Origin of the sequence: Sphingomonas sp. GC_Shp_5 (assembly GCF_026540855.1) — a bacterium.
Taxonomy (GTDB): Bacteria; Pseudomonadota; Alphaproteobacteria; order Sphingomonadales; family Sphingomonadaceae; genus Sphingomonas.
The window spans coordinates 114364-169905 of the sequence record NZ_JALNUP010000004.1; the positions used below are offsets into that span (position 1 = coordinate 114364).

Here is a 55542-nt window from a genome sequence, read left to right on the forward strand (position 1 = left end):
CGTGTTCCTCGCCGCGCGGCGCTTCATCCGCCAGCTCGACGGGCAGGATACACCCGCGGCGATCATCAACATCAGCTCGATCCATGAATCGGTGATGCGCGCCGGGGGCGCCGATTATGCCGCGGCCAAGGGCGGCGTGCGCAACCTCACCCAGACGCTCGCGCTCGAGGTCGCGGCGCGGCGGATCACCGTCAACAGCATCGCGCCGGGCATGATCCTGACGCCGATGAACCAGGAGGCGATGGACGACGAGGGCAAGCGCCAGGAGGCGGAAAGCCACATCCCCGCGAGGCGCGCCGGGCAGCCGGAGGAGATCGGGCGGATTGCGGTGTTCCTCGCCGCGGCGGAATCGGGGTATATTACGGGCACGACGGTGACGGCGGATGGCGCGCTGTCGTTGCAGCTCGGGCAGGGGGCGTAAGGGGCTGAGGGGCGCTGCCGATGTCGTCATATCCCGGGACGCCGGGATCTTTCGCGGCTCCCCTCCCGCCCTGCGGCTGGAGATCCCAGCTTTCGCTGGGATGACGGAGTTGGTGGCGGGATCGGGGTATATCACGGGCACGACGGATTAGGCGGATGGTGCGCTGTCTTTGCAGTTGGGGCAGGGGGCTTGAAGGCTGGGGGCCGCTGCCAAAATCGTCATCCCAGCGGAAGCTGGGATCTTGCGCGGCTCCTGTCCCGCGCCTGCGGCTTGAGATCCCAGCTTTCGCTGGGATGACGAAGGCCGCGGGTGATGAGGGTGGCTTGGCGCTTTCGCGCCGCGGCCCGGAAACGCTACCGCGCCCGCCGCTGCGCGCCCAGGCGGGTCATCAGGATCGCGGCGCGCTTGGCCTGGCGGCGGATGCTCTGCAGGTCGACCATTTCGGCGGGAGTGTGATCGCCGCGGCTGGCGGTGCCGAGCCCGACCAGCCCGTCGACTTCGGCGGCGACGAACGAGATGTCGCCGGCGCCGCGCTTGAGCGGGTCGAGCGGCAGCATCGCGGGCAGGCCGAGGTCCTGGTTCACCCCGTTGAGCGCCGCGAGCAGCGCCTGGTTGCCCGCGGTCGGCGCCATCGCCGGATAGCCGCCCTTGAAGCTGATCGTCGCCGTGGTGCCGGGCGCATGGCGGGCGACGATCGCGATCATCCTCGCGCGGACCCGCTCGGTCTGCGCGTCGCTGAGGGTTCGGAAGTCGCCGCTGGCGACCGCGGCGGCGGGGATGATGTTGCTCTTGCCGGTCGCGTGCGCGCCGGCGGTGTTCAGTGTCGCGGTGGCGCCGGCGGCGAGCACGCCGGTGTTGAAGGTGAGATTGGGCTCGGGCAGCTCGGTGCGGAAGGCGGCGAGGATCCGTGCCAGCTCGTTGGCGGCGCCGTCGCCGAACTCGTCGCTGAAGATCCGCGACGAATGGCCGGTCTTGCCGGTGACCGCGAGCGACCAGTCGTTGACCGAGCGGCGCGCGATCGAGCCCATGTCGTGGCCGTCCTCGACCGCGAGCCCCTCGAAATCGAGCGCGGCGTCGGCGCGCTTGCCCGCGGCGACCAGATCGGCGCGCGCCAGCGACTGCGGGTCGCCGGCATCCTCCTCGTCGCCGGAGAGCACGATCTCGATGTTGGTGCGCGCGAGCGTGCCCGCGGCCTTCATCGCACGGAGCGCGGCGAGCATCACGACCATGCCGCCCTTGTCGTCGCCGACGCCGGGGCCCGCCGCCTCGTCGCCGTGCCGCTCGAAGCGCTGGAACGGCGAATCCTGTTCGAACACGGTATCGAGATGGCCGATCAGCAGCAGGCGCTTGGTGCCCGCCGCGCCCTTGTGGACGGCGATGATGTGGCCGGCGCGGCCCGCGGCTGTCATCGGCTTCCAGGTGACCGCGAAGCCGAGCGGCTCGAGCTCGCGGCGCATCATGGTGCCGACCGCGGTGACCCCGGCGATGTTCATCGTGCCGCTGTTCTGGTTGACCAGCGCCTCCAGCGTCGCGACCGACCGGTCGAACTCGGCATCGACGGTGGCGGCCATCCGGGTTTCGGCGGGCGACAGCTGCGGCGCAGCGGCGAGGAGGAGCAGGGCGGTGAGCATCGCGGGCATCGTCGCCTGCCAGCACGGCGCTGGCAAGCCGGCGGTTGGCCATTTCACCCCCGGGCGATCCGCTCTAAGGGGCGCTCCATGAACGAGGCGATCAACCGGCCCGCGACACCCGACGGCGAGGATGTCATCTGCGCGACGGAGGGGCCGATCGGCCGCCTCCGGCTGCATCGACCCAAGGCGCTCAACGCGCTCAACATGGGCATGTGCGAAAGCATGCTCGGCGCGCTGGAGGGCTGGGCGGCCGATGGCGCGGTGGCGGCGGTGATGATCGACCATGCCGAGGGCCGCGGCTTTTGCGCGGGCGGCGACATCCGCCTGCTCGCCGACAGCGGCGCGGGCGACGGCGCCGCGGCGCGCGCCTTCTTCTTTGCCGAATATCGCCTCAACCACCGCCTGTTTACCTTCGCCAAGCCGACGGTGGCGGTGATGGACGGCATTACCATGGGCGGCGGCGTCGGTCTGGCGCTGCCCTGCCGCTATCGCATCGCCACCGAGAACACCCGGCTGGCGATGCCCGAGACCGGGATCGGCCTGTTCCCCGATGTCGGCGGCGGCTGGTATCTGTCGCGGCTGCCCGGGCGGATGGGGCAGTATATCGCGCTCACCGGTACGCGGCTTAACGGCGCCGACTGCCTGGCGCTCGGCCTTGCCACCCATCATGTCGCCGCGGCGACGCTCCCGGCGCTCAAACGGGCGCTGATCGAGCGGCCGGTCGCGGAGATGGCCTCAATTCTCGACGGGATGGCTGAAGTGCCCGGCGAGGGCACGCTCGCCGCGCATCGCGACGCGATCGACCAGCTGTTCGCCGCCGACGCGCTGGAGGACATCCTCGCCGCGCTCGAGGCGGCGGACAGCGCCTTCGCCGCCGAGACGCTGGCGACGCTGCGCAGCAAATCGCCGCAGGCGATGAAGGTGTCGCTGCGGCTGCTCCATGACGGCGCGCAGATGGCGAGCTTCGCCGACGAGATGGCGCAGGAATATGCCGTCGCCACCCGCGTGGTGCAGCGCCACGACTTCGTCGAGGGCGTGCGCGCGGTGATCGTCGACAAGGATCATGCGCCGCGCTGGCAGCCGGCGACCGCCGCCGACGTCACCGATCATGTCATCGACCAGATCTTCGCGCCCTTGTCGGCCGACGCCGCCTGGTCGCCTGCCTGAAGGAGCCTATCGCCGATGACTTACGAGACCATCCTCGTCGACCAGCGGGGCGCGGTGACGCTGATCACGCTCAATCGTCCGGCCGCGCTCAACGCGCTCAACGGCCAGCTGCTCGCCGACCTGCTCGCCGCGCTGGCCGCGTTCGACGCTGATCCGGCGCAGGGCTGCGCGGTGCTGACCGGGAGCGACAAGGCGTTCGCCGCGGGCGCGGACATCAAGGAAATGGCCGACATGTCGTTCGCCGACATGTACGCGACCAACCATTTCGCCGGTTATGAGCGGCTGACCCGGACCCGCAAGCCGATCATCGCCGCGGTGGCGGGCTATGCGCTGGGCGGCGGCTGCGAGCTGGCGATGATGTGCGACTTCATCCTCGCCGGCGACAATGCGCGCTTCGGCCAGCCCGAGATCAAGCTCGGGGTGACGCCGGGGATGGGCGGTTCACAGCGGCTGACCCGCGCGGTCGGCAAGGCCAAGGCGATGGAGATGTGCCTCACCGGCCGGCTGATGGACGCCGCCGAGGCCGAGCGCGCCGGGCTGGTGAGCCGGATCGTGCCGGTCGCCGAGCTGGTCGAGGAAGCGGTGAAGACCGCGGCGGCGATCGCGGCGATGGCGCCGCTCGCGGTGCTCGCCAACAAGGAACTGGTCGACGCCGCGTTCGAGACCCATCTCGCGCAAGGGGTGCAGGTGGAGCGGCGATTGTTCAACGGCCTGTTCGCCACCGCCGACCAGAAGGAAGGCATGGCCGCATTCGTCGAGAAGCGCCCCGGCAACTGGCAGGGGCGCTGAGCAGGTCACCGCGCGAGCCGGATCACTGGCTGATCGCGTGGCCGATCGCCTGGGCGAGCTTGCGCATCGACACCGGCTTTTCGCAGCGCGGGATGCCGGCATAGCGGGTGAGGATCGCCGAGGCATCGTAGCCGGTCGCGAACACCAGCCGCACGCCGCGCTCGATCAACAGGTCGGCGACGGGATAGACCACTTCGCCGGCGAGGTTGATGTCGAGCACCGCGCCGTCGAGCGGCGGCTCGGTGGCGATCAGCCGCAGCGCCGCGGCGAGGCTGGGCGCGGGGCCGACCACCACCGCGCCGACCTCGGCAAGCGCGCTGGTGAGATCGTCGGCAAGCAGATATTCGTCCTCGGCGACGAGAATGCGGCAACCGCGCAGGCTATAGTCGTTCATCTGTCGATCCCCCCGGAACCGCCAGCCTCTCAGAGCGCTCGCGCGAAGGCAAGCCCGGGTGCCGATCCCTACCGTGCAGGCGGCGGGGGCGTATCCGCGGTCACCGGCACAGGGCCGGTGGACTTGGCCTCGAGCAGCGAATCGCCGCCGAGCACGCGGTAGAGCTCGACGCGGTTGGTGGCGCCGACCAGCTGGGTCGCGACCAGCGTGCGCTGCGCGGTATAGAAGGACCGCTGGGCATCGAGGCTGGTGAGGAAGGTATCGATGCCGCCGCGATAGCGCGCGTTGGTGAGGCGCAGCGTATCGGCCGCGGCGACCTGGAAGTTGGTGTTGGCGCGCAGCTGCGCCGCGAGCGTACCTTGGCGGGCGAGCGCATCGGCGGTTTCGCGGAACGCGGTCTGGATCGATCGCTCATAGGTCGCGAGGGCAACGTCGCGCTCGGCCTGGGTGTAGCGGACATTGGCCTTGGCGGCGCCGGCCTGGAAGATCGGATAGCTGATCGACGGCGCGACCGAATAGTTGAACGCGCCGCCGGTGAACAGCGACGACAGGCCGGTGCTGGCGAAACCGAGCAGGCCGGTGAGCGAGATGCGCGGGAACAGCGTCGCGCGCGCGGCGCCGATCTCGGCATTGGTGGCGCGCAGCTCATATTCCGCCTCGACCACGTCGGGGCGGCGCAATAGGATGCCGCTGTCGAGCCCGGCTGAAAGGGTGGCGATGGTGGTCATCGCCTGTTCGATGCTCGCGGGCAGCAGCGCGGCATCGACCGGCGCGCCGACCAGCAGCTGGAGCGCGTTGACGTCCTGCGCGACCAAGGTGGTCTGCTCGGCGAGATCGGCGTTGGCGGTCTCGAGCACCTGCTGCGCCTGGGTGAGATCGGTGCGCGGGCTGACGCCGCCGCTGAGCCGCGCCTGGGTGAGGCGGACGCTCTGCTCGGCGCTGGCGGCGGTGTTGCGCGCGATCGTCAGCAGGCTCTGGTCGGCGGCATAGTTGAGCCACGCCTCGGCGACATCGCCCACCAGCGTGAGGCGGGTGGCGCGCGCGGCGGCCTCCGTCTCGAAATAGCGGTTGAGCGCCGCGCCGGTCAGCGAGCGGACGCGGCCGAACAGATCGAGCTCGAACGCGGTGGCGCCGAGATCGACCGACCAGGCGCTGCTCGAGCTCGACGAGGTGACGACGCTGGAGCCGGTGCCGCCGGTGCTCGTGCCCGTGTCGGTCCCCGTGCCAGTGCCAGTGCCAGTGCCCGTGCCTGTCCCCGTGCCGCCGGAGCCGGTGCTGCTGCTCGCGGTGCTGCGGGTGCCGTTGCCGCCGCCCGAACGCGTGTAGCGGCCGGTGGCATCGATCTCGGGCAGCAGGTCGGCGCGCTGGATGCGATATTGCGCACGCGCCGCGGTAATGTTGGCGGCGGCGATGCGCAGGTCGCGGTTGTTGGCGAGCGCCTGATCGATGATCTGCTGGAGCCGCGCGTCCTTGAAGATGTCGCGATAGGTGACCGCCGGCAGTGTCGCCTCCGACTGGCGCAGATAGGCGTCGCCGACCGGCCACGACGTCGGCACCGGCGCGACCGGGCGGATGTACTTGGGCGCCATCGAGCAGGCCGACAACGTGGTGCCGGCGAGCACCAGCGAAAGGATCAGGCGGCGCATCAGGCGGGCTCCGGCTCGGTCGAGGGCGGCATCGGCGGCGCGGGCGGATCCTTGGGCTTGCCGTCCTGCTGCTTGACCGGCCGGCCGCGCAGCTTGGCGATGCCCTCGCCGACGCCGCTGCGGACGAGCACGAAGAACAACGGGATGTAGAAGATCGCCAGCACCGTCGCGCTGAGCATGCCGCCGACCACCGCGGTGCCGATCGCGATCCGGCTGTTGGCACCGGCGCCGGTGGAGATCGCCAGCGGCATCACGCCGAAGATGAAGGCGAGGCTGGTCATCAGGATCGGGCGGAGACGGATCTTCGCCGCCTCCAGCGCCGCGTCCATCACGCTCGCCCCGCCGCGTTCGGCCTGTTCGGCGAACTCGATCATCAGGATCGCGTTCTTCGCCGCCAGCCCCATCGTCGTCAGCAGCCCGATCTGCAGATAGACGTCGTTGATCAGCCCGCGCAGCGTCACGAACAGAATCGCACCAACGAGGCCGAGCGGAATGATCAACAGCACGGCGATCGGGATCGACCAGCTCTCGTACAGCGCCGCGAGGCACAGGAAGACGACGAGCAGCGACAGGCCATAAAGCAGGGGCGCCTGGCCGCCGGCGAGCCGCTCCTGATAGGAGAGGCCGGACCAGGCGATGCTGGTGCCCTTTACCTGGCCGGCGAGCTCGGCGATCCGCGTCATCGCATCGCCCGAGCTCTTGCCCGCCGCCGCCGATCCCTGGAATTCATAGGACTGAATGCCGTTGAAGCGCGACAGCGTCGTCGGGGCCTGGCCCCATCCGGTCTTGGCGAAGGAGGAGAAAGGCGTCATCGCGCCGGTGGTGCCGCGTACGAACCACTGGCTGAGATCGGACGGCTCGGCGCGGAACTGCGCATCGCCCTGCACATAGACGCGCTTGACGCGGCCGCGGTCGACGAAATCGTTGACATAGGATCCGCCCCAGGCGGTCGACAGCGTCGAATTGACGTTGGCCTGGGTAAGCCCGAGTGCCGACAGCCTTTGCGGATCGGCCTGGACCTGCAGCGTCGCGACATCGGGCAATTCGGTGATGCGCACCGAGGCGAGCGCCGGATCGTTCTTGGCCGCCGCCAGCAGCTTGTCGCGTGCCGCCTCGAAGTCGGCGAGCGGCATGCCGCTGGTGTTCTGCAACTCCACCGTGAAGCCGTTGGACGAGCCAAGGCCGCGGATCGCCGGCGGTACCAGCGCATAGACCTGACCGTCGCGGAAGCCCTTGAACGCGGACGAGGCGCGCGCGACGATCGCGTCGGCGGTATTGTCCTTGCCCTTGCGATCGGCCCAGTCGCGGAAGGCGATAAACCCCTGGCCGGTGTTCTGACCGCTTGCGCCGCCGCCGCCACCGCCGCTGACGGTGAACATGGTGACGGTGTTGTTTCCCTCGTTGCGGCGGAAATAATCCTCCACCTGCTTCTGGAGCGCGAAGGTGCGGCCCTGGGTGGCGCCAGCGGGGAGCTGGAACTGGACGCTGGCGCCGCCCTGATCCTCGGTGGGCAGGAAACCGGTCGGCAGGCGCAGGAACAGCACCGCCAATAGCGCAACGATGGCGGCATAGATCAGCAGGAACAGCCATTTGCGCGCGACCACGGCCTTCACCGCGCCGATGTATTTCTCGATGCCCTTGTCGAACGTCTCGTTGAACTTCTCGCCGCTGCGGGTGAAGAAGTGGGTGACCCCGGGGAAGCGCTGGCCGAACCAGCTTTTCTCGACATTGCCGTCGGCATCGCGCTTCTTCTGCTTGAGCAGCGTCGCGGTCAGCGCCGGCGACAGCACCAGCGCGACGATGACCGACAGCACCATCGCCGAGACCATGGTCAGCGAGAACTGGCGGTAGATCACGCCGGTCGAGCCGCCGAAGAACGCCATCGGCAGGAACACCGCGGACAGCACCAGCGCGATCGCGACCAGCGCGACGGTGATCTCGTCCATCGACTTCACCGTCGCGTCGCGCGGGGAGAGATCGGGATCCTCCTCCATCAGCCGCTCGACGTTCTCGACGACCACGATCGCGTCGTCGACGAGGAGGCCGATCGCGAGCACCAGCCCGAACAGGGTGAGAGTGTTGATCGAGAAGCCGGCGATGTAGAAGATGCCTACCGTGCCGAGCAGCACCACCGGCACCGCGATTGCCGGGATCAGCGTCGCGCGCCAGCTCTGCAGGAACACGAACATGACGATGACGACGAGGATGATCGCCTCGATCAGCGTCTTGACCACTTCCTCGATCGACAGCTTGATGAAATCGGTGGTGTCGTTGGCATAGGCGTATTTCAGCCCCGGCGGGAACGCCTTGCCTGCGGTCGCGATCTCGGCCTTGACCAGCTCGGCGGTGGCGAGCGCGTCGGCGCCCGGCGCGAGCAGGATGGCGATGCCGGCACCCGGATGCTGGTTGACGCGGCTGCGCGCGTTATAGTTCTCGGCGCCGAGCTCGATGCGGGCGACGTCCTTGAGCCGCACGGTGGCGCCGTCGGTCTGCGTCTTGACGATGATGTTGGCGAACTGCTCGGGCGTCTGCAGCCGCGATTGCGCGGTCACGGTGGCGTTGAGCATCTGCGTATCGGGCTGCGGCTGGCCGCCGATCTCACCCGCCGCCACTTCGGTATTCTGGTTGGTGATCGCAGTGGTGATGTCGCTCGGCATCAGCTGGTAACTGGCGAGCTCATTCGGGTTGAGCCAGATCCGCATCGCATATTGCGCGCCGAACACGTTGGTGTCGCCGACGCCCTTGATGCGGCCGAGCGGATCCTGGAGGTTCGAGACCAGATAGTCCGAGACGTCCTGGTTGGTCATCTTGTCGGTGGCGTCATAGACGCCGACGATCAGCAGATTGTCCGGGTTGGACTTGCGGACGATCAGGCCTTGCTGCTGGACCTGCTGGGGTAGGCGCGACAGCGTCTGCTGCACCTGATTCTGCACCTGGACCTGGGCGATGTCCGGATCGGTGCCCTTGGAGAAGGTGACGGTGATCGTCACCGACCCGCGCGACGAGGAGGAGGAGCTGAAATAGAGCAGCCCGTCGATCCCGGTCAGCGATTGCTCGACGACCTGGGTGACGCTGTTCTGGATGGTCTGGGCGGACGCGCCGGGGAAGGTCGCGCGCACCGTTACCTGCGGCGGGGCGACATCGGGATATTGGGCGATCGGCAGCGCGAACATCGCGCCGATCCCGCCCAGCATGATGATGATCGCGATCACCCAGGCGAAGATCGGCCGGTCGATGAAAATGCGGGAGATCATGAGCGGGTCAGCCGGCCTTGCTTTGTGCGGCCGCCTGCTTGGCGTCCTTCGATCCCTTTTTCGGGGGGGCGATATTCTGTGGCGAGCTCGCGGGCACCGCCTTCACCGCCTGGTTAGGCGCGATCTTAGCCAGGCCTTCGGTGATGATCTTGTCGCCGACGTTGATGCCCTTGGTCACCACCCAGAAGGCGCCCTGCGCACGGTCCGCCTGGACGGTGCGCTGGATCGCCTTGTTGCCCGGGCCGACGATATAGACCGTCGCATTGCCCTTGGGATCGCGCGCCACCGCGGCCTGCGGCACCAGGAAGGCGCGGGTGTTAGTCGCCTGCGCGAAGCTCGCGTTGACGAACATGCCCGGGAGCAGCACCCCTTGCGAATTGGGGAAGCGGGCGCGCAGCGTCACCGTGCCGGTGCTGGTGTCGACCAGCGCCTCGGAGAATTCGACGCTGCCGGTGGCGCCATAGTCGCTGCCGTCCTCGAGCATCAGCCGCACCTGGGCACGGGTGGCGACGATGCCGTCCTGGCCGAGCGAGCGGCGCAGCGCGAGCATGTCGCCGCTCGACTGCTGGATGTCGACAAACATCGGATCGAGCCGCTGAATCTGCGCGAGCGGGTCAGTCTGGCTTGCCGAGACGAGCGCGCCGACGGTGAACAGCGAGCGCCCGATCCGGCCGGAGATCGGCGCGGGGACGGTGGTGAACTTGAGGTTGATCTGCGCGGTCTGCAGCGCCGCCTGGGTCTGGCCGACCGCGGCGGTGGCCTGGCGGGCGGTGGCGACCGCGTTGGTGTAATCCTGCTTGCTGACCGCCTCGATCGCAGCGAGCGGCTTGTAGCGCTCCGCCTGGATCCGGGTCGCCTCGGCATTGGCCCGCGCACTCGCCAGATTGGCCTGCGCCTCGTTGGTCGCGGCGCGATAGAGGCGGGGATCGATCTCGTAGAGCGGCTGGCCCTTGGTGACGAGCGAGCCCTCGGTGAAGAACCGCCGGCGGATGATGCCGTTGACCTGCGGACGGACGTCGGAGCTTTCGAAGGCGGTGGTGCGACCGCTGAGCGTCGTCGTCATCGCCACGCTGGTCGGCTGGACGGTGACGTAGCCGACCGTGATCGGGCCTTGGCCGCCGCCCTTGCCGTCACCGCCCTTGCCCGCGCCCTTGTCCTGCGACTGGCCGCCGCCACAAGCTGCGAGCGCCAACATACTCGCGGCCGCTACCGATGCGAAAAGCGCCCGGTTCATTCGTGTGGCTGTCAACTGGCTGGATCCGCTCTCTTTATCCTGGCGGGCGGCTGGCACCCGACGGAATGCACGACTCGCCGATTTCGGCCGGAGGACCAAAATCGGCAATGTCGCGTTCCTGTGCATCAGGTGGCGCGGCCCGTCCATCCTTGTGGTAGAAATTAGGTCATGATCGATGACGAAAAAAGCGCGGCGGCTGCAGCGGCCGTCGCGGAAGTGGCCGACGGCATGCTCGTCGGCTTGGGCACCGGCTCCACCGCCGCCTGGGCCATCCGGCATCTGGCCGCGCGAGTCGCGGCAGGGCTGTCGATCCGCGCGGTCGCGACCTCGGAGGCGAGCGCCTCGCTCGCACGATCGCTCGGGATCGAGGTGCTCGACTTCGCCGCGGTGGACAGCCTCGACCTGACGATCGACGGCACCGACGAGATCGACCCGCGCTTCTTCGCCATTAAAGGTGCCGGCGGCGCGATGTTGCGCGAAAAGGTGGTGGCGGCGGCATCGCGGCGGATGGTGGTGATCGCCGATGCCTCCAAGCGGGTGGAGGCGATCGGCCACGCCAAGCTGCCGGTAGAGATTCTCGCCTTCGCCCGCGCCTCGATCATGGCCACGCTCGGCCCGATCGCGACGACCCGCATGATCGATGGCGTGCCGTTCGTCACCGATAGCGGCAATCTGATCGCCGATTGCGTGTTCGACGGCGGCTTCGCCGACCCGCGCGCCACCGCGCGCTGGCTGGAGGGCATCCCCGGCGTGCTCGGCCATGGCCTGTTCCTCGACGAGGTGGATGCCGCCTATATCGCGACGGGCGATATCGTTACGCGCTTGGAACGGCAGGGTGCATCGGGCTAAAGGCGTACCTATCTTGGCAACCGGATCGAACGTGCTGCGTTCGACACACCGATAGAACGAGGCCCCACTGCATGTCCGACACACAGACCGCCGCCCCCGCCACGGCGGATCCGAAGCTGCATGAAGACGGCAGCCTCGAACGACTGACGATCGACACCATCCGCACCCTGTCGATGGATGCCGTGCAAAAGGCCAACTCCGGCCACCCCGGCACGCCGATGGCGCTCGCCCCGGTCGGCTATGAGCTGTGGGCCAAGTTCCTGCGCTACGATCCGTCGCGCCCCGACTGGCCGAACCGCGACCGCTTCGTGCTGTCGGTCGGCCATGCCTCGATGCTGCTCTATTCGCTGATCCATCTCGCGGGAATCGAGGAGATCGGCTCGGACGGCAACAAGACCGGCAACGAGGCGGTCAGCCTCGAGGATATCAAGGGCTTCCGCCAGCTGTCGTCGAAGACCCCGGGCCATCCCGAGTATCGCCACACCACCGGCGTCGAGACCACCACCGGGCCGCTCGGCGCGGGCTGCTCCAATTCGGTCGGCATGGCGATCGCCGAGCGCTGGCTGGCGGCGCGCTACAACAAGCAGGGCTTCACCCTGTTCGACCATGACGTCTACACGCTGTGCGGCGACGGCGACATGATGGAGGGCGTCGCCTCCGAGGCCGCGAGCCTCGCCGGCCATCTCAAGCTGTCGAACCTCTGCTGGATCTACGATTCCAACCACATCTCGATCGAAGGCAGCACCTCGATCGCATTCGACGAGGATGTCGGCCAGCGCTTCCAGGCTTATGGCTGGAACGTCATCCACATCAACGACGCCAACGACACCAAGGCGCTCGACGACGCGATCGCCACCTTCAAGGCGACCAACGACAAGCCGACCTTTATCGTCGTCCACTCGATCATCGGCTATGGCAGCCCCAAGGCGGGCAGCGAAAAGGCCCATGGCGAGCCGCTCGGCGAGGAGAATGTGCGCCTCACCAAGCAGGCCTATGGCTGGCCCGAGGACAAGAGCTTCTACGTGCCCGAGGGCGTCGCCGAGCATTTCCACGGCGCGATCGCCGGCCGCGGCCAGCCGCTGCGCGAGGAATGGGAGCAGACGTTCGCGCGCTATCGCACCGAACATGCCGATCTCGCCGCCGAGCTCGACCTCATGCTCAAGGACAAGCTTCCTGAGGGCTGGGACGCGGACGTGCCGGTGTTCCCGGCCGATCCCAAGGGCCTCGCCAGCCGCGATTCGGGCGGCAAGGTGCTCAACGCGCTGGTCGGCAAGGTGCCGTGGCTGATTGGTGGCTCGGCGGATCTGTCGCCCTCCACCAAGACTGACATCAAGGGTGCGGACTCATTCGAGCCCAATAACTACGGCGGCCGCAACTTCCATTTCGGCGTGCGCGAACATGGCATGGGCGGCGTGGTCAACGGCATGTCGCTCTCGCACCTGCGCAGCTACGGCTCCACCTTCCTGGTGTTCGTCGATTACATGCGCGCGCCGGTCCGCTTGTCGGCGATCATGGAACTCGCCTCGATCTGGGTGTTCACCCATGATTCGATCGGCGTCGGCGAGGATGGCCCCACCCACCAGCCGATCGAACATCTCGCAACGCTGCGCGCGATCCCCGGGCTGGACACGATCCGCCCGGGCGATGCCAATGAGGTCGCCTATGCCTGGCGTGCCGCGCTCGAGGACGCCAGCCGCCCGACCGCGCTGATCTTCTCGCGGCAGGCGCTGCCGACGCTCGACCGAGACAAATACGCGCCGGCCGAGGGCGTGCTCAAGGGCGGCTATGTGCTCGCCGACTGCGAGGGCACGCCGGACGTGATCCTGATCGCGACCGGCTCGGAACTGTCGCTGGTGGTCGATGCGCATGAGAAGCTGATCGCCGACGGGGTCAAGAGCCGGGTGGTCTCGCTGCCGAGCTGGTATCGCTACGAGCTGCAGGACGAGGCGTACAAGGAGAGCGTGCTGCCGTCGGCGGTGCCGCTGCGCCTCGCGGTGGAGCAGGCCGGCGAGATGGGCTGGCACCGCTACGTCGGGCTCAAGGGCAAGACGATCACCATGTCGACCTTCGGTGCCTCGGCACCGCTCGCCAAGTTGCAGGACAAATACGGCTTCACGCTCGACAATGTCGTCAAGGTGGCCAAGCAGATGCTGGAGACCAAGTGATGGGCACGCTCAACGATCTGAGTGCCAAGGGCACCGCGGTATGGCTCGATTTCGTCGATCGCAAGTTCCTGGAGGCCGGTGGCTTACAGAAGCTGGTCGACGAGGACAGCCTGTCGGGCGTCACCTCCAACCCGTCGATCTTCGAAAAAGCGATGGGCCATGGCACCGCCTATGACGAGACGTTGGCGGCCTATGACAAGGACCATGGCGGCGCCGCGACGATCGACCGCTACGAGCACCTCGCGATCCAGGACATCAAGGCCGCGGCCGAGACGCTGCGCCCAGTCTACGATCGGCTCGACAGCAAGGACGGCTATGTCAGCCTCGAAGTGTCGCCGTACATCGCCGACGATACCGATGCGACCATCACCGAGGCGCAGAAGCTGTGGAAGGCGGTCGACCGCCCGAACCTGATGATCAAGATCCCGGGCACGCTCGCGGGCGGCCCGGCGATTTCGGCGACGATCGCGGCCGGGATCAACGTCAACGTCACGCTGCTGTTCGCGGTGGACGCCTATATCCGCGTCGCCGAGGCCTATGCCGCCGGCCTCGAGGAGCGCGTTCGCCAAGGCCAGCCGATCGACCGGATCGCCAGCGTCGCCAGCTTCTTCGTCAGCCGCATCGATGCGGTGATCGATAAGAAGATCGATGCACTCGGCACCGACGAGGCCAAGGCGCTGCGCGGCAAGGTTGCGATCGCCAACGCCAAGATGGCGTATCAATGGTATCTCGACTTCCTCAAGTCGGACCGCTGGCAGGCGCTCGCCGCCAAGGGCGCGCAGCCGCAGCGGCTGCTGTGGGCGTCGACCGGCGTCAAGGACAAGGCGTATAAGGACACGCTCTACGTCGACCAGCTGATCGGTGCCGACACGGTCAACACCATGCCGCCGGCGACGATGGACGCGTTCCGCGAGCGCGGCACCGTCGGCGACACGCTGACCCAGAATGTCGACGAGGCCCGTCACGTCATGGCCGAGGCCGAGCGCCTCGGGCTCGATCTCACCGGGGTCACCGACACGCTGGTCGAGGAAGGCGTCGCCTCCTTCGCCAAGGCGTTCGACGATCTCCTGGGCTCGATCGCCAAGAAGCAGCCGGCCACCGCCGCCTGAGCCGCGACCTCCCGAATTTACCGAAGGACTTACCATGAAGATCGGACTGATCGGCCTCGGCCGGATGGGTGGCAATATCGCACGCCGCCTGATGAAGGACGGGCATGAGGTGGTCGCGTTCGATCGCAACGCCGATGCCGTCGCCGCGCTCGCGGCCGACGGCGCCGAGGGTGCGAGCTCGCTGCAGGAGGCGCGCGCCAAGCTCGACACGCCGGCGATCTGGTGGGTGATGCTGCCGGCCGGCGACCCGACCGAGCAGACCATCGATGCGATCGCGACCGACGCGCGCGACGGCGACATCATCATCGATGGCGGCAACACCTTCTACAAGGACGACATCCGCCGCGCCAAGAAGCTGGCGGAAAAGGGCATCCATTACGTCGACGTCGGCACCTCGGGCGGCGTCTGGGGCCTCGAGCGCGGCTATTGCATGATGATCGGCGGCGACAAGGCGACCGTCGACCTGCTCGATCCGATCTTCGACACGCTGGCGCCGGGCCTTGGCACCATCGTCCGCACCCCCGGACGCGACGCCGCCAACGAGGACCCGCGCGCCGAGAAGGGCTATATCCATGCCGGCCCGGCGGGCGCGGGCCATTTCGTCAAGATGGTCCACAACGGCATCGAATACGGCCTGATGCAGGCCTATGCCGAGGGCTTCGACATCCTCAAGGGCAAGTCGACCGACAAGCTGCCCGAGGACGAGCGCTTCGACCTCAACCTCACCGACATCGCCGAGGTGTGGCGCCGCGGCAGCGTGATCTCGTCGTGGCTGCTCGATCTCACCGCGATCGGCCTCGCCAAGGACCAGATGCTCGAGCATTTCACCGGCAGCGTCGCCGATTCAGGCGAGGGCCAGTGGACGATCGACGCGGCGATGGAAGAGAAGGTCCCCGCCAACGTCCTCACCGCGGCGCTGTTCGCGCGCTACCGCAGCCGCGTCGACCATACCTTCGGTGACAAGCTGCTGTCGGCGATGCGCTTCGGCTTCGGCGGCCATGTCGAGATGCCGCAGTGAGCGCCATCAAGTTGGTCGTGTCCGATGTCGATGGTACCCTGGTAGACAAGCAGAAGCAGCTCACCCCCGCTACCATTGAGGCCGTCAAGCGGCTCGAGGCGGCGGGGATCGGCTTCACGGTGATCAGCGCCCGCCCGCGATCGGGCGTGCAGCCGATCGCCGATGCGCTGGAAATCGACGGCGTGATCGCCGCGTTCAACGGCGGCATTATCTTCAAGCGCGATGGCACCGTTACCGAGCATCACACCATCGACGAGGCCGCGGTGCGCGGCATCCTTGCGCTGGCTGAGGGCGCGGCTGTCGACACCTGGCTGTTCGCCGACGACCAGTGGTTTGCCTCGACCGACCAAGGCGCGCATGTCGGCAGCGAGCGCAAGGCGGCGAACCAGGAGCCGGTGGTCGACATTGCCGCTGCCAACCTGGCGCAGATCGACAAGATCACCTTCGTCAGCGACGAGCCCCAGGTGCTGATCGACCTCAAGGCGAAGATCGCCGGCTTCAACGATCAAGCCACCATCGCCCAGTCGCAGACCTATTATCTCGACGTGACCGCGCCGCTCGCCAACAAGGGCGACGGCATCGTTTCGCTGGCGAAGACGCTCGGCCAGCCGATGGAGGCGATCGCGGCGATCGGCGACCAGTTCAACGATGTCCCGATGCTGGAAAAGGCCGGTTTCGCGGTCGTGATGGGCAATGCGCCGGACGGGGTGAAGGCCTATGCGGATGAAGTGACCACCGCTAACGATGCCGATGGCGTCGCCCACGCGATCCACACCTTCATCTTTCCCCGCCTTGGAGTGCCCGCATGAAACAACTGGTTGCCTTCGACCTCGACGGAACGCTGGCCGAGAGCAAGCAGCCCCTGCAGGCGCCGATGGGCGAGGCGCTCGCCGATCTGCTCGGCGTCGCCCATGTCGCGGTGATCTCGGGTGGCGACTGGCCGCAGTTCGAAAAGCAGGTGGCGAGCCGGTTGCCCGAGCGCGCCGATCGCACCAAGCTGTGGCTGATGCCGACCACCGGCACCAAGCTCTACACCTATCGCGACGGCGCCTGGAGCTCGGTCTATGCCGAATTGTTCGACGACGAGCTGAAGAAGAAAATCCTCACTGCGTTCGATGCCTCGCTGGAGGCCACCGGCTTCGTCCCCGAGCAGACCTGGGGCGAGCGGATCGAGGATCGTGGCAGCCAGATCACCTTCTCCGCGCTCGGCCAGCAGGCGCCGATCGACGCCAAGGAACATTGGGATCCCAAGTTCGAGAAGCGCAAGATCATCCAGGCCGATCTCAAGCAGCGGCTGCCGGGCCTGTCGATCAACATGGGCGGCGCGACCTCGATCGACATCACGCGCGAGGGTGTCGACAAGGCCTATGGCCTCAAGAAGCTGCGCGACGAGAGCGGCATCGCGCTGGATGTGATGATGTTCATCGGTGACGCGATCTTCCCGGGCGGCAACGACTATCCGGCGAAGGAACTGGGGCTCGACACGGTGCGCGTCCGCGATCCCGAGGAGACCATCTCGGTGATCACCGCGATCGTCGCCTGCCAGAAGTAAGCGCGGCGGGCGGGGCTGGGGACATGTGACCCAGCCCGTCGGTGTTGCCACCAACCTGCGCTTTGTACACCGTCATCCCCGCGAAAGCCGGGATCTCCTCAAGGAGAGGACATCGCGCCACCGCGCGAGACCCCAGCTTCCGCTGGGAGGACGGATCTGGGCGAGGTAACCTCCTCCACCGACGCAAAACGCACCCATTCTGGTTCTCTTACGTCTCGTTAAGCGCCTCACCGCCACACCCGCCAGATAACGACGGAGGGCAGGGGCCCGGTGAACGACCAACACGAAACGATCGGCGGGCAGCGTCGGCTCTGGCGCATGCTTGCCTGGCTGCTCGCGCTGTTCGGCGCAACGATCGCCGCCCCGGCGATGGCGGCCTGCTCGGCACCGACAACGCTTACCGATCCGCTCGGCACCTATTCGGCACCGACCATCAAGGCCGGGGCGACCGGCTATCTGTCGGTGCCCGGCGGCTTCACCTGCACCAGCGCCAGCGTGCTGACGCTGCTCGGCGCCAATTACCTGCGGGTGACGGTGGACAGCGCGGCGGTGCTGGAAATCCCATCGCTGACGCTGGCGGGGACGCCGGCCAAGCCGATCGCGACGGTGCCCTACAGCCTGGCGGTCGCCGCCTCCGGCACGCCCGCGCTGACCCCGGGCAATACCGTCTATCTGATCAACGGCACCGCGCTCAACCTGCTCGGGCTGCTCGGCGACAATGCGATGAATGTGCCGCTGTTCATCAAGCCGCAGAGCACCGTCCAGGTGCCCCCGGGCAATTACCAGGGCACCGTCAAGGTGAAGTGGGAATGGCGGTTCTGCTCGGTGATTGAGGCCGCGGGCATCTGCGTCGGCACGCTGGAGAGCGGCACCGCGACGACCACGATCACCTTCACGCTCACCGTGGTGGCGAGCAAACCCGCCACCGTCACCATCGCCTCGGTCATCACCTGGGATCCGGTGTCGGGCACCAACAGCCCCAAGATGATCCCCGGCGCCAAGCGCCGCGTGACGATGACGGTCGCCAACCCCGATCTGGTGCCGCTCGATCTCAACAAGCTCAACGTCACGCTGCCGACGCCGGCGGGCACGGTGATCGCGCTCGATGGCGACGGCACTGGCCAGGGCCAGGTGATCCAGTTCACGCCGAACGCATCGACGCTGCTGTTCAATTACACGAGCCCGAGCGACCTCGGCGACGACGTGGATTTCTCCACCAACGGCGGCGCCAGCTACATCGCGGTGCCCACCCCGGGCGACGCGGCCAGCCAGGCCTCGGTCAACAGCGTGCTGTTCCACCCGCGCGGGGCGATGGCTGCGGGATCCTCGTTCAGCGTGTCGCTGCCGTATTCGGTGCGGTGAGGGACGGGGCTTCACGCACGACCCGCACGCTTCGGGTTGGATCAGGCGATGGATCCTGAAACGAGTTCAGGATGATGGTTGGTTAGCGGCTGCTCCGCGCATCTAAGAAAAAGGGGCGCCCGGCTTGTGCCGGACGCCCCCTTTGACGGCTGAGCCGATGGCTCAGGCCGAATAGTACATGTCGTATTCGACCGGCGACGGGGTCATTTCCCAGCGCGCGACTTCCTGGAACTTCAGCTCGATGTAGGATTCGATCTGGTCCTTGGAGAAGACGTCGCCCTTGAGCAGGAAGTCATGGTCGGCCGTCAGGCTGTCGAGCGCTTCGCGGAGCGAGGCGCAGACGGTCGGGACTTCGGCGAGCTCTGCCGGGGGCAGGTCGTACAGGTTCTTGTCCATCGCCTCGCCGGGATGGATCTTGTTCTGGATGCCGTCCATGCCGGCCATCATCAGCGCCGCATAAGCGAGATACGGATTGGCCATCGCGTCGGGGAAGCGGACCTCGACGCGCTTCGCCTTGGCACCGGTGCCATAGGGGATGCGGCACGAGGCCGAGCGGTTGCGCGCCGAATAGGCGAGCAGCACCGGTGCCTCATAACCCGGCACCAGCCGCTTGTAGCTGTTGGTGGTCGGGTTGGTGAAGGCGTTCACCGCCTTGGCGTGCTTGATGATGCCGCCGATGAAATAGAGGCACATGTCGCTAAGACCAGCATAGCCGTTGCCGGCGAACAGCGGCTCCTTGCCGTTCCAGATCGAGAAGTGGGTGTGCATTCCCGAGCCATTATCTTCCTTGATCGGCTTGGGCATGAAGGTCGCCGACTTGCCATAGGCATGCGCCACCTGGTGGACGACGTACTTGTAGATCTGCATGCGATCGGCAGTGGTGGTCAGCGTGCCGAAGGTCAGGCCGAGCTCGTGCTGCGCGGCGGCGACCTCATGGTGATGCTTGTCGCAGGGCAGGCCCATCTCGAGCATGGTCGAGACCATCTCGCCGCGGATGTCGACGGCGCTGTCGACCGGCGCGACCGGGAAATAGCCGCCCTTGGCGCGCGGCCGGTGGCCGAGGTTGCCGCCCTCATAGTCGCGGCCGGTGTTGGTCGGCAGCTCGATGTCGTCGATCTTAAAGTAGGATTCGGCATAGTTGGTGTCGAACTGCACGTTGTCGAACATGAAGAACTCGGCCTCGGGGCCGACATAGACGGTGTCGCCGATCCCGGTGGTCTTGAGATAGGCTTCGGCGCGCTTGGCGGTCGAGCGCGGGTCACGCGCGTAGAGCTCGCCGGTCGAGGGCTCGACGATGTCGCAGAACACGATCAGCATCGGCGTCGCCGAGAATGGATCGGTGTAGACCGCGTCGAGATCGGGCTTGAGCACCATGTCGGACTCGTTGATGACCTTCCAGCCCTCGATCGAGGAGCCGTCGAACATCAGGCCGTCGGTGAACTCGTCCTCGCCCATGATGCTCGCGACCATGGTGAGGTGCTGCCACTTGCCCTTGGGGTCGGTGAAGCGCAGATCGACCCACTCGATCTCCTCTTCCTTGATCTTCTTCAGGATATCGCCGGCCGAATTCGCCATGTGCTTGGTCTTCCCTATCGACACCCCGGCGGACACCGGGGTCGTTACGTTGCAAGAGGTGCCGGCGTGCGCCGGACAATGGAAACGCCTGCTAGATCGCCGCTTCGTCGCGCTCGCCGGTGCGGATGCGCAGCACGGTCTCGACCGGGATCACGAAGATCTTGCCGTCGCCGATCCGCCCGGTCTGCGCCGCGGCGGCGATCGCCTCGACGACACGCTCGGCAAGGCCGTCTTCGACGACCACCTCGAGCTTCACCTTGGGCAGGAAATCGACGACATATTCGGCGCCGCGATACAGTTCGGTATGGCCCTTCTGGCGACCGAAGCCCTTGGCCTCGGTGACGGTGATGCCGCTGACGCCGATCTCGTGGAGCGCTTCCTTTACCTCATCCAGCTTGAACGGCTTGATGATGGCCTCGACCTTCTTCACCTCGAAATTGCCCCTTCGTGGATGCCGCGCCCGAGCCGGCGCCTTGCATCAAGGGTGCCACTCCAGGGCGCTGCGGGCAACCGGATTCAGGGGTGATTCGCTGCCGTAAAAACGGGCAGAAAGTGGCGTCGTGCCTGCGTGTTGGGCAGACTGGAGGATCTGGTGCGTGGCCGCCGAACGCGCCGAAAGTCCGTCATGCTGAACCCGTTTCAGCATCCACCACTCGACGCGACCAGCGAGCGCGCGGACAGTGTCGGCCATGGATGCTGAAACGAGTTCAGCATGACGGAACAAGGGTGAGGCTCAGCCGTCCTGCTTGGCGAGCCATTCCTCCAGCCACTTGATCGTATAGGCGCCTTCCTGGAACTCGGGGTCGTCGAGCAGCGCCTGATGGAGCGGGATGGTGGTGGTCGGCCCCTCGATCACGAACTCCTCCAGCGCCCGCCGCAGCCGGCGCAGCGCGCCCTGGCGGGTGGTACCGTAGACGATCAGCTTGGCGATCATCGAGTCGTAATAAGGCGGCACGCGGTAACCGGCGTAGAGCCCACTATCGACGCGGACGTGCATGCCGCCGGGCGCGTGGAACTGCTTCACCAGACCGGGCGAGGGCGCGAAGGTGCGCGGATCCTCGGCGTTGATCCGGCATTCGATGGCGTGGCCGCGGAACTGGACGTCCTCCTGGCGCAGCGTCAGGCCATGGCCCTCGGCGACGCGGATCTGCTCGCGGACGAGATCGAGCCCGGTGATCATCTCCGTCACCGGATGCTCCACCTGCAGACGGGTGTTCATCTCGATGAAGTAGAACTCGCCGTCTTCCCACAGGAATTCGATGGTGCCGGCGCCGCGATAGCCCATGTCGGCCATCGCCTTGGCGACGATGCCGCCCATCCGGTCGCGCTCCTCGGCCGAGATGATCGGCGAGGGGGCTTCCTCGAGCACCTTCTGGTGGCGGCGCTGCAGCGAGCAGTCGCGCTCGCCGAGGTGAATGGCATTGCCCTCGCCATCGCCGAAGATCTGGAATTCGATGTGCCGCGGGTTGCCGAGGTACTTTTCCATGTACACCGTGGCGTCGCCGAACGCGGCCTTCGCCTCGGTGCCGGCCTGCTGCATCAGCGTCTCGAGGCTGTCGGGGCCGGTGCATACCTTCATGCCGCGGCCGCCGCCGCCCGAGGCGGCCTTGATGATCACCGGATAGCCGATCTGATCCGCGAGCGCCTTGGCTTCGGCAAGATCGCTGATCGCGCCGTCGGAGCCCGGCACCAGCGGCAGCCCCAGCGCGCCCGCGGTGCGCTTGGCCTCCACCTTGTCGCCCATGGTGCGGATATGCTCGGGCTTGGGGCCGACGAAGAGCAACCCGTGCAGCTCGACGATCTCGGCGAAGCGGGCGTTCTCGCTGAGAAAGCCATAGCCCGGGTGGATCGCGTCGGCGCCGCTGATCTCGGCGGCCGAGATGATGTTGGGGATGTTGAGATAGCTGTCGGTCGCCGCCGGCGGCCCGATGCAGATTGCCTCGTCGGCGAGGCGGACGTGCATGGCGTCGCTGTCGGCGGTGGAATGCACCGCGACCGTCTTGATCCCCATCTCGTGGCAGGCGCGATGGATGCGCAGCGCGATCTCGCCGCGGTTCGCGATCAGGAGCTTCTTGATCTGACGCATGATTACTCGACGACGATCAGGGGCTGGTCGAACTCGACCGGCTGGCCGTTCTCGATCAGCACCGCGGTAACGGTGCCGCCCGACGGCGCGGTGATCGGGTTCATCACCTTCATCGCCTCGACGATCAGCAGCGTGTCACCCGCCGATACTTTCTGGCCGATCGCCGCAAACGGCTTGGCGCCGGGCTCGGCCGAGAGATAGGCGGTGCCGACCATCGGTGACTTGACCGCGCTGGCGGTGCTCGCCGGCGCCGAGGCGCCGACTTCGGCGGCGACCGGGGTGGGCAGCGACAGCGGCGCGGTGGTCATCGGCGCAGGGGCGTTGCCGTAGTGCACCGGGGCTGCCGCGGCGGCCTTGCGCGCGACGCGGATCTTGCGCTCGCCATGCTCGACCTCGATCTCGGTCAGCTGGGTGGCGTCGAGCAGTTCGGCGAGCTGGCGAACCAGATCGATATCGACCTGCATCGATCCGGTCGGGGAGCTGGCCTGGGCGCCGTTGGCGGCATCGTCGTTGGTGAAGTCGGTCATGGGCGGGCCTCCTGTCAGAAGCGCGCAACGGCTTCAAGCGCGAGCAAGTAGGAAAGCGCGCCGAACCCGGCAATGGTTCCCTTGGCGGCCTGGCCGACATAGCTCGTGTGGCGGAAGCGTTCGCGCGCATGCGGGTTGGAAAGATGGACTTCGATCACGGGGGTCTTCACCCCCTTGATCGCATCGTGGATGGCGATGGAGGTATGGGTGAAGGCGCCGGCGTTGAGCAGCACGCCGCGGGCGCCGACCGCCTGCGCCTCCTGGATCCAGTCGACCAGATGGCCTTCATGGTTGGACTGGCGCATGTCGATTTCGAGGCCGAGCGCGCGGGCGCGGTCCTCGAGCTGGCCGGCGATGTCGTCGAGCGTCTCGTCGCCGTAGATCTCGGGCTCGCGGGTGCCGAGCAGGTTGAGGTTGGGGCCGTTGAGGACGAAAACCGTGTCCGACATGCAGGGGTCCTTCGCTCGCCCTTCCGCCCGGGCCGGGGTTGCGACGCCGGGTAGTGGCGCCTAGATCGACCCTCTCCCTACCCGGTCGCGTCGCGTGAAGTCGAGATGCGCCTCATCCATGGTGGATCACCCTCGTCATGCCCCATTCCGACGGCACCCTCTCGATCACCGTCAACGGCGCCCACAAGCGCGTCAACGCGGGGATCAGCATCGCCGATCTTGCCAACGAACTCGGCCTGGTGCCCGAGAAGGTCGCGGTGGAGCGCAACATGGAGGTGGTGCCGCGCTCGACGCTCGCGGACGTCTGCGTCGAGGATGGCGACGACATCGAGATCGTCCATTTCGTCGGCGGCGGCGATCATGACCGTGGCTGATCAGGATACATGGACGGTCGCAGGCAAGACCTTCCGCTCGCGGCTGATCGTCGGCACCGGCAAGTATAAGGATTTCGCGCAGAACGCCGCGGCGCTCGAAGCTTCGGGCGCCGAGATCGTCACCGTGGCGGTGCGCCGGGTCAACGTGCTCGACCGCAACGCGCCGATGCTGACCGATTTCATCGATCCCAAGAAGGTGACCTACCTTCCCAATACCGCGGGCTGTTTCGACGCCGAATCGGCGATCCGCACGCTGCGGCTGGCGCGCGAGGCGGGCGGCTGGGAGCTGGTCAAGCTCGAGGTGCTGGGCGAGGCCAAGACGCTGTACCCGGACATGGTGGAGACGCTCCGCGCCACCGAGGTGCTGGCCAACGAAGGCTTCAAGCCGATGGTCTATTGCGTCGACGATCCGATCGCAGCGAAACGATTGGAAAATGCCGGCGCGGTCGCGATCATGCCGCTCGGCGCGCCGATCGGCTCGGGGCTCGGCATCCAGAACCAGATCACCATCCGCCTGATCGTCGAGGGTGCGGGCGTGCCGGTGCTGGTGGATGCCGGCGTCGGCACCGCGTCAGACGCGGCGCTGGCGATGGAGCTGGGCTGCGACGGTGTGCTGATGAACACCGCGATCGCCGAGGCCAAGGACCCGATCATGATGGCGGCGGCGATGCGCGCCGCGGTGGAGAGCGGCAGGCTTGCCTATCGCGCCGGGCGGATGGGCAAGCGCCGCTATGCCGACCCGTCGAGCCCGCTCGCCGGGCTCATCTAGCCGCAGCTCGCCAAAGCACGCCGGAACATCGGTCGATCTGGGCCGTTTTAAAACCGTGATTCACCGCGAGCCGCCATCCCGGCCGGCCGCCGCGCGACACGATGGAGGACGCTATGGGCGAACTGACCGACAAGATCAAAGGCAACGTCAACGAAGCCGTCGGCAAGGTAAAGCAGGCGATCGGTGGCCACAACGGCGACACCGAGCTTCACGACGAGGGCGTCGCCCAGCAGGCCCAAGGCAAGGGCGAGCAGTTCAAGGGCAAGGTCAAGGGCGCGCTCGGCGACGACATCTGACCTGACCGTTTCATCCGCGACGGCGGATCGACAGGGCCGCGCCGGGACACCGGGGCGGCCTTTTCGTGTCGGCGTGCGTTTGGCCGGTGACCACTGCGCGATCAACCGGGCCGCCGGTTCGCTTGCTTTTGCCTGACCGCTCAGGGAAAGAGGCGGCAAAAGGAGAGGCCATGTCGTCGACGATCCAGGAACTCGAGCGCCGTCGCCAGGCCGCGCGGCTCGGGGGCGGCGAGAAGCGCATCGCGGCGCAGCATGCCAAGGGCAAGCTGACCGCGCGCGAGCGGCTCGACGTGCTGCTCGACGAGGGCAGCTTTGAAGAGATCGACATGTACGTCGAGCATAATTGCGTCGACTTCGGGATGCAGGACCAGGTCATCCCCGGCGACGGCGTGGTTACCGGATCGGGCACGATCAACGGCCGCCTCGTCTATGTGTTCAGCCAGGATTTCACCGTGTTCGGCGGCTCGCTGTCCGAGCGCCATGCGCAGAAGATCTGCAAGGTGATGGACACCGCGATGAAGGTCGGCGTGCCGATCATCGGTCTCAACGATTCCGGTGGCGCGCGCATCCAGGAGGGCGTCGCCAGCCTCGGCGGTTATGCCGAGGTGTTCCAGCGCAACGTGCTCGCGAGCGGCGTCATCCCCCAGCTCAGCCTGATCATGGGGCCGTGCGCGGGCGGCGCGGTCTATTCGCCGGCGATGACCGATTTCATCTTCATGGTGAAGGACAGTTCCTACATGTTCGTCACCGGCCCCGACGTGGTCAAGACGGTGACCAACGAGGTGGTGACGCAGGAGGCGCTCGGCGGCGCGGTGACGCACACGTCGAAGACCTCGGTCGCCGACAATGCCTTCGACAGTGACATCGAGGCGCTGCTCGCGGCGCGCGACTTCATCGATTTCCTACCCGCGTCGAACCGCGATCCCGTGCCCGAGCGGCCGACCGCCGACGATTGGGACCGGATCGAAGAAAGCCTCGACACGCTGGTGCCGGCCAACGCCAACCAGCCCTATGACATGCACGAGCTGATCCGGAAGGTGGTCGACGAGGGCGACTTCTTCGAGACCCAGCCGGCGCATGCGGGAAACATCATCACCGGCTTCGGCCGCATCGAGGGCAAGACGGTGGGATTCGTCGCCAACCAGCCGATGGTGCTGGCCGGCGTGCTCGACATCAACGCCTCCAAGAAGGCGGCGCGGTTCGTGCGTTTCTGCGACGCGTTCGAGATCCCGATCGTCACCCTGGTCGACGTTCCCGGCTTCCTGCCCGGCACCGCCCAGGAGCATAACGGCATCATCAAGCACGGTGCCAAGCTGTTGTTCGCTTATGGCGAGGCGACCGTCCCCAAGATCACCGTGATCACGCGCAAGGCCTATGGCGGCGCGTATGACGTGATGGCGTCCAAGCATCTGCGCGGCGACCTCAACTATGCCTGGCCCACCGCCGAGATCGCGGTGATGGGGGCCAAGGGCGCGGTGGAGATCATCTTCCGCGGTCGCACCCCCGACGAGATTGCCGAGCGCACCGCCGAATATGAGGCGCGCTTCGCCAACCCGTTCGTCGCGGCAAGCAAGGGCTTCATCGACGAGGTGATCCAGCCGCACTCCACCCGCCGTCGCATCGCGCTGGGGCTGCGCAAGCTCAAGGGCAAGAGCCTGGAAAATCCGTGGAAGAAGCATGGCAATATCCCACTCTAGGCTTGCCCGATGACGCTCGGCCGCCTCAACCACATCGGCATCGCGACCCCGTCGATCGACGCGGCGGTGGAGACGTATCGGACGCTGCTCGGCGCCGAGGCGATCGGTGAGCCGTTCGACCTGCCGGCGCAGGGCGTGCGGGTGTGCTTCATCGATGCGCCCAACACCCAGATCGAGCTGATCGAGCCCTATGACGCGAGCTCGCCGATCGCGGGCTTCCTCGCCAAGAACCCGGCCGGCGGGCAGCATCACCTCTGCTTCGAGGTGGCGGACATCCATGTCGCGGTCGCCGCGCTAGTGGCGAAGGGCGCGCGGGTGCTCGGCAGCCCGCGGATCGGCGCGCATGGCACGCCGATCGTGTTCATCCACCCGCGCGACATGGGCGGCACGCTGGTCGAGTTGATGGAAACGCCCGCGGCGGGCCACTGAACCGGCAAGAAAGGTCGAGCATGCCCGATTACCAGCATATCCTGAGCGAGCGGCGCGGCGACGTGCTGGTGCTGACGCTCAACCGGCCCGAGCGGCTCAATGCCGCGCCGACCGCGATGTTCGACGAACTGACCGCGGCGCTCGGCACGCTCGACGGCGCGCGCGCGGTGCTGCTGGCGGGCGCGGGCCGGGCGTTCTGCTCGGGTGCCGATGTTGCCGGCGGCGCGCTCGGCGGCGAGGATCCCGGCGCCGCCACCCATGAAGCGCTGACGGCGCATTACAATCCGACCATCGCCGCAATCGCCGAGCTGGATGTGCCGGTGGTGAGCGCGGTGCGCGGCGCCGCGGCGGGGATCGGCTGCAGCCTCGCGCTCTGCGCCGATTTCTGCGTCGCCGGCGACACCGGCTATTTCCTTCAGGCGTTCGTCAACATCGGGCTGGTTCCCGATGGCGGCGCCTCGTGGATGCTGCCGCGGCTGATCGGGCGGGCGCGGGCGTCGGAGATGATGATGCTCGGCGAGCGGGTGCCGGCCGCCAAGGCGCTCGACTGGGGGATGATTCACAAGGTCGTCGCCGACCAAGCGCTCGACGACGAGGCGCTGGCGCTCGCCGAGCGGCTCGCGGCCGGGCCGACGGTGGCGCTCGGCCTGATCCGGCGCGGGCTCGCCGCAGCGCTGGAGAGCGACTATCCGGCCGCGCTGGCGCGCGAGGCCGACGACCAGCGTACCGCGCGCGGCACCGCCGATGCGATGGAGGGCGGCATGGCCTTCCTGCAGAAGCGCAAGCCCGTGTTCCGCGGCGGCTGACCGGCAGGCGCTTGTCGCGGGGCGGTGATAGCTACTAGGGCGGGACAACGACGCCAGCCTTGGACAGAAGCGGCGCGAACGGAGTAGGATAGCCGGATGGCCGACACGCCACCCCCCACGAGGTCAGGCCTCGACGACTGGACCGCGCTCGCCGCCAAGGAGGTGAAGGGCGCCGATCTCACCTGGCACACGCCCGAGGGGATCGCGGTCAAGCCGCTGTATACGGCTGCCGACGTCACCACCGACCCCGGCCTGCCTGGCTTTGCGCCGTTCACCCGCGGCGTGCGCGCCTCGATGTATGCGGGCCGGCCGTGGACGATCCGCCAATATGCCGGCTTCTCCACCGCGGAGGCCTCCAACGCCTTCTACCGGCGCAACCTCGCCGCCGGGCAGAAGGGCCTGTCGGTCGCGTTCGATCTCGCGACCCACCGCGGCTATGACAGCGATCACCCGCGGGTCGTCGGCGATGTCGGCAAGGCGGGCGTGGCGATCGACAGCGTCGAAGACATGAAGATCCTGTTCGACGCGATCCCGCTCGATCAGATGTCGGTGAGCATGACGATGAACGGCGCGGTGATCCCGATCCTCGCCTTCTTCATCGTCGCCGGCGAGGAACAGGGCGTGCCGCGCCACCTGCTCGACGGGACCATCCAGAACGACATCCTCAAGGAGTTCATGGTCCGCAACACCTATATCTACCCGCCAGACCCCTCGATGCGGATCATCGCCGACATCATCGCCTATACCTCAGCGGAAATGCCCAAGTTCAACAGCATCTCGATCTCCGGCTATCACATGCAGGAGGCGGGGGCGACGCAGGTGCAGGAGCTGGCGTTCACCATCGCCGATGGTCGCGAATATGCGCGTGCAGCGATCGCGGCGGGGCTCGATATCGACAAGTTCGCCGGGCGGCTCTCGTTTTTCTTCGCGATCGGCATGAACTTCTTCATGGAGGTCGCCAAGCTGCGCGCGGCGCGGACCTTGTGGCATCGGGTGATGACCGAGCTCGGTGCGCAAGACGAACGCTCGAAGATGCTGCGCACCCATTGCCAGACCTCGGGCGTGTCGCTGCAGGAGCAGGACCCGTACAACAACGTCATCCGCACCACGGTGGAGGCGCTCGCCGCGGCGTTTGGCGGCACGCAGAGCCTCCACACCAACGCGCTCGACGAGGCGATCGCGTTGCCCACCGACTTTTCGGCGCGGATCGCGCGCAACACACAATTGGTGCTGCAGGAAGAGACGGGGATCACCAAGGTGATCGATCCGCTCGGCGGCAGCTATTATGTCGAGGCGCTGACGAGCGAGCTGGTCGACAAGGCGTGGGCGATCATCGAGCGGGTCGAGGCCGAGGGCGGGATGGCCAAGGCGGTCGCCGCCGGCTGGCCTAAGGCGATGATCGAGGAAGCGTCCGCGGCGCGCCAAGCCAAGGTCGATCGCGGCGAGGAGGTGATCGTCGGGGTCAACAAGTATCGGCTCGCCGAGCAGGACCCAATCGACATCCTCGACGTCGACAATCACGCAGTGCGCGAGGCGCAGGTGGCGCGGATCGCGCGAACCAAGGCGGCGCGCGACGAAGCGGCTTGCCGGGCGGCGCTGGATGCACTGCGCGAGGGAGCGGCGGGCCGTGCCAATCTGCTTGCGCTGGCGGTGGAGGCGGCGCGCGCACGTGCGACGCTGGGCGAGATCTCGGCGGCGATGGAGGATGTGTTCGGCCGCTATGGCACCCAGCCGACCCCGGTCAGCGGCATCTATGGCGGCGCCTATGCCGATGATGCGCGCTGGGCGCGGCTGGCGGACGGTGTTGCCGCGACCGAACGCCGGCTCGGCCGCCGGCCGCGGATGCTGGTCGCCAAGATGGGGCAGGACGGCCATGACCGCGGCGCCAACCTCGTCAGCAGCATGTTCGGCGACCTCGGCTTCGAGATCGTCCCCGGGCCACTGTTCCAGACCCCGGCCGAGGCCGCGGCGCTGGCGCTTGCCGAGGCGGTCGACGTGGTCGGTGCCTCAAGCCTCGCCGCAGGGCATAAAACCCTGATCCCTGAGTTGATCGACCACCTGCGCGCGGCGGGGCGAGCCGATATCAAGGTGATCGCGGGTGGTGTGATCCCCGCACAGGACTATCAGACGCTTCGCGATGCCGGGGTCCAGGCGATCTTCGGCCCCGGCACCAATCTTATCCAGGCCGCCGAAGAGGTGCTACGCCTCCTCGGCCACAACATGGCCCCCGAACAGGACGCTGCAGAATGAACGTGATGGTTGCCAACAGATCCCAGCTTGTGGCGAGCGGCCTCGAGACGCCGGTTGAGCGCGATCTGCAGCCGGTCGGCGCGGTGGCCGACGCCGGCGAACCGATGCGCACCGACTGGAGCCGCGACGAGATCAGGGCGCTGTTCGAGCTGCCGTTTACCGAGCTGCTGTTCCGCGCCGCAACCGTTCATCGCGCGCATCAGGCGGCGGACGAGATCCAGTTGTGCACGCTGCTGTCGATCAAGACCGGCGGCTGCGCCGAGGATTGCGGCTATTGCTCGCAGTCGGCGCATCACGGCACCGGGCTCAAGGCCGAGAAACTGATGGACGTCGACAGCGTCCTCGCCGCCGCCGCCGAGGCCAAGGCCGCCGGTTCGCAGCGCTTCTGCATGGGCGCCGCCTGGCGCAGCCCCAAGCCGCGCGACATGCCCAAGGTGGTGGCGATGATCGAGGGCGTGAAGGCGATGGGCCTCGAGACCTGCATGACGCTCGGCATGCTCGACGCCGACCAGGCCAAGGAGCTCGGCGCGGCGGGGCTGGACTACTACAATCACAATCTCGACAGCTCGCCCGAATATTATGACCGCGTCGTCACCACACGGACGTATCAGGACCGGCTCGACACGCTCGGCCACGTCCGCGACGCCGGCGTCGCGGTGTGCTGCGGCGGCATCGTCGGCATGGGCGAGACCCGCGCCGACCGGATCGGCTTCGTCCACAGCCTGGCGACCTTGCCGCGCCACCCGGAGAGCGTGACCGTCAACGCGCTGGTGCCGATCCGCGGCACGCCGCTCGGCGACATGCTGGCCGACACGCCGATGGGCAAGCTCGACGATATCGAGTTCGTCCGCGTCGTCGCCGCGGCGCGGATCGCGATGCCGCGCTCGATGGTGCGGTTGTCGGCGGGGCGCGAGAGCATGTCGGAATCGACCCAGGCGCTGTGCTTCATGGCCGGTGCCAACTCGATCTTTACCGGCGACAAGCTGCTCACCACCGGCAACGCCGGCGACAGCGCCGACGCCGCGCTGTTCGCCAAGCTCGGGCTGACGCCGATGGCGGGCGAGGAGCCGATGCGGATCAAGGAGAAGGCATGCTGCTGATCACCCTGCTGCTCGCCGCCGCCGATTGCGGCAACCTGCGGACGCAGACGGCGATGACCGCCTGCGCCGGGCAAAGCTATGCCGCCGCCGACGCCGAGATGACCCGCCACTGGAAGGTCACCTACGCCTATATGAAAGGCCGCGATGCGCATGACACGTCGCGCGGCGGCGGGTTCGGCTATGCCGCGGCGGCGCTCGCCAGCCAGCGGGCATGGCTGCAGTATCGCGACACGCAGTGCGTAATCGAGGGCGGCGAGTTCGCCGGCGGCACGCTGCAGCCGATGGCGCAGGCGCAATGCAAGGCGAGGCTGACGAAGGCGAGAACGGCGCAGCTCAAGGCGCTGGTGTGGCGCACGTAAATCCTTTGTCATCCCGGACTTGATCCGGGGTCCAATCCTCCGCCTGGAAAGACTTCGTTTGTAGTGCGGTGGACCCCGAACAGGTCTGGGGTGACGGGGGAGGTGGAGCAGTTGGGGCAACGAACATAATGCACGCGGCAGGTCCTTCGGGCGTTGCCGCATGCGCGAGGAGAGCAAGCGGTGTTCAAGAAGATCCTGGTCGCCAATCGAGGCGAGATCGCCTGCCGGGTGATGCGCACCGCCAAGCGGATGGGGATCGCCACCGTGGCGGTCTATTCGGATGCCGATGCGCGCAGCCCGCATGTGCTGATGGCCGACGAGAGCGTCCGCCTCGGGCCGGCACCGGCCGCCGACAGCTACCTCAAGGCCGAGCTGATCCTGCTCGCCGCCAAGGAAACCGGCGCCGACTGCATCCACCCGGGCTATGGCTTCCTCTCGGAGCGCGAGAGCTTCGCGCGCGCTTGTGCCGAGGCGGGGATCGCCTTTGTCGGCCCGCCGCCGCACGCAATCGCGGCGATGGGCGACAAGATCGAATCCAAGAAGCTCGCCAAGCAGGCGGGGGTCAACGTCGTCCCCGGCTTCCTCGGCGAGATCGCCGACACCGATCATGCGGTGCGGATCGCCGGCGAGATCGGCTATCCGGTGATGATGAAGGCTTCGGCCGGCGGCGGCGGCAAGGGCATGCGGCTCGCCTGGTCCGAGCAGGACGTGAGCGAAGGCTTCGAGGCGACCAAGCGCGAAGGCCTGGCGAGCTTCGGCGACGACCGCGTGTTCATCGAAAAGTTCATCGAGAGCCCGCGCCACATCGAGATCCAGGTGATGGGGGATCAACACGGCACCATCGTCTATCTCGGCGAGCGCGAATGCTCGATCCAGCGCCGCCACCAGAAGGTGGTCGAGGAGGCACCGTCGCCGTTCGTGACGCCAACGATGCGCCGCGCGATGGGCGAGCAGGCGGTCGCGCTGGCGCGGGCGGTGGGCTATCATTCCGCCGGCACGGTCGAGCTGATCGTGTCGGGTGCCGATACCAGCGGCGAGGGCTTCTACTTCCTCGAGATGAACACCCGGCTGCAGGTGGAGCATCCGGTGACCGAGGCGGTCACCGGGCTGGACCTCGTAGAATTGATGATCCGGGTGGCGGCGGGCGAGCCGCTCGGCTTCGGCCAGGATGACGTGACGCTCACCGGCTGGGCGATCGAGAATCGCGTCTATGCCGAAGATCCCTACCGCGGCTTCCTGCCGAGCATCGGCCGGCTGGTACGCTACGCGCCGCCCGAGAGCGAGCAGACGCCCTATCGCGCCGTCGGCTTAAGCGGCGGCGAGGCCGCGTCGGATGCGCCCTATGTCCGCGTCGACGACGGCGTCGTCGAGGGCGGCGAGGTCAGCATGTTCTACGACCCGATGATCGCCAAGCTGATCACCTGGGCGCCGACGCGCGACGAGGCGGCCGATCTGCAGGTCGCCGCGCTCGACGCGTTCGAGCTCGAGGGCGTCGGCAACAACGTGGATTTCCTGTCGGCGCTGATGCAGCACCCGCGCTTCCGCGCCGGTGCGCTGACCACCGGCTTCATCGCCGAGGAATATCCCGACGGCTTCCACGGCGCATCCGCCGACCCGGCGCTGCTGCGGACGCTCGCCGCGGTGGCGGCGTTCGCGGCGACCGCCGCGGCGGATCGCGCGCGGCGGATCGACGGACAGCTCGGGCGGCGGCTGCACCCGCCCGGCGACTGGGTGGTGCGGATCGGCGGGGTGGATCACGCAGTGACCGTGTCGCCCGATGCGATCAGCGTCGATGGTGCCGATCTCGACCTCGACATCGCCTATACGCCGGGTGATCGGATGATCGCGGTGGAGCATGGCGACGAGGCGCTGACGGTGCGGCTGGCGCGGGCCGCCGGCGGCTTCCGCCTCACCGCGCGCGGCGCGAGCCATGCCGTCCGGGTGCTGCCGGCGCGGTTCGCTCCTTATGCCGAGCATATGATCGAGAAGATCCCGCCCGATCTATCGAAGTTCCTGATCGCGCCGATGCCGGGGCTGCTCGTCCGCCTCGATGTCGCGGCGGGCGACGCGGTCGAGGCCGGCCAGCCGCTCGCGGTGGTGGAGGCGATGAAGATGGAGAATATCCTGCGCGCGCAGAAATCCGGCACGATCAAGTCTGTCGAGGCCGCCGCCGGCGACAGCCTTTCGGTCGATCAGGTCATCCTCGAGCTCGATTAGCGTGGTTTGTGTCGGCGTCGACACCGGTCGGCGACATGATGTGATATGAATTGGCTGGACTAGCGACGGTGCGCTGGCCACACAGCCTGACATGTCGCGTGTCCTCGTCCTGCTGCTTGCCACCGCCGCGCTTGGCGGGTGCACCGTCGGCCCCGATTACCATCCCCAAGGCGCCGCCGAGCTTGGTGTGCCGACCGGCTATTCGGTGCCTGCCGCGCAGACCGCCGAGGATTTGACCCGCTGGTGGGGCAAGTTCGACGATCCGACGCTCGGGGCGCTGGTCGAGCAGGCGCGGGTCGCCAACACCGATGTCGCCCAGGCGGTCGCCCGGCTGCGCCAGGCCCGCGAGGCACTGGTGCAGAACCGCGCGCAGCTGCTGCCGACGCTGACCGGCTCGGCGGGCTACAACCGATCGCAGAATCTGATCGGCGGCACCCGCAACATCCAATTGTCGGATGGCAGCATCACCACCGTCAGCAACAGCGGCGGCAGCAGCTTCTCGCTCGGGCTCGACGCGCAATATCAGCTCGGGCTGTTCGGCGAATTGCGTCGTACCGTCGAGGCGAGCCGGGCGAGCTACCAAGCGTCGGGCTTCGATTATGCGACCACGCTGATCTCGGTGGAGAGCGAGGTCGCGCGCAACTACGTGCTGGCGCGCGCCTATCAGGCGCAGATCGCCAATGCGCGGGCGAGCCTCGCCATCCAGGACGACAATCTCGAGATCGCCGGCTTCAGGGTGCAGGCGGGGCTGGTATCGTCGGTGGATGCCGAGCAGGCGCGCGCGACGCGGGCGCAGACCGCCGCGACCGTGCCGCAGATCGAGCAGCAATATAGCGCCGCGGTGGCGCGGCTGGGCGTGCTCACCGGGCAGGCGCCGGGCGCGCTGCGCCAGGCGCTCGCCACGACGCGGCCGATCCCGGTCGGTCCGCAGACCGTGGGGGTGGGGATCCCCGCCGATACGCTGCGCCAGCGCCCCGACGTTCGCGCCGCCGAGCGGACGCTCGCCGCCGCCACCGCGCAGATCGGCGTCAGCAAGGCGGCGCTCTACCCGGCGCTGGCGACCACCGGCAACATCCAGACCAATGCGACGTCGTTCGGCAATCTCGGCGATGCGATCACCGGCGGGCTGTTCGCGGGCGTGACCCAGGCGATCTTCAACGGCGGCCGTCTGCGCAGCGCGGTGCGCTCGAGCGAAGCCGCCGCCGATGCCTCGCTCGCCGCCTACAAAGGAACGGTGCTGACCGCGCTGGAGGATGTCGAGAATGCGATCGTTGCGCTGGACACCGCGCGCCAGCGCGAGGCGCAGTTCCGTATCGCCTATGATGCCGCCAACGCCTCGGCGATCCTCAGCCGCAGCCAGTATCGCTCGGGGCTGACCGATTTCACCACGCTCAACACCCAGGAGACCGCGCTGCTCTCCGCGCAGAACGGCCTCACCCAGGCGCAGTCCGACCAGGCGACCGCGCTGATCGCGCTCTATGCCGCGCTCGGCGGCGGCTGGGATGCGACCGCCATTTCCGAGGCGCCGGCCCGCGGCACTCCCGTTCCCGTGTCCGCGGCTCCCGGTTCCGCGCCCCCCGTTTCCGCGACAGAGACCCGCTGATGGCCGATGCACAACTCGACGACTTCCTCGGTGTGAAGCCGACGCCGGCGTGGCGGCGCTATGCGAAATGGGTGGCGATCGTCGCCGGCCTGATCGTGCTCGCGCTGCTGCTGTCGCGCTGCCTCGGCGGCAAGGCACCGATCAATTATGCCACCCAGACCGCCGATCGCGGCAATCTGACGGTGACGGTGTCGGCCACCGGCAAGCTCGCGCCGACCAATCAGGTGACGGTCGGCTCGCAGCTGTCGGGCCTCGTCACCAAGGTGGTGGTGGACGTCAACGACCGGGTGGTCGCCGGCCAGCCGCTGGCGCTGATCGACCCCGAGCAGCTCGACGACCAGATCCGCCAGGGGCAGGCGACGCTCGATGCCAATCTCGCCCAGGTCAACCAGGCGCAGGCCACCGTGGCCGAAAGCCAGGCGCAGCTCGCGCGGCTCCAGGAGGTGTACCGCCTGTCCAACGGCCGCGTGCCGTCCGCCACCGAGTTGCAGACCGGCCGTGCCGACGCGCAGCGCGCGGTCGCCGCGCTCAAGGTCGCCCAGGCCAATGTCGTCGCCAGCCGCGCGTCGCTCGCGCAGAGCCAGACGCAGCGCGCCCGCGCGATCATCCGCTCGCCCGTCAACGGCGTGATCCTCGCCCGCCAGGTCGATCCGGGGCAGACGGTGGCGGCGTCGTTCAGCACGCCGACGCTGTTCGTGATCGCCGAGGACCTCAGCAAGATGAAGCTCGAGGTCGCAATCGACGAAGCCGATGTCGGCGAGGTCCAGGTCGGCCAGAAGGCCAATTTCACCGTCGATGCCTTCCCGGGCAAGACCTTCCCGGCGGTGATCACCCGGGTGGATCTCGGCTCCAACCTGACGGTGAGTTCGGCGACCTCGTCCAGCACGACGACCACCACCTCCACCACCGGCCAAGTCGTCTCCTATGCGGCCGATCTCACCGTCGCCAACCCGACGCTGCAGCTGCGCCCGGGGATGACCGCGACCGCCGACATCGTCACCTCCGACAAGCAGGGCGTGCTGCTCGTCCCCAACGCCGCGCTGCGCTTCAAGCCGAGTGCCGGGGGCGCCGGCAGCGGCATCGCCGGCGCGATCGTGCCACGCGGACCGCGCCGCGACACCGGCGCGACCCGCACCGTGACGGTCGGCCGCGGCGGCACCCAGACGGTCTACGTCAAGGGTGCCGATGGCACGCCGCAGCCGGTCCAGATCACCACCGGCGACACCAACGGCACCGTCACCGAGGTGCTCGGCGGCAATCTCAAGCCGGGTGCCGAGGTGATCACCGGCCAATTGGCCGAGGGCAGCGAGGCGAGCAGCAAGCGCGGCGGTACGGGACAGCGCAAGGCGGGAGGGGGCGGTGGCCAGTAACCCTGCCGATCCGATCGCCGCGGCGCCGCTGATCAGCATGCGCGGCGTCACCAAGACCTATGGCAGCGGCGCGACCTTGTTCCAGGCGCTCAAAGGCGTGGACCTCGACATCGCCGGCGGGGACTTCGTCGCGGTGATGGGCCCGTCGGGCTCGGGCAAGTCGACGACGATGAACATCCTCGGCTGCCTAGACGTGCCGAGCGCGGGCAGCTTCCTGTTTCGCGGCCACCATGTCGAGGCGATCGACCGCGACCAGCGTGCGCTGCTGCGGCGCCGCTATCTCGGCTTCGTGTTCCAGGGCTTCAACCTGCTGAGCCGGACGAGCGCGCTCGAGAATGTCGAGCTGCCGCTGCTCTACCGCGGCGACGAGAAGAAGGCGCGCCGCGAGATCGCGATGGCGGCGCTGGAGAAAGTGGGGCTCGATCGCTGGTGGGATCACACCCCCGCGGAACTGTCCGGCGGCCAGCAGCAGCGCGTCGCCATCGCCCGCGCGATCGTCACCCAGCCCGATGTGCTGCTCGCCGACGAGCCGACCGGCAACCTCGATTCCGAGCGATCGATCGAGATCATGGAATTGCTCACCGATCTCAACCGCGGCAGCAACATCACGGTGCTGATGGTCACCCACGAGCCCGACATGGCGGCGTTCGCGCGCACCGTGGTGCATTTCAAGGACGGGCTGGTCGAGCGGATCGAGGCGCAGCACCCGCCGGGCGTCGTCCCGGAGATGCACTGATGATCGGCACGACAGTCGTGCTCGCGCTGCGTTCGATCCGGCGGCACATCCTGCGCTCGTTCCTGACCATCCTCGGCATCGTCATCGGCGTCGGCGCGGTGGTGACGATGGTGACGCTGGGCAAGGCGACCACGGCGGCGGTGCAGAGCCAGATCGCCGCGCTCGGCACCAACATCCTCCAGGTCCGGCCCGGCCAGGGCTTCGGGCGCGGCGGCGGCGGCCCGCAGCCGCCCAACTTCAAGCCGGAGGACGTCGAGGCGATCGCCAACCAGATCGCCGGCGTCACCGCGGTTGCGCCGCAAGCGCAGAGCACCGCGACCGCGATCTACGAGGGCGCCAATTGGTCGACCACGATCAACGGCACCACCAGCGCCTATTTCCAGGTGCAGCCCTGGCCGCTGGTGTCGGGCCGATCGTGGACGCCGGCGGAGGAAGCGGCGGGCAAGGCGGTGTGCATCATCGGCAACACCGTGCGCACCAACCTGTGGCATGGCGCCGATCCGGTGGGGAACCGCTTCCGGATCGGCTCGATCAGCTGCGACGTGATCGGCGTGCTCTCCACCCGCGGCCAGGCCGGGTTCGGCGGCGACCAGGACGATGTCGTGATCATGCCGATCAAGACGGTGCAGCGCCGCTTCACCGGCAGCCGCGACATCCGGCTGATGCTGGTCGGCGTCGACCAGGCCTTTTCCACCGCCGCCGTGCAATCGTCGATTTCCGATCTGCTGCGCGAGCGGCGCAGCATCACCGGCGGCAAGGAAGACGATTTCAACATCTTCGACACCAAGCAGATCTCCGACACGCTGACCGGCACGACGACGCTGCTGACCCGCATCGTCGCCGCGGTGGCGGCGATCAGCCTGGTGGTCGGCGGCATCGGCATCATGAACATCATGCTGGTGTCGGTCACCGAACGAACCCGCGAGATCGGCATCCGCCTCGCGATCGGCGCGGTGGCGCGCGAGGTGCTGCTGCAGTTCCTGGTCGAGGCGGTGGCGCTGTCGTGCCTTGGCGGCGTGATCGGGCTGGTGATCGCGCAGGGGACGATCGCCGCGATCACGCCGCTGATGCAGGTGCCATGGACGTTCGATCTGCAGATCAACCTGATCGCCTTCGCGATATCGGCGGTGATCGGCGTGGTGTTCGGCTATTTCCCGGCGCGGCGTGCGGCGGCGCTCAACCCGATCGACGCGTTGCGGCACGAATAACGCCGCGGCGCCGACCGGGGAGGGCTGAGGCTAGGTGAGGTCGCCGAGCGCGGTGCTGGTCGTCGCCGGCCGGGTCCGCGCCTCGGGAGCATGGACCAGCTCGCGCAGCCGCTCGAGCTCCTCGGGCGTGTCGACGTCGATCAGCTCGGCCGGGGTGGTGACGACATGGCGGCCGGCGCGGACCAGGTCGCGCGCGCCGGCGTCGCCCTCCAGCGTCAGCAGGAAATCGAACTGGTCGCGCCCGAACACCGCTGGCGGCTTGGGAGAATGGCCGTCGCTGGAGGCGACCACCGCGTCGCTCGAATCGGCGGCATCGAGCAGGCGATAGATATGGCTCGCGGTCACCCGCGGCATGTCGGCGAGCGCGATCACCACCGCCTCGGCGCCGACCGATTTGGCGAAGGCGACACCGCGCCTGACCGATACCGCCATGCCGACCGCAGGATCGTCATTCTCGACCACGGTGAAGCCATGGCTCGCATAGTCGCATCGCGTGCCGGCGGTGACCGCCACCCGATGCTTGAACGGCATGTCTTCGAGCGCGATCGCGACATGGAGGCCGAGCGGGCGGTTGAGGAAGGGCTGGTCGAGCTTGCTGCCGATATCGCCCATTCGTTCGGAGCGACCGGCGGCGAGCAGAACGAGGACGCAGTCTTCAGCGGCGATCATGAAAGGCTCCCACCATGGCGGCGGCGATCGACAGCGCGATCTCGGACGGGCCGATCGCGCCGATGTCGATGCCGACCGGCGCGTCGATCCTGTCGAGTTGCTCGGGGGTGATGCCGGCGGCGGCGAGACGCTCGCGGCGCGCGGCATGGCTGCGCCGGCTACCGAGCGCGCCGACATAGGGCGCGTTGCTGGCGAGCGCGGCGATCAGCGCCGGATCGTCGATCTTGATGTCGTGGCTCAGAGTCACCACCGCGGTCGACGGGCCGGGGCGATAGGCCTCGATCGCTTCGTCCGGCCAGCGATCGTCCAGCGTCACCCCCGGGAAACGCTCCTCGGTGAGGAAGCGCGCGCGCGGATCGATCACCACCGTGTCGATGCCGAGCGTGGTGGTGAGCTGCGCCAGCGCCTGGGCGATCTGCACCGCGCCGACGATCAGCAGCCGGCGCGGCGGATCGTAGCGGTTGAGGAACGCCTCGCCGGTCTCCTGCGGGCGGATGTCGCTGTGGCCGGTGGCAAGGTCGGTGGTCACCGTCAGTGCTTCGCCGGTCTCGCGCGCCTCGACGATGCGCTCGAACAATTCGGGATCGAAGCCTGCGGCCGAGACCGGCTGGACCATCACCGCGATCTCGCCGCCGCAGGGCAGGCCGACTTCCCAGGCGGCAGCATCGGCGACGCCGTAATTCTTCACCTGGAAGGGCGCGCCGGCGATCACCTCCGCGGCGGTCTGAAGGATGTCGCTCTCGACGCAACCGCCCGATACCGAGCCTTCGAACCGGCCATCGGCGTGGACCAGCATGTGGCTGCCCTTGGGGCGCGGCGCCGAGCCCCAGGTGGAGACCACCGTGGCGATCGCCATCGGCTCGCCGTGCCAGTCGCGCGCGGCCGCAAGGACGCTGTCGTTTTCCGCCATAGGTGGTTCTTCCGTGATGCTTGGGCTGGAGGTGCGGACACCCCTAGCCGGTGTCAAGCGCGCCGCGATGATTGCCGGGGTGGAGAATATCCGACCCTACACCGTCGCCCCAGCGAACGCTGGGGCCTCCCGGTTGGCGGCGATAGGCGCGCCACGAGGAGATCCCAGCGTTCGCTGGGATGACGGCGCTGGATCACACCGCCGGCAGACCCTCGAGCAATTTGTCGAGCGTCAGCGGATAGTCGCGCACGCGCACGCCGGTGGCGTTGTAGATCGCGTTGGCGATGGCCGCGCCGGCGCCCGAGATTCCGAGCTCGCCGATGCCTTTGGCGTGGAGCGGGTTGGAATGGATGTCGCGCTCGGGGAGGAACATGACCTCGAGCTGCGGCACGTCGGAGTTCACCGGGACATGGTATTCGCCGAGATCGTGGTTGACGACCTTGCCGTTGCGATGGTCGTGAACCAGCTCCTCGGTCAGCGCCGCGCCGATGCCGAAGGTCATGCCGCCGAAGCATTGCGAGCGCGCGGTCTTCTCGTTGAGGATGCGGCCGGCGGCGAACACGCCGAGCATCCGGCGGACCCGGACCTCGCCGGTGACGGCGTTGACCCCGACCTCGCAGAAATGGGCGCCATACGAGGCCTGGGTGGTCGCGTCCTTCTGCTTGCCGGGCTTGATCTCGCCGGTCGCCTCGAGCCCCTCGCCGGCGAGCTCGGCCAGCCGGGTCGAGCGATTGTCGGCGATGACCATGCCGTCCTTGAAGGTGATCGCCTCGGGGCTGACGTCGAGCTTCTTGGCGATCTGGTTGCGGATGTCCTCGCATGCCAGATACACCGCCGAGCCCGAGCCGCAGGCACCCCATGAGCCGCCCGAGCCGCCCGAGGCGGGACTGTCGCTGTCGCCGAGCTTGATCGTGATCTGCTCGGGGGTGAGGCCCAGCAACTCGCCGGCGATCTGGGCGAGGATGGTGTAAGTGCCGGTGCCGATATCGGTCATCGCGGTTTCGATGGTGAGGTGCCCGGCGGCGTCGAGCGATGCCTTGGCCGAATCGGTCTGCAGCTGGTTGTTACGCGTCGCCGCGGCCATGCCCATGCCGATCAGCCATTCACCCTCGCGGCGCCCGCCCGGCGTCGCCTGGCGATCGCTCCAGCCGAACTGCTTTGCGCCCTCGTCGAGGCAGCGGCTGAGCTGGCGGCTGGAGAAGGGGACGTTCTTCTCGGGATCGATCGTCATGTCGTTGCGCTTGCGCAGCTCGACGGGATCGAGGCCCATCTTCTCCGCCAGCTCGTCTATCGCGCCTTCGAGCGCGAGCATGCCCGAGGCTTCGCCCGGCGCGCGCATCGAGCCCGACAGGCCGAGGTTGAGCCTGACGAGGTCGTGATTGATGATGCGGTGCTCGCCCGGATAGAGCGAGTGGGTGCCGATCCCGGCGGGCTCGAAGAAGCCCTCACCGGGCAGGTTGGAGCACAGCGTCTCGTGGCCGATGCCGATCAGCCGGCCGTCAGCGTTGGCCGCCAGCCGGATGCGCTGCTCGGTGTTGGAGCGGCGCGGGGTGATCTCGAACACCTGCGGGCGCAGCATCACCGCCTTGACCGGGCGGCCGAGCTGCTTTGCGGCAATCGCCGCCGCCGCGCTTTCGGGCGAGATGCCGAGCTTGGAACCGAAGCCGCCGCCGACGAACGGAGCGACGATCCGCACCTTGCTCGCCGAGACGCCAAGCGCCTTGGCCAATGCCTGCGCATCCTGGGTCGGCATCTGGTACGAGCCGTACAGTGTCAGCTTGCCTTCGTCCCAATAGGCGAGGCTGGCATGCGGCTCCATCGCCACCGAATTCTGGCTGGGCGTGGTGAAGGTCGCGTCGATCGTGACCGCGGCATCGGCCATCGCCTGGTCGAGGTCGCCCTGGCTGAAGTGCGAGGGGATGTTGTTGAACGGTGGCTTGTCGGTCTCGCCGCGATGGGCGTTGAAGTCGTAGCGACCGGGCGTGGCGTCATAGCTGATCGGCAGCTGCAGCGCCGCGTCGCGCGCCGCCTCATAGCTTTCGCCAAGCACGATCGCGATCACCTGGCCGAAATAAGAGATCTCCTCGACGCCCTGGGTGGGCGCCTTGGTCTCGCCGCCCTGGCCGGCGTTGCGCAGGAAGTGCTTGAAGTCGGTGACGACGTCGATCACCCCGGGCAGCGACTTGACCGCATCGGCATCGATCGCGCTGACCTTGCCCGAGCCGATCCTCGCGCTGACGAGCACGCCATAAGCCATGTTGTCGACGCGATATTCGGCCGAATAGGTCGCGGTGCCGGTGACCTTGCGCGGTCCTTCGTAGCGGCTGACCGGCTTGGTGATGACGCCCTGGACGCCGGTATCGAGCAGGCTGGTCGGCTGCGGCTCGTCCATCTTGAGGGTGTTGGTGTGGCCCATGCCGAACATCAGCGTGTCTCCGTCAGTTCGCGCAGGCACGCGATCAGCGTGCGGCGGGCGAGGGGTATCTTGAAATCGTTGGTGCCCTGGCCCTTGGCGTTGGCGACCAGCGCATCGGCGGCGGCGGCGAACACCACGTCGGACGGCGCCTGGCCGATCAGCGCGGCTTCCACCGCGGGATCGCGCCACGGCATGTGCGCGACGCCACCAAAAGCGAGCGCCGCCGAGGCGATCTTGCCGTTCTCGACGCTCACCACCCCCGCTACCGAGACCAGGGCGAAAGCGTAGGAGGCACGGTCACGCACCTTGCGGTAGAGCTGCTTGCCGGCGGCGGGCGCAGGCAGCTCGACATGAGTGATCAGCTCGCCCGGCTCGAGCACCGTCTCGATCTGCGGCGTGTCGCCCGGCAGCCGGTAGAAATCGCCGATCGGGATGCGGCGCTTGTCGCCATCGGCCTTGAGGGTGATGATCACCGCATCAAGCGCGCGCATCGCCACCGGCATGTCGCCGGGGTGGGTGGCGATGCACTGCTCGCTGGCGCCGAGGATGGCGTGGACGCGGGTGAAGCCGCCGATCGCCGAACAGCCGCTGCCGGGCTCGCGCTTGTTGCACGCCATGGCGGTGTCATAGAAATAATAGCAGCGGGTGCGCTGGAGCAGATTGCCGCCGGTGGTCGCCTTGTTGCGCAACTGGCCCGAGGCGCCGGCAAGCAATGCGCGGCTCAGCACCTCATATTTGGCGATCACGCGCGGGTCGGCGGCGAGATCGCTGTTGGGCACCAGGGCGCCGATCGTCAGTCCGCCGTCCTCGCGCTCCTCGATCTCGCCGAGCGGCAGCCGGCTGATGTCGACCAGCTTGTCGGGCGTTTCCACCTGCAGCTTCATCAGGTCGAGCAGGTTGGTGCCGCCGGCGATGAACTTGGCGCCGACGGTCACGTCGGCAACCGCAGCCTCAGGGGTCGCGGCCTTCTCATAGACGAAGGTCTTCATGCCGTGGCTCCTTCCGCTTCGGCGACATCGCGAATGGCATCGACAATGTTGGGATAGGCCGAGCAGCGGCAGATGTTGCCGCTCATCCGCTCGGAAATCTCGCCGTCGTCGAACGCGGGATCGGTGAGGTCGCCGGTGACGTGGCTAGGCCAGCCCTTCTTGACCTCATTGAGCATGCCAACCGCCGAGCAGATCTGCCCCGGGGTGCAATAGCCGCACTGATAGCCGTCGTGGCGGACGAAGGCGTCCTGGAGCGGATGGAGGTTGTCGGGCGTGCCGAGACCCTCGATCGTCACGATCTCGTCATCCTGATGCATCACGGCAAGCGTCAGGCAGCTGTTCACGCGGCGGCCGTTGATCAGCACCGTGCACGCGCCACACTGGCCGTGATCACACCCCTTCTTGCTCCCGGTGAGGCCCAGATGCTCGCGACACAAATCGAGAACCGACGTACGGATATCGGGTTCGGCCTCGTACGACCGCCCGTTGATGGTGAATTGCATGGCCTGCGCCCCTTCTTGCTTGGAGGGGGTAACGCGTTCCCCCGACTTGGGCTCCGGTTGCGAATCGCTCTCATGTCATTGATCGCGCTGGCGACATCGCCGGCGCTCGCGCAGGATGTTGCCATGACTGCAACGCCGCTCTCGCCGCCGATCCTGATCGCCCACCGCGGCGCCAGCGGCTACCGCCCCGAGCACACGCTGGCGGCCTATGAGCTGGCGATCGAGCAGGGCGCCGACTTCATCGAGCCCGATCTGGTGCCGACCAAGGACGGCGTGCTGGTCGCGCGCCACGAGAATGAGATCTCCGGCACCACCGATGTCGCCGCGCATCCCGAATTCGCGGCGCGGCGCATCACCAAGACGATCGATGGCGAGAAACTGACCGGCTGGTTCACCGAGGATTTCACCCTCGTCGAGCTGAAGACGCTGCGTGCCCGGGAGCGGCTGCCGCAGCTGCGCGCCGCCAATGCGGCCTATGACGGCCGCTTCACCATCCCGACGCTGGCCGAGATCATCGCGCTCGCCAAGCAGCATGGTGTCGGCATCTATCCCGAGACCAAGCATCCGACCTATTTCGCGAGCATCGGCCTCGGCACCGATGCGCCGCTGGTCGCGCAGCTCAAGGCGGCGGGCTGGGACTCGGCGTCGGCACCGGTGTTCATCCAGTCGTTCGAGGTCGCCAACCTGCGCCGGATCCACGGCATGACCGGCATCCGCCTGATCCAGCTGATGGCGGGCGAGGGCGGCCCTGCCGATGGTGCGGCGCCCTCCTATGCGGCGATGCTCACCCCTGAGGGGCTGAAGGCGGTGGCGACCTATGCCTATGGCATCGGGCCCGACAAGGCGCAGCTGTGGCGCACCGACCGGCCCGAGCAGCCCTCGACGCTGGTCGCCGACGCGCATGCCGCGGGCCTGCGCGTCCACCCCTGGACCTATCGCGCGGAAAACTATTTCCTGCCGACCCGTTTCCGCCACGGCACCGATCCCGCGGCGCATGGCGACATCCAGGCCGAGATCAGCGCGGGGCTTGGTCTTGGCATCGACGGCTTCTTCACCGATTATCCGGCGATCGGAACGGCGGTGCTCACGGCTGCCAAGGGAAAATAGTATGCGTGCTTCAATCCTTCTCCTGCCGCTGCTCGCGCTCGCGGCGAGCGGCTGTGTCGCCCAGACCGCGTGGAACGTCGCGACCCTGCCGGTGAAGGCCACCGGCAAGGCGATCGACTGGACCACCACCAGCCAGTCGGAGTCCGATCGCAATTATGGTCGCAAGATGCGCAAGCAGGAGGCGGAGGAGGGCAAGCAGCGCCGCAAGGCGGCCGAGCGCTGCAAGAAGCATCCCGACGACCAGGATGCATGCCAATACCAGGGGTACCGCGCGGGATATTGAGGCGGCGCTCGGGCGGCCACCGCGACGGGCACAAAAAAGGGGAGGGGCGCCAACCCCTCCCCTTTGTCGTTCCGGTCAGCCCCTGGATCAGGCGGCGAGGTTGCGCAGCACGTACTGCAGAATGCCGCCGTTGAGGAAATATTCGAGCTCGTTGACGGTGTCGATCCGGCAGCGCGTCTCGAAGGTCTCGGTGGTGCCGTCAGCGCGGGTGAGGGTCACCGTCACCGCCTGGCGCGGGCGCAGGCCGGCGACGTTGGTGATGGTGAAGGTCTCCGAGCCGTCGAGCCCCAGCGTCTCGCGGGTGACGCCATCGGCGAACTGCAGCGGCAGCACGCCCATACCGACCAGGTTCGAGCGGTGGATGCGCTCGAAGCTCTCGGTGATCACCGCGCGGACGCCGAGCAGGTTGGTGCCCTTGGCCGCCCAGTCGCGCGACGAGCCGGTGCCATATTCCTTGCCGGCGACGATGACGAGCGGGGTGCCGTCCGCCTTGTGGCGCATCGCGGCGTCGTAGATCGGCATCACCGCGCCATCGTACTTGGTCATGCCGCCTTCGATGCCGGGGACCATCTCGTTCTTGATGCGGATGTTGGCGAAGGTGCCGCGGACCATGACCTCGTCGTTGCCGCGGCGGGCGCCGTAGCTGTTGAAGTCCGACTTGCTGACCTGGCGCTCCTGGAGGAACGAGCCCGCCGGGCTGTCCGCCTTGATGCTGCCAGCCGGCGAGATGTGGTCGGTGGTGATCGAGTCGCCGAGGATCGCCAGCGGCTTGGCCTCGATGATGTCGTTCACCGGCGCCGGCGTCATCGACATGCCCTCGAAATAGGGCGGGTTGTGGATGTAGGTCGAGCTGGTCGGCCAGCTGTAGGTGTCCGAGGCGGTGACGGTGATGCCCTGCCAGTGGCGGTCGCCGGCATAGACGTTGCCGTAGCGGTTGCGGAACATCTCGTCGTCGATGTTCGCCGCCATCACGTCGGCGATCTCCTGGTTGGTCGGCCACACGTCCTTGAGATAGACGTCCTGCCCGTCGGTGCCCTGGCCGAGCGGGGTCTCGATCATGTCGGTGGTGACGGTGCCCTTCAGCGCATAAGCGACGACCAGCGGCGGCGAGGCGAGGAAGTTGGCGCGCACGTCCGGCGAGACGCGGCCTTCAAAGTTGCGGTTGCCCGACAGCACCGAGGCGGCGACGATGTCGTTGCCGTTGATCGCCGCCGAGATGGCGGGCGCGAGCGGGCCCGAGTTGCCGATGCAGGTGGTGCAGCCATAGCCCACCAGGTTGAAGCCCAAAGCGTCGAGATCGGCGCTGAGCCCGGCCTTGTTGAGATAATCGGTGACCACCTGCGAGCCCGGCGCCAGCGAGGTCTTCACCCAGGGCTTGGGCTTGAGGCCGAGCGCATTGGCCTTGCGCGCGACCAGCCCCGCGGCGACCAGCACCGAGGGATTGGAGGTATTGGTGCACGAGGTGATCGCGGCGATCACCACGTCGCCGTCGCCGATGTCATGATCGCGGCTCTCGACCGCGGCGCGCTCGGGGCGCTCCTTGTGGTAGATCTTGAACAGATCGCCGTTGAACACCTCGTCCACCTTGCCGAGGCTGACGCGGTCCTGCGGGCGCTTGGGGCCGGCGAGGCTGGCGGTGACGCTGCCCATGTCGAGTTCGAGCGTGTCGGTGAACAGGGGATCCTCGGCGCCGTCGTGGTGCCAGAAGCCGTTCGCCTTGGCATAGGCCTCGACCAGCTCGACCGTCTCGGTCGAGCGCGCGGTGAGGCGCATATAGTCCATGGTCTTCTCGTCGATCGGGAAGAAGCCACAGGTGGCGCCATATTCCGGCGCCATGTTGGCGATGGTCGCGCGATCGGCGAGCGTCATCGAGGCAAGGCCCGGGCCGAAGAACTCGACGAAGCGGCCGACCACACCCTTGGCGCGGAGCATCTGGGTGACGGTGAGCACCAGATCGGTCGCGGTGATGCCCTCGGCAAGCGCGCCGGTGAGCTTGAAGCCGACCACTTCGGGGATCAGCATGCTGACCGGCTGGCCGAGCATCGCCGCTTCCGCCTCGATCCCGCCGACGCCCCAGCCGAGCACGCCGAGGCCGTTGACCATGGTGGTGTGGCTGTCGGTGCCGACCAGCGTGTCGGGATAGGCGATGGCGTTACCGCCCTTGGCGTTGTCGCCGGTCTCGACCGACGACCAGATCGCCTGGCTGACGTATTCGAGGTTCACCTGGTGGCAGATGCCGGTGCCGGGGGGAACGACCTGGAAGTTGTCGAGTGCCTTGGAGCCCCACTTGAGGAACTCATAGCGCTCGGCGTTGCGCTGATACTCGAGATCGACATTGTCCTCGAACGCCTTGGGCGTGCCGAACTCGTCAACCATCACCGAGTGATCGATGACGAGGTGGACGGGGACCTGTGGGTTGATCTTGGCCGGGTCGCCGCCGAGCTTGGTGATCGCATCGCGCATCGCGGCGAGATCGACGACGCAGGGCACGCCGGTGAAATCCTGCATCAGCACGCGCGCGGGGCGATACTGGATCTCGCGATCGCTGCGGCGCTCCTTCTGCCAGTCGACCACCGCCTGGATGTCGGCCTCGGTGACGGTGACGCCATCTTCGAAGCGGAGCATGTTCTCGAGCAGCACCTTCATCGAGAACGGCAGGCGGCTGATATCGCCATACTTCTCGGCAGCCTTGGCGAGGCTGTAATAATCGTAGCTCTTGCTGCCGACGCTCAGCGTCGTGCGGGCGTTGAGGCTGTCCTGGCCGATCGCGGTCATGTGCTTTCCCTTCTGGTTCCTGGCTCAAGGCGCTCGGGGAGGCGGCATGAGGCCGCGCGGGCGCGCGTGAACGCTCTAGGCGAATGCGAATGTCGCCGCGGGCCTTAGCAAGGGGTTAGCGGCGGGGGAAGGGCGGCGGCGCGGTTAAGCGATGTCGCCCGTGTTTCAGGAGGTTGCCGGCATTCAGCGGCGGGCGAGGCGGAGCCGGTCGATCTGATCGATGACTTCCTCGAGCCGGGCGAGCGGCGCGGTGGCGTTGACCTGGTCGAGCGCCGCCGCGGCCTGGATCAGATGCTCGCTGGCCCGCTCCAGCCAGGGAAGATCGTGGTCGCCTATCTCGCCGCCGTGCAGCATCGCCTCTACCGTCGCGGCGCGGTGATGGCGCATCTCGCGGCGCATCTCGAATGCCGCCACCGTGCGCCGGGCGAGATCGCGCAGCGCGGCCTGCTCGTCTTCATCGAGCCCGGCGCGCGGCTCGACATCGATCACGCACAAGGTGCCGATGCACACGCCATTGTCCATCCGCAGCGGCGCGCCGGCATAGAAGCGGATGTTGGGCTCGCCGGTGACATTGGCGAAATCCTGGAAGCGCGGGTCGGCCTTGGCATCGGCGACGATGAACAGATCGTCGCCCTGGATCGCATGCGCGCAGAAGCTCTGCTCGATCGGCGTTTCGTCCGCGTCGAGCCCGATGCGTGCCTTGAACCATTGGCGATCGTCGTCGACCAGGGTGATGGTGGAGATGGGCGCGCCGGTGCGATAGGCCGCGGCGCCGACGATGGCATCATATTGCGGTTCCGGCGGCGTATCGAGGATCTCATATTCCATCAGCGTGGCGAGCCGGTCGGCTTCAAGCGAAACGTCGATCATGGTGTTCCGTTCTCCCCCATCATGCGGCACGCGGGCAATCTGGCCGCAGATCACTGGTGGGTAGCGGGTGCATGACAGCGATAAGGTAAGAAAAGATCAACGCCGCCGTCAACGAATGGCTCGCCAACCTCGATCAAGCGGGTACCGGGGCCGCGGCGTTCAGCTGGTCAGCGCGCCGCCGGTGGCCAGCGATTTGCCGCGGGTGATGATCACGCGGTCGCCCAGCCGTGCTTCGCCGAACAGCTTTTGCGCGAAGGCGAGCGGCACGCCGATGCAGCCATGGGTGGCATAGCCCCATTCCACCTTGCTGCCGTGAATCGAGACACCGTCGTTCGTGAGACGCAGCATGTACGGCATCGGCGCATCGTAGAGGTTGGAGACGTGGTGCGCGTCTTTCTGGGTGATCGGAAAGGTGCCGAGCGGGGTCGGCTTGTCGTCCGCGCCATAGAGGATGGCGGTGGCGCCGATCTCATAGCCGTTGCGGAAGACCGACAGCGTCTGCGCGGCGAGATCGACGGTGATGATCAGCGGGCCTGCGGGGACGCCGGCTTCGTCCCAGGTGAAGTCGCCAAATTTGATCGGGCCGATATCGAGCACGCGCTTGACCATCAGCGGCTCGGCGGCCGGCGCTGGCAAGGACGTCTGTTTGGCGGGGACGACCGGCTGCGTCATCGCCGAGGTGGGCGGCGCTGCGGTGCGAGGAGCGGCCGCGCGGGTGGCCTGAGGGCTGTGCGCCGGCAGGCTTGCAGCGACGATGCCGGCCAGGCCTGCGCAGGCGAGGATCAGCTTGGCGGCGATCGTCTGTCGTCCCATGTCGTCTCCTTTCCTGGCAGCTCGAGGTTGCGGCTGGCAGCTTAGCGGCGGCGGGCTGGTTGGCGAGGGGGGTAAATCGCGCTGTTCCGCAGCGGGACGAAGCCGATGGTCGTCAACGTCTGCGCATTTGCCCCCCTCGCGGCCGGTGGACGCTGCTGCCGTGCGCCGCCTAGAAGACGAGGATGCCGCGCCAACTCAAGGTCTATCGCACCCCGATCGGGTTCCACGACGCCTATGTCGCGGCGCCCAGCCAGAAGGCGGCGCTGGCGGCATGGGGCAGCGCCAAGGATTTGTTCGCGCGCGGTGCCGCCGAGCTGGTGACCGATCCGGCGCTGACCGCGGCGCCGCTCGCGACGCCCGGCGTGGTAGTGAAGCTGTCGCGTGGCACCGCTGCCGAGCAGATCGCGGCGCTGCCGCCGTCGCGGCCCAAGGCGCGCGCGGCCGAACCGGTCGACGAGGCCAAGCAAGCCCCGGCCAGGCGGGCACCGGCACCGGCACCACCGCCGATGCCCAAGCCGAGCCGCCAGGGGCTGGAGGAGGCGGAACATGCGCTCGTCGAAGCAGAGGCGCGCCACCGCCGGGCCGATCGTGCGCTTGCCGCCGAGGAAGCGGCGCTGGCGAAACGGCGCAAGGAGCAGGATCGCGCGGCCGCAGCCGAGCGGGCCGCGCTCGAGGAGGCGCGCGACGGTGAGCGGCGTTCCTATGACAAGGCGATGGCGGCCTGGCGCGGCTGATCGGTGTCGAAAGGGAACCCGGCCGCGCCGCGCTCTGTTGTGGTCGCGAAAGGATCATCCATGTCGCACATTCCTAATTCGGCCATGAAGCACGCCGGCCCGACTCATCACGAGGAAGAGGCCAAGCCCACCAAGACCGCCAAGCCGGCGCCGCGCTCCGGCATCAGCGGATCGCTGATCGCGCTCGGCGGCACCCTGCTGGTCGGCGCGGTGGCTGCGGTGGCGGTGCCGCTGTGGCGTCGCCACGCCGGTGCCGAGGCGAACTCGGCGCGCAAGCCGCGCGCGCGCAAGCCCGCGGCGGCAAAGGCCAATGGCAAGGGTGCGGCAAAGCACGCCGGCGCCAAGTCCGCCAAGGCGGATACAGGCGCCAAGACCAGCGGCCACAAATCGGCCACGCCCAAACAAGCCGATGCCTGATCGGATCGCGATGACGGCCGGGCGGCGATTCGGGCCCAAGTGCCTCGCCGCCCGGCCGGTCGCGGCCTGGTTCAACACCCCGTGGCACATCGGGTATATTTTTGGCGGCGCCGCCAAATCATGATAGCGCCCGCCCCAACAAGCAGGGGGCGACGGGAGCAATGACGCAGGCCGGTCCACGGACTGGTGGGGTGGCGCGTGCGTCCTCCCCGGGGGCCGCCTCCGCGTTGCCGGACGACCGGGCGGTCGTGTCAGCGCCACCTGGCGATTCCGCGCGGTTCGACCGGCTCAGCCGTCGCCATCGCGAATGCTTACGGGCGGTGCGCCAGCTCAAGGGCTCCAAGGAAATCGCCGAGCAGCTCGGCATCGAGAAATCGACGGTGGACAGCTACATCACCGAGGCGGTGAAGCTGCTCGGCGCCCGCAACCGCCGCGAGGCCGCGCTGTGGTTCGCCGAACATGAAGCGGCGGGACTGCCGGCAGTGGCTGCCGATTGCGCCGTTTTCCCTGATTTTCCAGCGGCAGAGGACCCCGATAAAATAGGGGGTGATTCAGCGCGGCTAGCCGCACCGGCCATTTCGCTGCCACCAAGCACCTCGCCGGACGAGCCATTCGTCGGGCAACCGGGGGGAACCGGGGACGCGCCTTCGAGGCCGCGTTCCCCGGGGATCCGGTTGCCGTTCCGGCGGAAGGGACAAGCGGGCAATGAGCTGTCGATCGGCAGCCGGCTGATCTGGATCCAGGCGATCACCCTGGGCATCGCCATTGGTTTTGGCATGCTCATGATCGGCCTCCAGATCCTCACGGGGATGATCGAATCCGTTACCCGCCACCTTTCCTGATCTTGGCGAACAAGCCCAATGAGGGCGCCCGACACGGGCGAAGGGGTGGTCATGAAATACGCAAATACACGGGAGGCAGCCCAGAGCGTCGCCGATCTGTTGTGGAAGCTCGAGATCCAGCTCGATGAGGCGTTCGCGACCAGCGGCGAGCTCCTCGCCTCGCTGCCGCGGGCGCGTCACACCGCCCAGCTGCCGGCGATCGTCGGCCAGCAGGCGTTCGAGCTGTTCAGCCAGGCAGTGGTCGCGATTGGCGCGGCGCGCGGCCACACCGTCGCCGGGCATCGCATCATCGAGAAAGTGGGCAAGCAGATCGGGTATGAAACAAGCTTCGGCGACGAACAGCCCAAGCCTGCGGCAGCCCCGATGGGTGTCGACGGCGGTCACTTGCGCGTCGCTGCCTAGGTGTCATGGCTTGGCCGCTAGATTGCTCCTTTGGCAGGCCAAGCCATGATTCACATCCTGTTGTTCAATGCCGTGCTGGTGATCGCCTGCGGCTATGCGCTGATCGTCGGCGGTGCGCCCGAGCGGCTGACCGCGGCGACCTTCCTGTTCGGCGCCGCGGCGACCTTCGCGGTGCCCTTCCAGCCGCGGCAGAGCTTCTATGCGGTGCATGGCGTGATCCTGGCGATCGATGTCATCATGCTGGCCGTGCTGGTCGCTATCGCGCTGAGAGCAGATCGCTATTGGCCGCTCTACGTCAGTTCGCTGCACCTGATCACCATCGCGATCCATGGCGTGAAGGCCTATGAGCCGACACTGGTGCCGTGGATGTATGCCGCCGCCAGCGCCAAGATCGCCTATCCGATGCTGCTGCTGCTGCTGATCGGCGCGGTCCGCCACCGCGACCGCCGGGTCCGGTTCGGATCGGATCCCGATTGGTCTTCGCTGGACACGATCGAGGATCTGCGATGACTGCCGATATCCGGCTGATGCGCTGGCCCGAACGGGACCGCGACGATTACCAGCGGCTCGCTGCGGCGCTCGAGCAGGTGCGGCTGTCGGCGGCGCAGGGGCGTGGCGAATTGGTCGCGCCGCAGTTCGCCGGCCCCGAGGAGCCGAGCGATCTCGATCGTGCGCGTGCCTTGTTCGCCCAGCGCCGCGCCCGCGACGCCGCCGCGGGGCAGGACGCCGACCTGTTCTCGGATCCGGCCTGGGACATATTGCTCGCGCTGTTCATCGCTCATGCCGAGGGCCGCAGCCTGGCCGATACCGATGCCTGCGCGACCGCGTGCGTGGCGCCGGCGGCGGCGCTGCGCTGGCTGGACGTGCTCGGCGTGCGCGGCCTGGCGAGCTTCCGCGCCGGTAATCTCGGCAGGCGAGCGATGCTGACCGCGGCGGGCCATGAGCTGGTGGTCCGCTGCATCGGCGAGATGTGACCGAGGCACGGCTCAGCCGGCGCGGTCGGCCTCGTCGCGCATCATCTCGACCCCCTGGCTGATGTGATTGCCGGCGATCGAATAGCCGAGATCGTCGGCGAGCCGCATCAGTTCCTCGCCCAGCGCCACCGCGCGGCGAAGCAGTTCCGCCCGGATCCGTTGTTCCGCCACCGTCCTGTTATGCTGCATGGCGCCGGTGTAGCGGGGTTGGGCGATGGCACAACCGCCGGACCCGCGCCGCGCGTCCCGCCGTGGCGCATCAGCGCCGGGCCGCCGCTAGCGGCGGGGCAGACGGGGCAGCACCGCCGCGACGATCTCGGCGGCAATCGCCTGCGGCGGCCGCATCGCGACGCCATCGAACGTGCCCACCCGCAGCCAGTCGCCGAGCAGGTCGGTGCCGCTCAGCGCCGCGTAGCGATCGCGCACCCGCCCTTGGAGCGAGCGATCGGCCTCGTGCTGGTCGAACACCAGCTCGGTATAGGAACGTTGCTGCTTCTGCGCGATCTGGCGACGCGCGGTATCGAGCGGCGTATCGAGGTAGATCGACAGATCGGGCGGCGGCAGCGCAAAGCTGCCGGTCTCAAGGCCGACGATCCAGCGCATCAGCGCGTCCGCTTCGTCATCGGCGACCTTGGCGGCCTGGTAGACGATGTTGGAGGCGATGTAGCGATCGAACACGACGACGTCGTTCGCCACGGCGACCGCGGCAATGTGATCGCGCGACTCGAACCGGTCGAGCGCATAGAGCACCGCCGCCGCCTCGGGCGTCACCGGGCGGGGCAGGGTGCCGGCGAGGAATTCGCCGAGCACATGGCCGCCAACGGTCGCGGTGTAGCGCGGAAAGGAGATCACCGCGGCGCGCAGCCCCGCCGCCTCGAGCTGGCGGACCAATTCGGCGGCGGTCGTCGCCTTGCCGGCGCCATCGGCGCCTTCGATCGCGAGCAGCAGGCTCATTCGCGCCGCCATAGCTGCGACTTGCAGATCAGGCCGCCGATCAGGCAGCCCTTCACGTTGAGCGTGTTCGCATCGACCATGGTGATGGTGGAGCCGAACGCCCGCCCCATGTCGGGGATCCACACCTGACCCGACCAGCGACCGCGGCCGCTCGGCTTGTAGCCGCGCAGCAACGCGGTGCCGATCAGCGGCGGTGCACCCTTGGCGGCAGCGTCGTTCCTGGCCTTGTCGCTGGCGCGCACGATCCAGCCGCACAGCTTGTCGCCGCACGCGCCGGTGCGCACCGCGACCGAATTCTTTGGATTGTGCCACACGCCGAAAATGGCGGGCTGCGCGGCCGGCGACGCCGCGGCAAACATGAGAGGTAACAGAACAGCGATCATGCGCGCCGCTCTAGCCGTCCACCGATGAACGAAGCGTGGCGAATCACCCGCGCAGGCCTTGGTGGTGGCGGATCACCTCGTCGATGATGAAGCGCAGGAACTTCTCGCTGAATTCGGGATCGAGCTCGGCTTCCTCGGCGAGATGGCGCAGTCGCGCGATCTGGCGTTCCTCGCGACCCGGATCGGCGGGCGGCAGGCCGGATTCGGCCTTGTAGCGGCCCACCGCCTGGGTGACCTTGAAGCGCTCGGCGAGGAGGTGGACCAGCGCGGCATCGATATTGTCGATGCTCTTGCGATACCCCTGCAGCACATTGTCACTCATCGTGGCCCTCCCGCGGCGCGCGTCGAATGGCCGCCCCATGCGGCCTGGGCTTGCCTTTGCCAAGCCCAGCGGCCAGAGCCCCGCGAAGATGACCGCTACCATCCACCGTCTCGACAACCGCGAGCCGTCACTGGAGCCGATGCTCCAGCTCGTCGCCACCGACATGAACTCGGTGAACGCGGTAATCCTGGACCGCATGCAGTCCGACATCCCGCTGATCCCCGAGCTTGCCGGGCATCTGATCGCCGGGGGCGGCAAACGGATGCGGCCGATGCTGACGCTCGCGAGCGCGCGGCTGATCGGCTACACCGGTTCGCGCCATCACCGGCTTGCCGCCGCGGTGGAGTTCATCCACACCGCGACGCTGCTCCACGACGACGTCGTCGACGGATCGGACCTCAGGCGCGGCAAGCGCACCGCCAATTTGATCTGGGGCAATCCGGCGAGCGTGCTGGTCGGCGATTTCCTGTTCTCGCGCAGCTTCGAGCTGATGGTGGAGGACGGCAGCCTCAAGGTGCTCAAGATCCTGTCGAGCACCTCGGCGATCATCGCCGAGGGCGAGGTCAACCAACTCACCGCGGCACGGCGGATCGATCTCGGCGAGGATCGCTACCTCGACATCATCAACGCCAAGACGGCGGCGCTGTTCGCCGCGGCGTGCCGGATCTCGGCGGTGGTCGCCGAGCGCGGCGAGGGCGAGGAAACGGCCCTGGACGCCTACGGCCGCAACCTCGGCA

At 67.8% G+C, this 55542-nt stretch carries 54 protein-coding genes and 1 pseudogene (2 of these 55 cut by a window edge); 32 read left to right on the top strand and 23 right to left on the bottom strand.

Annotated features, from left to right (window positions below):
- Nucleotides 1-421, top strand: the 3' portion of a protein-coding gene (locus OXR60_RS04750) for an SDR family oxidoreductase (protein WP_267394579.1). Its footprint begins 359 nt before the window's first position; the window shows 421 of its 780 coding nt (coding positions 360-780); the start codon falls outside the window, past its left edge; it ends in the stop codon at nucleotides 419-421.
- 353 nt (nucleotides 422-774) lie between these two features.
- On the opposite strand, the gene OXR60_RS04755 is transcribed toward OXR60_RS04750, so the two are convergent.
- Nucleotides 775-2061, bottom strand: coding sequence for a M20/M25/M40 family metallo-hydrolase (locus OXR60_RS04755; protein ID WP_267394694.1), 1287 nt, complete (start codon nucleotides 2059-2061; stop codon nucleotides 775-777).
- 78 nt (nucleotides 2062-2139) lie between these two features.
- Between OXR60_RS04755 and OXR60_RS04760 the strand changes: the two genes are divergently transcribed.
- Nucleotides 2140-3219, top strand: a complete 1080-nt coding sequence (locus tag OXR60_RS04760; protein WP_267394581.1) for an enoyl-CoA hydratase/isomerase family protein — start codon at nucleotides 2140-2142, stop codon at nucleotides 3217-3219.
- Nucleotides 3220-3234: 15 nt separating this feature from the next.
- Entirely contained in the window at nucleotides 3235-4008 is a 774-nt protein-coding gene (locus tag OXR60_RS04765) for an enoyl-CoA hydratase (RefSeq protein WP_267394583.1), read from the top strand.
- Between the two features lie 22 nt (nucleotides 4009-4030).
- On the opposite strand, the gene OXR60_RS04770 is transcribed toward OXR60_RS04765, so the two are convergent.
- The 4 genes from OXR60_RS04770 to OXR60_RS04785 form a co-directional block, all read right to left on the bottom strand.
- The gene (locus OXR60_RS04770; protein WP_267394585.1) at nucleotides 4031-4402 is read right to left on the bottom strand and encodes a response regulator; all 372 of its coding nucleotides are present in this window, start codon (nucleotides 4400-4402) and stop codon (nucleotides 4031-4033) included.
- Between the two features lie 68 nt (nucleotides 4403-4470).
- Entirely contained in the window at nucleotides 4471-6048 is a 1578-nt protein-coding gene (locus OXR60_RS04775; RefSeq protein WP_267394587.1) for an efflux transporter outer membrane subunit, read from the bottom strand.
- The gene (locus OXR60_RS04780) at nucleotides 6048-9302 is read right to left on the bottom strand and encodes a multidrug efflux RND transporter permease subunit (protein WP_267394589.1); all 3255 of its coding nucleotides are present in this window, start codon (nucleotides 9300-9302) and stop codon (nucleotides 6048-6050) included. Before OXR60_RS04780 ends, OXR60_RS04775 begins: the two co-directional genes overlap by 1 nt.
- 7 nt (nucleotides 9303-9309) lie before the next feature.
- On the bottom strand, nucleotides 9310-10497 hold the full coding sequence (locus OXR60_RS04785; protein ID WP_267394591.1) for an efflux RND transporter periplasmic adaptor subunit: 1188 nt from the start codon (nucleotides 10495-10497) through the stop codon (nucleotides 9310-9312).
- 207 nt (nucleotides 10498-10704) lie between these two features.
- Between OXR60_RS04785 and rpiA the strand changes: the two genes are divergently transcribed.
- The 7 genes from rpiA to OXR60_RS04820 all read left to right on the top strand — a co-directional run bounded on the left by rpiA (nucleotide 10705) and on the right by OXR60_RS04820 (nucleotide 18591).
- Nucleotides 10705-11385 (top strand): ribose-5-phosphate isomerase RpiA, encoded by a 681-nt coding sequence (gene rpiA / locus OXR60_RS04790; RefSeq protein ID WP_267394593.1) that lies wholly within the window; start codon nucleotides 10705-10707, stop codon nucleotides 11383-11385.
- A gap of 71 nt (nucleotides 11386-11456) precedes the next feature.
- Complete coding sequence (tkt, locus tag OXR60_RS04795; protein WP_267394595.1) at nucleotides 11457-13550, top strand: transketolase; 2094 nt, start codon at nucleotides 11457-11459, stop codon at nucleotides 13548-13550.
- A complete protein-coding gene (gene tal, locus OXR60_RS04800; protein ID WP_267394597.1) occupies nucleotides 13550-14659 on the top strand; it encodes a transaldolase in 1110 nt (369 codons plus the stop codon). The genes tkt and tal overlap by 1 nt, the downstream gene beginning before the upstream one ends.
- A gap of 34 nt (nucleotides 14660-14693) precedes the next feature.
- Nucleotides 14694-15677, top strand: coding sequence for a phosphogluconate dehydrogenase (NAD(+)-dependent, decarboxylating) (gene gnd / locus OXR60_RS04805; RefSeq protein WP_267394599.1), 984 nt, complete (start codon nucleotides 14694-14696; stop codon nucleotides 15675-15677).
- Nucleotides 15678-15694: 17 nt separating this feature from the next.
- Nucleotides 15695-16486, top strand: a complete 792-nt coding sequence (locus tag OXR60_RS04810; protein WP_267394601.1) for a Cof-type HAD-IIB family hydrolase — start codon at nucleotides 15695-15697, stop codon at nucleotides 16484-16486.
- On the top strand, nucleotides 16483-17229 hold the full coding sequence (locus tag OXR60_RS04815) for an HAD-IIB family hydrolase (protein WP_267394603.1): 747 nt from the start codon (nucleotides 16483-16485) through the stop codon (nucleotides 17227-17229). The genes OXR60_RS04810 and OXR60_RS04815 overlap by 4 nt, the downstream gene beginning before the upstream one ends.
- 270 nt (nucleotides 17230-17499) lie before the next feature.
- Nucleotides 17500-18591, top strand: coding sequence for a protein CsuE (locus OXR60_RS04820; RefSeq protein ID WP_267394605.1), 1092 nt, complete (start codon nucleotides 17500-17502; stop codon nucleotides 18589-18591).
- 162 nt (nucleotides 18592-18753) lie between these two features.
- On the opposite strand, the gene glnA is transcribed toward OXR60_RS04820, so the two are convergent.
- From glnA to aroQ, 6 genes are all read right to left on the bottom strand, one after another.
- Nucleotides 18754-20166, bottom strand: coding sequence for a type I glutamate--ammonia ligase (gene glnA / locus OXR60_RS04825; RefSeq protein ID WP_267394607.1), 1413 nt, complete (start codon nucleotides 20164-20166; stop codon nucleotides 18754-18756).
- A gap of 91 nt (nucleotides 20167-20257) precedes the next feature.
- Complete coding sequence (locus tag OXR60_RS04830; RefSeq protein ID WP_267394609.1) at nucleotides 20258-20596, bottom strand: P-II family nitrogen regulator; 339 nt, start codon at nucleotides 20594-20596, stop codon at nucleotides 20258-20260.
- Between the two features lie 48 nt (nucleotides 20597-20644).
- Nucleotides 20645-20857 carry a hypothetical protein gene (locus tag OXR60_RS04835; protein WP_267394611.1) on the bottom strand — a complete coding sequence of 71 codons (213 nt, stop codon included), beginning with the start codon at nucleotides 20855-20857 and terminating at the stop codon, nucleotides 20645-20647.
- 42 nt (nucleotides 20858-20899) lie between these two features.
- Nucleotides 20900-22252 carry an acetyl-CoA carboxylase biotin carboxylase subunit gene (gene accC, locus OXR60_RS04840; RefSeq protein WP_267394613.1) on the bottom strand — a complete coding sequence of 451 codons (1353 nt, stop codon included), beginning with the start codon at nucleotides 22250-22252 and terminating at the stop codon, nucleotides 20900-20902.
- A gap of 2 nt (nucleotides 22253-22254) precedes the next feature.
- Nucleotides 22255-22779: an acetyl-CoA carboxylase biotin carboxyl carrier protein gene (accB, locus tag OXR60_RS04845; RefSeq protein ID WP_267394616.1), complete on the bottom strand. Its 525-nt coding sequence runs from the start codon at nucleotides 22777-22779 to the stop codon at nucleotides 22255-22257.
- 14 nt (nucleotides 22780-22793) lie between these two features.
- Nucleotides 22794-23228 (bottom strand): type II 3-dehydroquinate dehydratase, encoded by a 435-nt coding sequence (gene aroQ, locus OXR60_RS04850; protein ID WP_267394618.1) that lies wholly within the window; start codon nucleotides 23226-23228, stop codon nucleotides 22794-22796.
- Nucleotides 23229-23365: 137 nt separating this feature from the next.
- Here aroQ and thiS point away from each other — a divergent pair.
- From thiS to OXR60_RS04920, 13 genes and pseudogenes are all read left to right on the top strand, one after another.
- Nucleotides 23366-24371, top strand: a pseudogene (gene thiS, locus OXR60_RS04860) (sulfur carrier protein ThiS).
- 113 nt (nucleotides 24372-24484) lie between these two features.
- On the top strand, nucleotides 24485-24667 hold the full coding sequence (locus OXR60_RS04865) for a CsbD family protein (protein WP_267394625.1): 183 nt from the start codon (nucleotides 24485-24487) through the stop codon (nucleotides 24665-24667).
- A 170-nt stretch (nucleotides 24668-24837) separates the two neighbouring features.
- Nucleotides 24838-26364, top strand: a complete 1527-nt coding sequence (locus tag OXR60_RS04870; RefSeq protein ID WP_267394627.1) for an acyl-CoA carboxylase subunit beta — start codon at nucleotides 24838-24840, stop codon at nucleotides 26362-26364.
- Nucleotides 26365-26373: 9 nt separating this feature from the next.
- Nucleotides 26374-26793: a methylmalonyl-CoA epimerase gene (gene mce / locus OXR60_RS04875; protein WP_267394629.1), complete on the top strand. Its 420-nt coding sequence runs from the start codon at nucleotides 26374-26376 to the stop codon at nucleotides 26791-26793.
- Between the two features lie 20 nt (nucleotides 26794-26813).
- Entirely contained in the window at nucleotides 26814-27599 is a 786-nt protein-coding gene (locus tag OXR60_RS04880; RefSeq protein ID WP_267394631.1) for an enoyl-CoA hydratase-related protein, read from the top strand.
- A gap of 96 nt (nucleotides 27600-27695) precedes the next feature.
- On the top strand, nucleotides 27696-29849 hold the full coding sequence (gene scpA, locus OXR60_RS04885) for a methylmalonyl-CoA mutase (RefSeq protein WP_267394633.1): 2154 nt from the start codon (nucleotides 27696-27698) through the stop codon (nucleotides 29847-29849).
- A 104-nt stretch (nucleotides 29850-29953) separates the two neighbouring features.
- On the top strand, nucleotides 29954-30949 hold the full coding sequence (gene bioB, locus OXR60_RS04890; RefSeq protein WP_267394695.1) for a biotin synthase BioB: 996 nt from the start codon (nucleotides 29954-29956) through the stop codon (nucleotides 30947-30949).
- Nucleotides 30940-31308 (top strand): lysozyme inhibitor LprI family protein, encoded by a 369-nt coding sequence (locus tag OXR60_RS04895; protein ID WP_267394634.1) that lies wholly within the window; start codon nucleotides 30940-30942, stop codon nucleotides 31306-31308. Before bioB ends, OXR60_RS04895 begins: the two co-directional genes overlap by 10 nt.
- A 180-nt stretch (nucleotides 31309-31488) precedes the next feature.
- Nucleotides 31489-33525: an acetyl/propionyl/methylcrotonyl-CoA carboxylase subunit alpha gene (locus tag OXR60_RS04900; RefSeq protein WP_267394635.1), complete on the top strand. Its 2037-nt coding sequence runs from the start codon at nucleotides 31489-31491 to the stop codon at nucleotides 33523-33525.
- Nucleotides 33526-33616: 91 nt separating this feature from the next.
- Nucleotides 33617-35128: an efflux transporter outer membrane subunit gene (locus OXR60_RS04905; protein ID WP_267394637.1), complete on the top strand. Its 1512-nt coding sequence runs from the start codon at nucleotides 33617-33619 to the stop codon at nucleotides 35126-35128.
- Entirely contained in the window at nucleotides 35128-36498 is a 1371-nt protein-coding gene (locus OXR60_RS04910) for an efflux RND transporter periplasmic adaptor subunit (protein ID WP_267394639.1), read from the top strand. The genes OXR60_RS04905 and OXR60_RS04910 overlap by 1 nt, the downstream gene beginning before the upstream one ends.
- Nucleotides 36499-36511: 13 nt before the next feature.
- Nucleotides 36512-37234, top strand: coding sequence for an ABC transporter ATP-binding protein (locus OXR60_RS04915; RefSeq protein ID WP_267394696.1), 723 nt, complete (start codon nucleotides 36512-36514; stop codon nucleotides 37232-37234).
- Complete coding sequence (locus OXR60_RS04920; protein ID WP_267394641.1) at nucleotides 37234-38442, top strand: ABC transporter permease; 1209 nt, start codon at nucleotides 37234-37236, stop codon at nucleotides 38440-38442. The genes OXR60_RS04915 and OXR60_RS04920 overlap by 1 nt, the downstream gene beginning before the upstream one ends.
- Nucleotides 38443-38472: 30 nt before the next feature.
- On the opposite strand, the gene OXR60_RS04925 is transcribed toward OXR60_RS04920, so the two are convergent.
- From OXR60_RS04925 to OXR60_RS04945, 5 genes are all read right to left on the bottom strand, one after another.
- Nucleotides 38473-39111 carry a nucleotidyltransferase family protein gene (locus OXR60_RS04925; protein ID WP_267394643.1) on the bottom strand — a complete coding sequence of 213 codons (639 nt, stop codon included), beginning with the start codon at nucleotides 39109-39111 and terminating at the stop codon, nucleotides 38473-38475.
- The gene (locus OXR60_RS04930; protein ID WP_267394645.1) at nucleotides 39098-40021 is read right to left on the bottom strand and encodes an XdhC family protein; all 924 of its coding nucleotides are present in this window, start codon (nucleotides 40019-40021) and stop codon (nucleotides 39098-39100) included. Before OXR60_RS04930 ends, OXR60_RS04925 begins: the two co-directional genes overlap by 14 nt.
- Nucleotides 40022-40214: 193 nt before the next feature.
- Nucleotides 40215-42437 (bottom strand): xanthine dehydrogenase family protein molybdopterin-binding subunit, encoded by a 2223-nt coding sequence (locus OXR60_RS04935; protein WP_267394697.1) that lies wholly within the window; start codon nucleotides 42435-42437, stop codon nucleotides 40215-40217.
- An 8-nt stretch (nucleotides 42438-42445) separates the two neighbouring features.
- Nucleotides 42446-43426 carry a xanthine dehydrogenase family protein subunit M gene (locus tag OXR60_RS04940; protein ID WP_267394647.1) on the bottom strand — a complete coding sequence of 327 codons (981 nt, stop codon included), beginning with the start codon at nucleotides 43424-43426 and terminating at the stop codon, nucleotides 42446-42448.
- Nucleotides 43423-43929, bottom strand: coding sequence for a 2Fe-2S iron-sulfur cluster-binding protein (locus OXR60_RS04945; protein ID WP_267394649.1), 507 nt, complete (start codon nucleotides 43927-43929; stop codon nucleotides 43423-43425). Before OXR60_RS04945 ends, OXR60_RS04940 begins: the two co-directional genes overlap by 4 nt.
- 123 nt (nucleotides 43930-44052) lie before the next feature.
- On the opposite strand from OXR60_RS04945, the gene OXR60_RS04950 reads away from it, so the two are divergent.
- Nucleotides 44053-45036: a glycerophosphodiester phosphodiesterase gene (locus OXR60_RS04950; RefSeq protein WP_267394651.1), complete on the top strand. Its 984-nt coding sequence runs from the start codon at nucleotides 44053-44055 to the stop codon at nucleotides 45034-45036.
- A 1-nt stretch (nucleotide 45037) separates the two neighbouring features.
- Nucleotides 45038-45319: a hypothetical protein gene (locus OXR60_RS04955; protein ID WP_267394653.1), complete on the top strand. Its 282-nt coding sequence runs from the start codon at nucleotides 45038-45040 to the stop codon at nucleotides 45317-45319.
- 87 nt (nucleotides 45320-45406) lie between these two features.
- On the opposite strand, the gene acnA is transcribed toward OXR60_RS04955, so the two are convergent.
- The 3 genes from acnA to OXR60_RS04970 form a co-directional block, all read right to left on the bottom strand.
- Nucleotides 45407-48094, bottom strand: a complete 2688-nt coding sequence (acnA, locus tag OXR60_RS04960) for an aconitate hydratase AcnA (protein WP_267394654.1) — start codon at nucleotides 48092-48094, stop codon at nucleotides 45407-45409.
- 183 nt (nucleotides 48095-48277) lie between these two features.
- Nucleotides 48278-48964, bottom strand: coding sequence for a GAF domain-containing protein (locus OXR60_RS04965; RefSeq protein ID WP_267394655.1), 687 nt, complete (start codon nucleotides 48962-48964; stop codon nucleotides 48278-48280).
- Between the two features lie 159 nt (nucleotides 48965-49123).
- On the bottom strand, nucleotides 49124-49777 hold the full coding sequence (locus OXR60_RS04970; RefSeq protein ID WP_267394656.1) for a L,D-transpeptidase family protein: 654 nt from the start codon (nucleotides 49775-49777) through the stop codon (nucleotides 49124-49126).
- A 182-nt stretch (nucleotides 49778-49959) separates the two neighbouring features.
- On the opposite strand from OXR60_RS04970, the gene OXR60_RS04975 reads away from it, so the two are divergent.
- The 6 genes from OXR60_RS04975 to OXR60_RS05000 all read left to right on the top strand — a co-directional run bounded on the left by OXR60_RS04975 (nucleotide 49960) and on the right by OXR60_RS05000 (nucleotide 53146).
- Entirely contained in the window at nucleotides 49960-50511 is a 552-nt protein-coding gene (locus tag OXR60_RS04975) for a hypothetical protein (protein WP_267394657.1), read from the top strand.
- A gap of 60 nt (nucleotides 50512-50571) precedes the next feature.
- Nucleotides 50572-50928, top strand: a complete 357-nt coding sequence (locus OXR60_RS04980; protein WP_267394658.1) for a hypothetical protein — start codon at nucleotides 50572-50574, stop codon at nucleotides 50926-50928.
- A gap of 161 nt (nucleotides 50929-51089) precedes the next feature.
- On the top strand, nucleotides 51090-51770 hold the full coding sequence (locus tag OXR60_RS04985; protein ID WP_267394659.1) for a LuxR C-terminal-related transcriptional regulator: 681 nt from the start codon (nucleotides 51090-51092) through the stop codon (nucleotides 51768-51770).
- A 51-nt stretch (nucleotides 51771-51821) separates the two neighbouring features.
- Nucleotides 51822-52172 (top strand): hypothetical protein, encoded by a 351-nt coding sequence (locus OXR60_RS04990; RefSeq protein WP_267394660.1) that lies wholly within the window; start codon nucleotides 51822-51824, stop codon nucleotides 52170-52172.
- A 45-nt stretch (nucleotides 52173-52217) separates the two neighbouring features.
- Nucleotides 52218-52682 (top strand): hypothetical protein, encoded by a 465-nt coding sequence (locus OXR60_RS04995; protein WP_267394661.1) that lies wholly within the window; start codon nucleotides 52218-52220, stop codon nucleotides 52680-52682.
- On the top strand, nucleotides 52679-53146 hold the full coding sequence (locus tag OXR60_RS05000) for a hypothetical protein (RefSeq protein ID WP_267394662.1): 468 nt from the start codon (nucleotides 52679-52681) through the stop codon (nucleotides 53144-53146). Before OXR60_RS04995 ends, OXR60_RS05000 begins: the two co-directional genes overlap by 4 nt.
- A 12-nt stretch (nucleotides 53147-53158) precedes the next feature.
- On the opposite strand, the gene OXR60_RS05005 is transcribed toward OXR60_RS05000, so the two are convergent.
- The 4 genes from OXR60_RS05005 to OXR60_RS05020 form a co-directional block, all read right to left on the bottom strand.
- On the bottom strand, nucleotides 53159-53335 hold the full coding sequence (locus OXR60_RS05005; protein ID WP_267394663.1) for a hypothetical protein: 177 nt from the start codon (nucleotides 53333-53335) through the stop codon (nucleotides 53159-53161).
- An 87-nt stretch (nucleotides 53336-53422) separates the two neighbouring features.
- Nucleotides 53423-54100, bottom strand: coding sequence for a thymidylate kinase (locus OXR60_RS05010; protein WP_267394664.1), 678 nt, complete (start codon nucleotides 54098-54100; stop codon nucleotides 53423-53425).
- A complete protein-coding gene (locus OXR60_RS05015; RefSeq protein ID WP_267394665.1) occupies nucleotides 54097-54483 on the bottom strand; it encodes a DUF2147 domain-containing protein in 387 nt (128 codons plus the stop codon). Before OXR60_RS05015 ends, OXR60_RS05010 begins: the two co-directional genes overlap by 4 nt.
- A gap of 43 nt (nucleotides 54484-54526) precedes the next feature.
- On the bottom strand, nucleotides 54527-54805 hold the full coding sequence (locus OXR60_RS05020; RefSeq protein WP_267394666.1) for a chorismate mutase: 279 nt from the start codon (nucleotides 54803-54805) through the stop codon (nucleotides 54527-54529).
- Between the two features lie 88 nt (nucleotides 54806-54893).
- Here OXR60_RS05020 and OXR60_RS05025 point away from each other — a divergent pair, with 88 nt between their 5' ends.
- Nucleotides 54894-55542, top strand: the 5' portion of a protein-coding gene (locus tag OXR60_RS05025; protein WP_267394667.1) for a polyprenyl synthetase family protein. It continues 362 nt past the right edge of the window; 649 of the gene's 1011 nt are visible here — the first part of the coding sequence; the start codon lies at nucleotides 54894-54896; its stop codon lies off the right edge, out of view.

What these genes read in the sequence shown, in the direction of transcription:
- OXR60_RS04755 (WP_267394694.1), bottom strand. Translation starts at nt 2,061, where the DNA reads ATGCCCGCGATGCTCACCGCCCTGCTCCTCCTCGCCGCTGCGCCGCAG.
- OXR60_RS04760 (WP_267394581.1), top strand. Translation starts at nt 2,140, where the DNA reads ATGAACGAGGCGATCAACCGGCCCGCGACACCCGACGGCGAGGATGTC.
- OXR60_RS04765 (WP_267394583.1), top strand. Translation starts at nt 3,235, where the DNA reads ATGACTTACGAGACCATCCTCGTCGACCAGCGGGGCGCGGTGACGCTG.
- OXR60_RS04770 (WP_267394585.1), bottom strand. Translation starts at nt 4,402, where the DNA reads ATGAACGACTATAGCCTGCGCGGTTGCCGCATTCTCGTCGCCGAGGAC.
- OXR60_RS04775 (WP_267394587.1), bottom strand. Translation starts at nt 6,048, where the DNA reads ATGCGCCGCCTGATCCTTTCGCTGGTGCTCGCCGGCACCACGTTGTCG.
- OXR60_RS04780 (WP_267394589.1), bottom strand. Translation starts at nt 9,302, where the DNA reads ATGATCTCCCGCATTTTCATCGACCGGCCGATCTTCGCCTGGGTGATC.
- OXR60_RS04785 (WP_267394591.1), bottom strand. Translation starts at nt 10,497, where the DNA reads ATGTTGGCGCTCGCAGCTTGTGGCGGCGGCCAGTCGCAGGACAAGGGC.
- rpiA (WP_267394593.1), top strand. Translation starts at nt 10,705, where the DNA reads ATGATCGATGACGAAAAAAGCGCGGCGGCTGCAGCGGCCGTCGCGGAA.
- tkt (WP_267394595.1), top strand. Translation starts at nt 11,457, where the DNA reads ATGTCCGACACACAGACCGCCGCCCCCGCCACGGCGGATCCGAAGCTG.
- tal (WP_267394597.1), top strand. Translation starts at nt 13,550, where the DNA reads ATGGGCACGCTCAACGATCTGAGTGCCAAGGGCACCGCGGTATGGCTC.
- gnd (WP_267394599.1), top strand. Translation starts at nt 14,694, where the DNA reads ATGAAGATCGGACTGATCGGCCTCGGCCGGATGGGTGGCAATATCGCA.
- OXR60_RS04815 (WP_267394603.1), top strand. Translation starts at nt 16,483, where the DNA reads ATGAAACAACTGGTTGCCTTCGACCTCGACGGAACGCTGGCCGAGAGC.
- glnA (WP_267394607.1), bottom strand. Translation starts at nt 20,166, where the DNA reads ATGGCGAATTCGGCCGGCGATATCCTGAAGAAGATCAAGGAAGAGGAG.
- OXR60_RS04835 (WP_267394611.1), bottom strand. Translation starts at nt 20,857, where the DNA reads ATGGCCGACACTGTCCGCGCGCTCGCTGGTCGCGTCGAGTGGTGGATG.
- accC (WP_267394613.1), bottom strand. Translation starts at nt 22,252, where the DNA reads ATGCGTCAGATCAAGAAGCTCCTGATCGCGAACCGCGGCGAGATCGCG.
- accB (WP_267394616.1), bottom strand. Translation starts at nt 22,779, where the DNA reads ATGACCGACTTCACCAACGACGATGCCGCCAACGGCGCCCAGGCCAGC.
- aroQ (WP_267394618.1), bottom strand. Translation starts at nt 23,228, where the DNA reads ATGTCGGACACGGTTTTCGTCCTCAACGGCCCCAACCTCAACCTGCTC.
- OXR60_RS04865 (WP_267394625.1), top strand. Translation starts at nt 24,485, where the DNA reads ATGGGCGAACTGACCGACAAGATCAAAGGCAACGTCAACGAAGCCGTC.
- OXR60_RS04870 (WP_267394627.1), top strand. Translation starts at nt 24,838, where the DNA reads ATGTCGTCGACGATCCAGGAACTCGAGCGCCGTCGCCAGGCCGCGCGG.
- mce (WP_267394629.1), top strand. Translation starts at nt 26,374, where the DNA reads ATGACGCTCGGCCGCCTCAACCACATCGGCATCGCGACCCCGTCGATC.
- OXR60_RS04880 (WP_267394631.1), top strand. Translation starts at nt 26,814, where the DNA reads ATGCCCGATTACCAGCATATCCTGAGCGAGCGGCGCGGCGACGTGCTG.
- scpA (WP_267394633.1), top strand. Translation starts at nt 27,696, where the DNA reads ATGGCCGACACGCCACCCCCCACGAGGTCAGGCCTCGACGACTGGACC.
- bioB (WP_267394695.1), top strand. Translation starts at nt 29,954, where the DNA reads ATGCGCACCGACTGGAGCCGCGACGAGATCAGGGCGCTGTTCGAGCTG.
- OXR60_RS04895 (WP_267394634.1), top strand. Translation starts at nt 30,940, where the DNA reads ATGCTGCTGATCACCCTGCTGCTCGCCGCCGCCGATTGCGGCAACCTG.
- OXR60_RS04905 (WP_267394637.1), top strand. Translation starts at nt 33,617, where the DNA reads ATGTCGCGTGTCCTCGTCCTGCTGCTTGCCACCGCCGCGCTTGGCGGG.
- OXR60_RS04910 (WP_267394639.1), top strand. Translation starts at nt 35,128, where the DNA reads ATGGCCGATGCACAACTCGACGACTTCCTCGGTGTGAAGCCGACGCCG.
- OXR60_RS04920 (WP_267394641.1), top strand. Translation starts at nt 37,234, where the DNA reads ATGATCGGCACGACAGTCGTGCTCGCGCTGCGTTCGATCCGGCGGCAC.
- OXR60_RS04925 (WP_267394643.1), bottom strand. Translation starts at nt 39,111, where the DNA reads ATGATCGCCGCTGAAGACTGCGTCCTCGTTCTGCTCGCCGCCGGTCGC.
- OXR60_RS04930 (WP_267394645.1), bottom strand. Translation starts at nt 40,021, where the DNA reads ATGGCGGAAAACGACAGCGTCCTTGCGGCCGCGCGCGACTGGCACGGC.
- OXR60_RS04935 (WP_267394697.1), bottom strand. Translation starts at nt 42,437, where the DNA reads ATGGGCCACACCAACACCCTCAAGATGGACGAGCCGCAGCCGACCAGC.
- OXR60_RS04940 (WP_267394647.1), bottom strand. Translation starts at nt 43,426, where the DNA reads ATGAAGACCTTCGTCTATGAGAAGGCCGCGACCCCTGAGGCTGCGGTT.
- OXR60_RS04945 (WP_267394649.1), bottom strand. Translation starts at nt 43,929, where the DNA reads ATGCAATTCACCATCAACGGGCGGTCGTACGAGGCCGAACCCGATATC.
- OXR60_RS04950 (WP_267394651.1), top strand. Translation starts at nt 44,053, where the DNA reads ATGACTGCAACGCCGCTCTCGCCGCCGATCCTGATCGCCCACCGCGGC.
- OXR60_RS04955 (WP_267394653.1), top strand. Translation starts at nt 45,038, where the DNA reads ATGCGTGCTTCAATCCTTCTCCTGCCGCTGCTCGCGCTCGCGGCGAGC.
- acnA (WP_267394654.1), bottom strand. Translation starts at nt 48,094, where the DNA reads ATGACCGCGATCGGCCAGGACAGCCTCAACGCCCGCACGACGCTGAGC.
- OXR60_RS04965 (WP_267394655.1), bottom strand. Translation starts at nt 48,964, where the DNA reads ATGATCGACGTTTCGCTTGAAGCCGACCGGCTCGCCACGCTGATGGAA.
- OXR60_RS04970 (WP_267394656.1), bottom strand. Translation starts at nt 49,777, where the DNA reads ATGGGACGACAGACGATCGCCGCCAAGCTGATCCTCGCCTGCGCAGGC.
- OXR60_RS04975 (WP_267394657.1), top strand. Translation starts at nt 49,960, where the DNA reads ATGCCGCGCCAACTCAAGGTCTATCGCACCCCGATCGGGTTCCACGAC.
- OXR60_RS04980 (WP_267394658.1), top strand. Translation starts at nt 50,572, where the DNA reads ATGTCGCACATTCCTAATTCGGCCATGAAGCACGCCGGCCCGACTCAT.
- OXR60_RS04985 (WP_267394659.1), top strand. Translation starts at nt 51,090, where the DNA reads ATGACGCAGGCCGGTCCACGGACTGGTGGGGTGGCGCGTGCGTCCTCC.
- OXR60_RS04990 (WP_267394660.1), top strand. Translation starts at nt 51,822, where the DNA reads ATGAAATACGCAAATACACGGGAGGCAGCCCAGAGCGTCGCCGATCTG.
- OXR60_RS04995 (WP_267394661.1), top strand. Translation starts at nt 52,218, where the DNA reads ATGATTCACATCCTGTTGTTCAATGCCGTGCTGGTGATCGCCTGCGGC.
- OXR60_RS05000 (WP_267394662.1), top strand. Translation starts at nt 52,679, where the DNA reads ATGACTGCCGATATCCGGCTGATGCGCTGGCCCGAACGGGACCGCGAC.
- OXR60_RS05005 (WP_267394663.1), bottom strand. Translation starts at nt 53,335, where the DNA reads ATGCAGCATAACAGGACGGTGGCGGAACAACGGATCCGGGCGGAACTG.
- OXR60_RS05010 (WP_267394664.1), bottom strand. Translation starts at nt 54,100, where the DNA reads ATGAGCCTGCTGCTCGCGATCGAAGGCGCCGATGGCGCCGGCAAGGCG.
- OXR60_RS05015 (WP_267394665.1), bottom strand. Translation starts at nt 54,483, where the DNA reads ATGATCGCTGTTCTGTTACCTCTCATGTTTGCCGCGGCGTCGCCGGCC.
- OXR60_RS05020 (WP_267394666.1), bottom strand. Translation starts at nt 54,805, where the DNA reads ATGAGTGACAATGTGCTGCAGGGGTATCGCAAGAGCATCGACAATATC.